A 56836-nucleotide genomic window follows, 5' to 3' on the forward strand; every position below is an offset into this window, starting at 1 on the left:
GTGGGGCATCTTGGCCAAATCGGCCACGAACACCTCGTTGGTGATGGTGCGCCCGAAGGCGATGGGCAGGTCCATTTCCGTGCGCGCGAACTTCTCCGAACCCAGCACCGAGCGGATGCTCACCATCTCCTTCTTGGCGTTGGGCACCTCGATGCCGATGGTGCCCTTGCCCGGGATGGGGGCGATGATGCGGATGCCCAGCGCGGCCAGGCTCAGAGCGATGTCGTCCTCGAGGGCCTTAATTTTGGAGATGCGCACCCCGGCCTCGGGCACGATTTCGTAGAGCGTGACCGTGGGCCCGATGGTGGCCTTGATGCTGGCGATGGCGATGCCGTAGTGGCCCAGCGTCTCCACGATGCGGTCCTTGTTGGCCTCGAGCTCCTCCTTGGTCACCTGGGCCTTGGCCTGGCCGTAGTCGTTGAGCAGCTCCAGGGTGGGGAACTGGAAGCGCGCCAAGTCCAGGGTGGGGTCGTAGTTGCCCGGCGGCATGGCGTCGGCGTCCTCGTCGACCACCGCCGCGATGGCCGCCCCCGCGTTCGGGTCCAAATCGTCGCGGCCCGGCACCGTGATTTCGAGGGCACGGGGCGCCGGCGCGGCAGCCAGCGGAGACGGCGCCGCCAGCGGAGCGGCAGCTGGCAGGTCGCCATCGGCCAAATCGGCCAGCGAGAGCGGCGTGGGAATAGCAGAAACCGGCAAGCTGGGCGCGGCTTCCGGCGTGGGCATTTCGATGGAGAAAGCCGGCCCCGAAGCCAGCAGCGGCGCGGCTGCCACCGCCGAAGCCACGGGGGCCAGCGACGCGGCAGACGCGGCCACACTCAGCGGCACGTTCGTGCTCAGGCGGGGCGCGGGCTCAAATTCCGGTTCTGAGGAATCGTACTCCTCCTCCCCTTCTTCCTCCTCAAGCTGCAGGCTGGGCGTTGTAGCCTGCGCTCCGCCTGCCGAAACCGTGCCGCTGGCACTTGCCGTGGAGGCCTGCCCTACGGGACTGCCTTTCGAGGGCGTGGTGGCAACGGCTATGGGCGCAAGGGCAGCAGCCTGCTCGGCGGCGAGCTCGGCTTCCAGCTCGGCGTCTTCTTCAGGGTCCGCTTCGGTGCCGAGGGGGCGGAAACTGGCCAGGTTGATGCTCGTGACATTAAAGAAGAACACCACGAACGATATCAAAGCAAAAGCCAGCAGCAGCACCGTGCCCCAGCCAATGAGGCTATCGAGCCAGGAGGCGGCTTCAAAGCCCACGCCGCCACACAGGAAATCGAGCCGGTGCGCCAGGGCCGGGTCGGCACCGGGCATGGCCAGCGACACCACCACGTAGCCCAGCAGAATGCTCAGCCACGCCATGGTGAACAGCCCCAGCGCCATCACGTAGCTAACGGAGCCCTTGGTGGTTCGGAATACAATTTTATATCCCAGAAAAAAAACAATGGGGATGAGGGCAAACGAGGCAATGCCGAACAACTCATGAATGAACAGCTGGGCCGCCCAGGCCCCCAACAGGCCCAGCCAGTTGCCTGACTCCTGCCCGGCTTCCTTAAGGGGCGTACTGCTCAGGCTCGCCACCACGCTCTGGTCGGCGTGGCCCGTGAACAGGTACGAGGTGAACGCAATGGTGAGGTACAGGCTGGCCAGGAGCAAGCCGAACCCCACGAAGAGGTGAAAGCGACGGTCGCGCAGCAGCGCCAGCGCATTGCTCACGCCCGGCAGGGGCCCACGCGGGGCTCGGGACTGCTTGGGAGCGGCGGGCGCCACACGAGCGGCTTTGGGCACGTTGGTAGCAGCAGCCCGAGGCTCGGGGCGTACCGGAGCGGGTTCGGGGGCCGGGCTATTGGGGCGCGGCTCGTTGCGCCGGGGTTGGCGGGGGTCGGCGGGCCGGTTGGCAGAAGTGCCGGAGGAGGGGTTTTTATAACGATTATCTGCCATTCGGAAGGAGCATAAAGGCCAAATCTAAGCATTTCACGGCGGTTTTTAGCACAATGCAACAACTCAGTGCATGGCTAAACATGGCTCACCAATACTTATTTCATGTTGCTTTACAGCAACTTACGCCAATACTTTCAGCCATTACTTCGCCTTCACGCCTCCGCCAAGCTTGCTGAATCATTTTGCCGCCCGTCGGTAGCACGTTTGCCTTCTTCGATGTGAGGCAACTAGCAATGGGAGGGGCGGATGGGAAAAAGCTGAACGCTGACCGGCACAACGGGCACGCCGTGTAGCCGCCCCTCTCCCCTGCCTAACTACGCGGATGATATTCAGTGATGACCTGCCGCAAATAATCCCGGTCGAGGTGCGTGTAGATTTCGGTGGTGGTGATGCTGGCGTGGCCCAGCATTTCCTGCACGGCGCGTAGGTCGGCCCCGCCCTCAATGAGGTGAGTAGCGAAGGAGTGCCGAAGGGTGTGCGGGCTGATGGTTTTGCGCAGGCCCGCCTGCTCGGCCAGCTTTTTGAGGGTGGTGAACACCGTGATGCGCGAGAGCGGGCGCCCCCGCTGGCTCAGAAACACCACGTCTTCGGCGCCGGGTTTGATGTCGAGGTGCCCGCGCACGCCGCTCAGGTAAAAGTTGAGGTGCTTGAGCGCTTCCCGGCCAATGGGCACCAGCCGTTCTTTATTGCCTTTTCCCACCACTTTCACAAAACCCTGCTCGGCGTAAATGTTGGAGAGGCGCAGGTCGCACAGCTCGCTCACGCGCAGGCCGGAAGAGTACAGCACTTCCAGCAGGGCCCGCGCCCGCAGGCCTTCGTCGGTGCTCAGGTCGATGGCGGACAGCAGCTGCTCCACTTCGGGGTAGCTGAGGGTATCGGGCAGGTGGCGGCCGGTTTTGGGCGCTTCCAGGGTGTCGGTGGGGTCCAGCTTCAGCAGGTCTTCCATGATGAGGAAGTTGTAGAACGCCTTGAGCCCCGACAGCGTGCGCGCCTGGGACGTGGCGCCCAGCCCCAATCCCTGCAGCGTGGCCAGAAAGTCGCGCAGCACAGCCGTGCTCACCTGCGTGGGCCCGGCGTGCACCTGCGCCAACACCAGGAACTGCTGCAGCTTGGTAGCGTCGCGCACGTACGCCTCCACGGAGTTTGGCGAAAGCGACTTTTCGAGCCGCAGATAGCCGTCGAATTGTTTGATTGCCTGGGGCCAAGTCATGGGCAGTTGCTGGGCGTGTAAGGATTAAATTAGTCTCAAAGAACGGCAACAAACCGAACGTCATGCTGAGCGGAGCCGAAGCATCTCGCGTGTGGTGGTAATCCAATTGTTGAAAAAGGATTAGTGGTGGCATGCGAGATGCTTCGGCTCCGCTCAGCATGACGTTCTTTTGTGGACTCACTCTTGCACCACAATGGACATTCTCATCCTCAACGGCCCCAACCTGAACCTGCTGGGACGCCGCGAGCCCGGCATCTACGGCACTCGCTCCTTCGACGATTTTTTTCCGGAGCTGGAAGCCGCCTTTCCCGCGCTCACGCTCACCACATTTCAGTCCAACCACGAGGGCGAAATCCTCGACAAGCTGCACGAAATCGGGTTCACGCACCACGGCATTGTGCTCAATGCCGGCGGCTACACCCACACCAGCGTGGCCCTGGCCGATGCCGTGGCCGCCATTGCCACGCCCGTGGTAGAAGTGCACCTGAGCAACCTGGCGGCCCGCGAGGAATTCCGCCAGAAAAGCCTGTTTGGGCGGCACTGCGCGGGCAGCATCAGCGGGTTTGGGCTCGAAAGCTACCGCCTGGCCTTGCAGTGGTTCGTAAATCAGCAGCCCAAACGCGTCGGATTCCGGGTCTGATTCCGACCTTTGCCCCCATGTATACCTTCAACCCAGGCCCCTCGGCCGTGTACCCCGCCGTTCGCCAGTACCTGACCGATGCCTTCGATGAAGGCTGGCTCTCGGCGCCGCACCGGAGCGAAAAAGTGACGAGCCTGGTGCGGCAGGCCGTTACCGACCTCAAAACCAAGCTCAATGTCCCGCAGGATTTCACGGTCCTGTTCACCAGCTCGGCCACCGAGTGCTGGGAAATACTGGCCCAAAGCCTCACGCCGCGCAAAAGCTTCCACCTCTACAACGGGGATTTTGGGGAGAAGTGGCTGAAGTACGCCCAGGCCCTGCGGCCCGCCAGCACCGGCGTCCGCTTCGGCCTCGACGAGCTACCCGACATCGCCGCCCTCCCCTTCTCGGGCGAGGACACCGACCTGGTGTGCATCACCCAGAACGAAACCAGCACCGCCACCCAGCTCCGCGAGGGCTTTATCCTAAATCTCTACAACCGCCTGGGCAGCGCCCTGCTGGCCGTGGACGCCACCAGCAGCCTGGGCGGGCTCAACCTGAAGTACATCAAAGCCGACATCTGGTTCGCCTCGGTGCAGAAATGCTTCGGCCTGCCGGCCGGCCTGGGCGTGCTCATACTATCGCCACGCGCGGTGGCCCAGGCGCGCACCGTCAACGACCGGGCGCACTACAACGCGCTGCCGGCCATGCTCTCGCAGATACTCAACTTCCAGACCAACTACACCCCCAACGTGCTCGGCATCTACCTGCTGAGCCGTGTGCTGGCCGAACGCGAACCCATCAAAACCGTGCACCAGCACTTGGCCGACCGCGCCCAGAAGCTCTACGACTTCTTTGAGCAGGCTACGCCCCTGCAGCCGCTCATCAGCAACACGGAGGCCCGTTCCACTACCGTCGTTGGCCTGAAAGGCGATGCCGGTACCGTGGAGGAAATCAAGCGCAAGGCCCTGGAAGCCGGTTTGCACCTGGGCAACGGCTATGGCTCCCTTAAAGCAACCACCATCCGCATTGCCAATTTTCCGGCCGTGCCCGATGCCGCTTTTGAGGCGCTGGTAAAGTTCTTTGCCAAGGAATTTCCAGGATAATTTATCAGCAACTGGCTGATATCCAGTTTCTGTGACAAACAGAAACTGGATACAAAAGCTATCCACTAATGGCTAACAGCTTCACCCCATGATTCATTTATTCACCGACGGTTCGGCCCGCGGCAACCCTGGTCCCGGCGGCTACGGAGCCATTCTACGCTTCGGCCCCCACGAAAAGGAATTGACGCAGGGTTTCCGGCGCACCACCAACAACCGCATGGAGCTGCTGGCCGTCATTGTGGGCCTCGAAGCCGTGAACCGGCCCGAGCTGCCCATCCGCGTGGTTTCCGATTCGAAGTACGTAGTGGATGCCGTGGAGAAGAAGTGGGTGTTTGGCTGGGAGAAAAAGCCGGATTTCGGCAAAAAGGCCAACGAGGACCTGTGGCGCCGCTTTCTTAAAATCTACCGGCAGCGCAAAGTCAGCTTCCACTGGATAAAAGGGCACGCCGGGCACGCCGAAAACGAGCGCTGCGATGTGTTGGCTGTGCAAAGCGCCTTAGGCAAAGGCCTGGTGGTAGACGAAGGCTACGAGGCCATTGCCGCCAAAGCCACGTTGCTGCTGTAGCCGCGCCCGTGCCCAACGACTACTTCCAGTTCCAGCAGTTCCGCGTCGAGCAGGGCAACTGCGCCATGAAGGTGAGCACCGACGCCTGCCTGCTGGGCGCGGCCGCCAACCTGGCCAGTGCTACGCGCCTGCTGGATATCGGCACCGGCACCGGCTTGCTAGCCCTCATGGCCGCCCAACGGCACCCCACTGTGGAGATTGTAGCTATTGAGATTGACAAAGCCGCCGCCGCGCAGGCAGCGGCGAATGCAGCAGCCAGCACATGGGCCAGCCGCCTTGCGGTTCATGCCTGCAGCCTGGCCGAATACACGGCCCGGCTATCTCTAGCTGACGCCGACCTTCGGTTCAGCCACATTATCTGCAACCCGCCCTTCTTCAAGGAATCCATGCCCTCCGCGGATGCGGCACGCAATACGGCCCGGCACGTAAGTCCGGAATCGCTCTCGTTTGAAGAGCTGACGGAGTTTTCCGTCCGGTTCCTGGCTCCAGGGGGCCGCCTGACGGTGTTGCTCCCGCCACCGGAAATGGTACGCTTTGCACAGGCAGCCCTGGCGGCTGGGTTGGCGCGCACCAGCTGCCTGCTGGTGCGGCACCGGCCCGGCGGGCGCGTCACGCGGCACATCAGCGAGTACGGGCGCGACAACGTGGCGTTGCAGGAACGGGAATTGCTTATCCACCCTGGCACCGGGCCGGAATACACCGAGGCCTTCCGGGCACTGCTGGCAGGATTCTACCTGGCTTTTTAAGGGCTAACGCCGTTCTGACAAGTGGGTTGAGCAAGCCGAAAGGCGGTTGTGCCAGCTTCCAGCTCATCGCTCCTCCTCCGTGAATGTGATGCCGTAGTCCCGAGCCAGTTCGTCCAGTATGGGCTCGTATAGAGACGCGTGTACTGGAATGAGTACGCCGCGCTGCGGCACCTCGCCCCGGGCCAGCCGGCGCACGGCCATGCCCAAGGGCAGGCCCACGGTTTTGGCCATGCCAGTATGGGTGGCGTCGTCGCCTTCCACGGCCAAAGACGACGTTAGCCAGCGTGTCTGGCCATCCAGCTCGAACTCGAACTGGTGCTGCATCACAATCAGGTCATGGTCGTGGGGCTGAAGCTGCCACTTCTCACTGAGCAGCCGCTCCAGCAGCTGGGCGGGCGTGGCCTGGGCTTGGCCCACGGGCCGGTTCGAGAACAAGCCCAACCAATTCAACCGGCCCATTTCCTCGCCGGTGGGGTCCAGCCCAAGGTAGGCAGCCAGGCGCGCCGATAGGTCGAGGTGCGGCAGTTGAGCGGCGGGCAGGTAGGCTTCGATGAGCTCAGCCCAGGTCATGGCACTGGGATTTTCCAGGCTCACGGTGTCGTCGGTGAGTCCCAGGCGCACCAGGGCCTGCCAGGCAGCGCAGTAGCCCGGCCGGCGCAGAGTGCCCCGCAGAATGGTTGGAATATCTTCCAGGCCGTAAGGGGCGCGGTAGCTCAGCGAGTCGCGGTTGGCGTAGCCCTCGAACTCGCCGTAGCCGGGCACGGCCAGCGTTTCGGTGCGGGAGAAAAGCTGCTGGTAGGGAATAAAGCGCGGCAGGTTGTTTTCAAGGAATTTGGCAGTGCTTTGACCCGCCAGCACCACGTTGCGCGGGTTCCAGGTGAATTTGTATTGCCAGGGATTGTCGCCTTCGGCCGCCGGAGCCAGCAGCCCCCCGCAGTACGATTTAAACGAAGTGAGGCGCCCGCCCCGGGCCCGAATGTGCTCAATGGCCCGCATGGCCGACATGTGGTCCAATCCGGGGTCGAGGCCGCACTCCATGAGCAGCGTGACCCCAGCGGCAACGGCTTCCGCGTGCAGCTCCCGCATTTCCGGGCTCACGTAGCTGGCCGTGGCCAGGTGCCGGCCGTGCCGCACGCACACGCGGGCCACCACGGGGTGCAGGGCGGCTGGCAGCATAGAAATCACCACGTCGGCCTGGCCCACCAGCTCTTCCAGCAGTGCTGCATTTTCCAGGTCGAAGGGCACCGCGCGGGCGTATTCTGTGTGAGCGGCCAGCACGGGTACCAAGTGGGCCGCGTTGGCATCGGCCACCGTCACAAACCAGTTTTCGGTGGGCGCGTGGCGCAGCAGGTATTGAATAAGGGACGAGGCCGAGCGGCCCGCGCCCAGCAACAGCAAGCGGGTAGTCATGCGGCAAAAGTAGGGCGGAAGTGGTTTGCCACTTGCGGAATGCGGGATTCAAGAAAGTAACTGAATCCATTCAGCCCCCATTTAACCTGTGGTCGTTACCTTCGCCGCCCATTATTTCCATTTCATGGCCCGTATTTCCCGCCAGCAGCTCATCACCTACGAAGAGCTGGACACTGCCACCGACTTACTCCCCACCGAGCAAGCCCTTTGGCAGGCCGCCCGCGACGCCACCAATCAAGCCTACGCCCCCTATTCCCGATTCCATGTGGGGGCCGCGCTCCTTCTGGCCGACGGCACCATCTTTCGGGGCACCAATCAGGAAAACGCGGCCTATCCCTCTGGCCTTTGCGCGGAGCGCACCGCGCTGTTTGGCCTCGCGGTCAGCCAACCCGACCACGCCCCCATTGTGGGGATGGCAGTGGCCGCCCGCCCCAGCAGCGGCAACTTTGGCCCGGCGCTGCCCTGCGGCGCCTGTCGGCAGGTAATGCTGGAGTACGAAACCCGCCAGGGCCAACCCATCCCCCTGCTCCTGCCCAGCCGGGCGGGCACCATCTATCGGTTCAACTCCTTGGCGGACATCATGCCGTTCAACTTTTCGGCCGTTGACTTGCCCATGATTTAAGGCCCCTGTGCCCTCAACGCCCGGCACCAGCCACCATTGCCATGACCGAACATCACCTCGCCGTTACGCGCACTGCTCGGTACTACCAACAGGGCGAGTTGTCGGCCCAAACCCGGCAGGTGTGGTTTGTGTGCCACGGCTATGGGCAGTTGGCTGCGTATTTCTCGCGCCACTTTGCTTTTTTGGCAGCCGCCAACCCCGATACCGTCATCATTGCTCCCGAGGGCCTCTCCCGCTTTTACCTCCAGGGCAATGGCGGCCGCATGGGCGCCAGCTGGATGACCCGCGACGACCGTCTGCACGAAATCGACGACCACATCGGCTTTCTCAATCAGCTGGCAGAAAATGTGCTGGCCGAGTGTCCCGTAGACATTCACATTACCGTTCTGGGTTTCTCACAAGGCACGGCTACCGTGACTCGCTGGCTCACCAGAACGCCTATACGGCCCCATCACCTCATTCTATGGGCGGGCAGCTTCCCCGAGGATGTTGATGCTACCCTCGCGCAACAGCTACTTTCCGGCCTGAAAACCACCCTCGTTGTGGGTACCGATGATGAATACATCTCCGTTGCCCAAGCCACCCGGCAGCAGCAGTACCTGGCCGGATTAGGCGCAATATCTCAACTCATCACCTTCGCCGGCAAGCACGAGCTTAACCGCGCCGTGCTAGAGCAGCTAGCCGGCTCCCAACGGTAAGCCCGTTTCCAAACGTATTATTTGCGCACAATGGTAGTCGCTGCTCCCTGAGCACCCGCCAGCACCAGCACTTCGGCAATGGTCACGTGCGAAGGCCGGGTCACCATAAACACAATGATGTCTGCAATGTCCTCGGGCCGCAGTGGCTCGAAGCCTTCGTACACCTTGGCCGCCCGCGCCTCATCGCCCTTGAAGCGCACCTGCGAAAACTCGGTTTCCACCGCGCCGGGGTTCACCTCGGCTACACGCACTCCTGTGGGCAGCAGGTCCAGACGCATTGTTTTAGTCAGCATGCCCACGGCGGCCTTACTGGCGCAGTACACGTTGCCATTGGCGTATGCTTCCTGGCCCGCTACCGAGCCCACATTGAGGATGAAGCCGCTTTGCCGGGCCGTCATGCCGGGGAGCAAAGCGTGGGTAATGTTCAGCAAGCCGCGCACGTTGGCGTCGAGCATCTGGTCCCAGTCGGCAGGGTCGCCCGCCTGAATAGGGGCCAGTCCGTGTGCCCCCCCGGCGTTGTTCACCAATACATCCGGGGCCTGCAGGGCGGCAGGTAGCGTAGCCACTGCCGCCTGCACCGCCGCCCGGTCGCGCACGTCAAACACCAAAATATGAACCGGCGTAGGCGCCAGTTGGGCGGCCAGCTCCTCCAGCCGCTCGCGCCGCCGCCCCGTTACCACCAGCTGGAATCCTGCTGCCGCAAGCGCCACCGCCGTGGCCCGCCCAATACCCGAGGAGGCACCGGTTATGAATGCTGTCCGCATAAAAAGTTGTCGGTTTGTGGTCGTCAGGTAGTACGCGGAGGGGGCTGGCAACTGCCAACCAGCAGCTGACAACTAATTTTGGATGTTGATATAAAGCGTAACCGAATTGGTGCTCATGCGTTGCAGGCTGCGGCTAAACACGTTGTCATCAGCCACCAGCAAGTTGCGCAGGCCATGCGAAAAACGCAATTCGGGCGCCAGCTTAAACAGCGGGTAAAACAAGTCGAGGCCAACGCCATATTCCAACGTCAGGTCACTGTCCAGGGCCCGGAGCTGGTTTTTCAGGGGGTCGCTGCGCCGGTTGCTGGCCGTCAGGTTGGGGCTAAGTCCGCCAATGAGGTACACCCGGCTGTTGCGGCGGCGGTCCGATTGGTATTTCACCAGCAGGGGAAATTGCAGCACCGTGGAGGTCACCTCCTGGGTCACAATGGAATCGGCGTTGGGATAACCCCGCGGCTTAAACTCAACGCTACGCGTCTGGAAGCTCACGCCGGGTGCCAATCGCAGCACAAACGGCGACTCTGGCGCACCCAGCCGCGCATCGCCGATAAAGCCTACGCCGAGGGTAGGGCTTATCACAGAGTTGGCCGTCACGTTCTGGTTATTGATGTAGTACTGCGACTGCTCAATAAGGAACCGCGAGCCGGTGAAAGCCACATACATGCCCGGATGAAACCACCGGTCATCGTACGCCGGCAGGTTTTTCACCGTAATGGACTTCACCGAGCCGCCTTTGCCCCGGGTAGCTTTGGAACTGGACTTGCGCTGAGCCGAAGCTGCAGCAGGCAGCAAAAAAACCAGTAAAGCCAGGAGACCAAGCCGATTTAGTTGTGGGCGGTATAAATTGAGCTGATACCGAAGGTAAGTGGTTGCCATGCAGGTTCTTTAAAGCCGACTTTAGCCAGTATGGCCAGGAAATCGGAGCCATCGGGGAATGCCTGCACCGAAGCGGGCAGGTAGGTATAGGCGGAGTTGTCCTTTGATATCAACTTGCCAAAGACAGGCAGCACCCGGCGGAAGTAAAAATTATAGGCTTGCTTGAGTGGAAACGCCGTGGGCTTGCTGAATTCTAGAATGACGAGCTTACCGCCCGGCCGCAGCACGCGGCGCATTTCAGCCAGGCCAGCCTCTAGGTGTGCAAAATTGCGCACGCCAAAGGAGGCAGTCACCGCGTCAAACTCGCCGTCCTTAAACGGCAGGTTCTCGGAGTCGCCTAGCTCCAACTGGATGCGGTGGCCCAAGCCTTTTGCGGCCAGCTTACGCCGGCCCACTTCCAGCATGCCTTCCGAAATATCCACCCCCGTAACGTGGGCATCGGCGGCGGCAGTGCGCAGCGTTTCAATGGCGAAATCGGCGGTGCCGGTGGCAATGTCGAGGATACGCGCCGGACGCAGCTCCTTGAGCTCATCTACCGCCTTACGCCGCCAATAGATATCGGTGCCCGCGCTGAGGAAATGGTTAAGAAAATCGTACTTGCCCGCGATGGAGTTAAACATCTGGGCAACCTGCGATTTCTTATCGGCGGAATTGTCTTGGTAGGGTACTACAGCCATGAGCGGGCGCAAAGAACGGTAATGGAAAGAGAAAATTGTCTTCCCCCAACGCCCAACAGGGCAAGATTGTTAGAATAGCCCGCCCCAACGGAAGGACTCGGGCGGTAAAGCCTTATAAAAAAAGCGGGCCGGACAAACTGCCCGGCCCGCTCCCCTACCTACAAATCATCAACGACTACTCGTTTTTGGTTTTGATTTTGGTTTTTTCGCCCGAAGCGTCTTTGGCTTTGCCATCCAATTCACCGTTTTTGGTTTTGGTTTTGGTATCGCCGGCAGCGCTCTTGGTCTTCACTTTCACTTTGTCCGAGTCCTCGTCAACCTTGGTTTTCACCTTGGTGCCGTCGGCCATTTTCACTTTGCTCTTGCCTGGAGTCAGGGGGACAGCGGTGTTGGTACCCGAGCCCATGCTGCCAGTGGTGTTGGTTCTAGTACCCGTACCGGTGCCCATGCCAGTGCCCATGTTAGGCATGGTAGCGCCTTCCTGTAGCAGGGCTTTGAACTCAGCACGACGGTTGAGCTGCATGTTCTCAGGCGAATCGTTCGGCGCAGCCGGACGACGCTCACCGTAGCTCACAGTAGTCATGCGAGCCGCGGACACACCTTTTTTCTTGAGGTAGTTGTAGGCTGCATCAGCACGATTCTGGCCCAGCACCATGTTGTACTCGTCGGTGTTGCGCGAGTCGCAGTGGCCTTCAATCGAAATATTGACGCCCGAGTTGGCCATCAGAATCCGGCTGATTTCGTTCAGACGAGTAATCGACTCTGGACGCAGCTTGTACTTGTCGGTGTCGAAGTAGATATTCTTCGATGCCAGCATGTTGTTCGACGTGGTGTCGATGTAGTTTACGTAGAAGTTCTTCGTGATGGTCGTTGAATCATTCGTCGACACGGGCACGGCAAACTCCTGCGTTTCAATGTTCTGACCATCCTTGCTCACGGCTACCTGGTAAGTACGGCCCGAAAGCACGGCCACCTGGTAAGCGCCGTCGGGCTTGGTGATGTCACGGAAGCTCAGAGCCGTCTTGTCGGCCTGGGCACCGGTGAACACCAGCTCCACGCCGGGAATCACCGTCGTGCTGTCGCGCGACGAGAACACCTTGCCCTGGATAATGGCGTTTTTGATGTAGTTGATGGTGTAGATGTCCTTCTCACCGTAGCCACCAATGCGGTAGCTACTCAGGTAAGCGTACGAGCCATCGGGGCTCAAACGGTAGTAGGAGTCATCATCGGGCGTGTTGATGGGGTAGCCCATGTTTTCAGCCTGGCCCCAACGACGGGTTTCCTCGTTGTATACCGACTTGAAGATGTCGTAGCCGCCCATGGTGTTGTGGCCGCGCGACGAGAAGTACAGCGTTTTGCCGTCTCGGCTCAGGTATGGGCTATCGTCGTCGTACTTCGTGTTGATAGCACCACCCATTGACTTGGCTGGGCCAAAGTCACCGTTCACATTTGAACGAGTCGATACGTACAGGTCGAGGGTGCCGTCTTCCGAGTAGCGACCGGTTGCGAAATAGATAGTCAGGCCGTCGGGTGTAATGAATGCATCAGCCTCGTACGACTTGGAGTTGATGTTGCTGCCCAAAGGCTTGGGAGCGGTCCATTCACCGGTGCTGCTTTTTTCCGACACGAAAATGTCACCATTGTTGTCGTTGCGATACATCAACAGCTTGGTGTCGTTGTCGAACAACTGAGTCGAAGCATCGTGGCCTCTGCCGTTAAGAGCAGCACTCAGCGAGCGGGGCTTCTCCCAGTTTTCGTCATCGATGCGCTTGGCTTCGAAGATGTCTTCGTAGTACTCGCCGTCGGCAGCAATGCTCTTGTTCTTCTTGTCGCTGGGCTTGCCGGCAGCACCGGTCACGTTCTCACCTCGCGAGGTAAAAAGCAGCGTCCGGTCATCTGCAGAAATCACGGGGCTGGCCTCCGAGAACTGCGTGTTGATGGTGGGGCCCAGGTTCTTCACGAAGATGTCCTTCGGGGAGTTGAACTGGACCTTAGCGTTTTTGCTGTGCTGGATGAGCTGCGCGAGTTCTTCTTTGCGCTGGTCGTTTTTCTTCAGCGTGGCGTTGTAAGCCTGGAAGTGAACTACGGCCTCGTCGAAGTTGTAGTTGAGGTGGTCAACGCGACCAAGCCAATACTCTACGTCTTTCGAAACCTTCGGCTTCAACTTTTGGGCCTTGTAAATGTAGTCGCTGGCCTTTTCCTTGTCGAAAGACATGTAGGAAATGCCGGCGTTGATCAACGCTTTGGCATTGTTCGGGTCCTTGGCCAATACTTTCTCGTAATAAGGAAGGGCAGCGCGGTAGTTTTCCTGCTCGAAGAACTTGTTGCCGGACTTTAGGTCCTTACGCGTGCTTTGCGCCTGTGCCGGAGCGGCGATAGAGGCAGTGAGGGCAACAGCGCACGACGCTTGCAGTAACCTTCTGGATAAGTTGTCCATTGGAGGAGTGATTTGAAAAAAAGTAATTCTGAAGGGATATTACGAAAGGAAGGGGCTACAGGCGGTCTGAACAGCAGGCTTTATTGGGGGCTTATACTGAAAAACTGCTGTAGGGTTAGGCGTTAATGCCCATATGCAAAGAAGGTAACCGTATGCCACCGTCTAAATCTAAAAGTGTAGGATGCTTAAGATGTAAATGGGAGTACGGGTCGGCAAAGATAGGTTTTTGCTCACCAAATGCTGTTTCCAGCAAAATCGCGGCTTTTCTATGGCGTGCAATTACGGCATTAATCTTCCGCCGGATTTGCAGATATGCCGCGCAAATATAGAAGCAGCAAGGAAATAGCCATTCATTCCGGCGTAATTTTACGCTTTCTCTCGCTTTTATTATTGCCCGTAATTCAATGGTTATTCACGATGCCAGTTTCCTGACCAGTAATTCCCGGGCCGACCTTTGCCCAGCACCCATTGTTCCCGAATACGCCTTTATTGGCCGTTCGAACGTGGGCAAGTCCTCTCTAATCAATATGTTGACGGGCCGCAAAGGGCTGGCCAAGACGTCCTCCTCCCCCGGCAAGACCCAGCTAATCAATCATTTTTCCATCAACGACAAGTGGTATCTGGTCGATTTGCCCGGTTATGGGTATGCGAGAGTGAGTAAAACCTCGCGTGCCGAATGGGCCAAGATGATAAATTACTACTTGCGCAACCGCACTAACCTAATGTGTGTGTGCGTGTTACTTGATTCGCGCCACCCCCCGCAGGCCGCCGACTTGGAATTTATGGAGAAACTGGGCGAAGAAGGCATTCCCTTCGTCATGATTTTCACGAAGACTGACAAGCAGTCCACCTCGCAAACGAAGGCGTTGGTAACAGATTACTTGAAGAAGATGAGCGAGATATGGGACGAGTTGCCCCGATATTTCCAAACTTCGGCCGAAACCGGACTGGGCCGCGACGAAGTACTGGCGTTCATCTCTGAAATAAACAAACAATGGGCCCCGGAGACGGATAACGCCTAAAAGTTGGTCCCTAAATTGCCTCGTACGGACCACTGGCACCGGCCATCTCATTTCCTTGCTTTCCTTCTTTCTTATAATTTATGACTACTACATCCTCTATTTCTCTCCTGGCCCTCGGCTTGATGCTGGCCGGTACTGCCCCGGCGTTGGCTCAAACGGCTCCGGCCCAAGCCGAGAAGGGCACTGGCCTGGGCGCGGCGGGCAAGGTGATTCCTATTGCCGAGTACTACGAAGGCGGCCAGGAAGCCATGTATGCTTTCATTGCCAATGAGCTAAAATATCCGCTCACGGCCAAACGCAACCGCATACAAGGCCAGTGCATTGTGAGCTTCACGCTCAACCCCGACGGCACCATGATGGGCATCAAGCTGGTGAAGCAGGTGGGTGGCGGCACCGGCGAAGAAGCCCTGCGGGTGGTACGCCTGCTCAAGTTTAAAAAGCCCGAATACCCTATCCTAACCAGCTTGCCCATCGTGTTTAAGCTGGGCGTAACCGGCTCCAACGCGACCGAAGGCGGGGAATAGCTTACTTTTGGATGCGCAATGAAGGCGGAGGAATGAAAAATTGGGGCGACCCAGGCTTTTCATTCCTCCTTCTTTATTTCTTCATTTTCCATTTCATTTTTTACAAGATGCCCTACGAATTGCAAGAGTTGGCCGCCATCAGCGGCATGCCCGGTCTGTACCGCTTAGTGCGCGCCGCGCGCCACGGCGTCCTGGTTGAGAGCCTGACGAAAAAGCTACCCGCACGCTGGCGCCAGCCCGCAATAAAGTGTCGCTGCTGTCGGAAATTTCCATTTATACGCAGGACCCCGACCAGACTGTGCCCCTCTCGGAAGTGTTTGAGCGCATTCACCAGCAGCACGGCGGTACCTCGCCGGTTACCTCTAAGTCGAGCGATGACGAGCTGACTGCCTTCATGGCCAGCGTAATTCCTGACTTTGACCGTGACCGGGTGTACCTGTCCGACATTAAGAAACTGACTACTTGGTTTGGTATCGTAAGCAAGCACGTACCCTACCAGGAAGCTGCCGCACCAGAGGCAGCCGCTGAAACCGAGGCACCCGCCAGCGAAGAAGCTGCCCCCAAAGCCAAGCGCAAAGCCCCGAAGGCCGACGATGCGGCTTCGGAAAGCACCGATGCCGCACCGGCTAAGAAAAGCCGCAAGAGCGCCGAGTAGCACTCACAATGCGCACAAAAAAGCCGCCTCTGGCTCAGAGGCGCTTTTTTGTGCGCGTTAGGGTTATTATTTAGTAGCGACGGCCTTCTTCTCTTTGGCCAGAAGGGCCTCGGCCTGCTCCACCAGTTCCATACTGCCGATGAATACCGGGCAGCGCTCGTGGGGAGTTTTGGGCTCAATTTCCATGGTGCGCTGGTAGCCATTGGAGCTTTTACCGCCGGCTTGCTCTACAATGAAGGCCAGGGGGTTGCACTCGTACATGAGGCGCAGCTTGCCCTTGGGGTTTTTGGCGGTGGCGGGGTAGATATAGACGCCGCCCTTGAGCAGGTTGCGGTGGAAGTCAGCTACCAGTGAGCCAATGTAGCGGGCCGAAAAGCTGTTGTCTTTGCACTCCTTAACGAATGCTGCGACACCGGGCGAGAACGACTCGGAGCTGCCTTCGTTGATGGAATAGATGTTGCCGGTTTTAGGCGTCTGAATGTCGGGATGGGAGAGAAAGAATTCACCCAGCGAGTGCTCGTAGGTGAAGCCATTGACGCCGTTTCCTGTGGTGTACACCAGCATGGTGCTGGAGCCGTAGATGACGTAACCCGCGGCTACCTGATGGGTGCCCGGCTGCTGGCAGTCGGCAGCCGTGCCATCGCGGCCGGTGGGCGATACGCGGCGGTAGATGCTGAAAATAGTGCCGATGCTCACGTTCACGTCAATGTTCGACGAGCCGTCGAGCGGGTCGATGGCCACCACGTACTTGCCCTGGTTGTTGCCGGTCTGAATCATCTCATCGTCCTCCTCGGAGATGATGGTGCATACTTCGCCGCCGTTGCGCAGGGCGCGAATGAAGCGGATGTTGGCAATGACGTCGAGCTTCTGCTGGTCTTCGCCCTGCACGTTCTGGCTGCCGTAAGCGCCAGCAATATCGATGAGGCCGGAGCGGTTAATTTCGCGGTTTACAATTTTTGCGGCCAGCGCAATGTCGCGCAGCAGCTGCGACAATTCTCCCGTGGCGTAGGGAAAATCCTCCTGCTTGCGCATGATGAAACGGTCGAGGGTAGTGCCAACGGGCAGGGCCAGTTTGTTGTGGTCCATGGGGATGGAAATATCGAATATGAAGGGGCGGGAATGCCTTGCAAAGCTACTCGCGGAAGGCTGAAATTCTTTGGGCAGGATGAGGCAGCGCCCAACACTTCATGGTTTTATACGCTCCGGCCAGGGCAGCCAAGGCAGTTGGAAACAAGTTTCTGAAGCGCATTCGGTGAAGCCTGAGGGCCCGCTTACCTTTGCCGATGATGGAAAATATACAGGTGTATAAGTTCGGCGGGGCGTCGGTAAAGGACGCGGCGGCCATTTTAAACCTGCGGAGCATCGTGCAGGCCCACTCCGGCCCGTTGCTCGTGGTGGTATCGGCAATGGGTAAAACAACCAATGCACTCGAAGAAATTTTTGACTTAGCCTTCACGGGCCAAGACTACAGCATTGCGCTGGAAAAGCTGGCGGATTTCCACCGCACCGTGGCCAGCGCCTTGTTAAATAAGCAGGAGGTTGACCTTGTGCTGAACGAGTCCCTGGACGGCCTGCAGCGGCAATTAACGAAGACGCGAGCCAATCCCGATAACTACGACCAGCAATACGACCAGGTGGTGAGCTACGGGGAGCTGCTCTCATCGCGAATTGTGGCAAGGGCTGTGAACGGCAGCTGGCAGGATTGCCGCAACCTTATAGGCACGGACAATAACTGGCGCGAAGCGCGCGTGGACTGGACCACCAGCGAAGCTAACTTGTGGGCTATGCTACGTGGAAAAGAAACCTCCCTCGCGGCAGGGAGCCCCGTGGTGACCCAAGGCTTTGTTGGCCGAAGTTCCGACGGCCATACCACTACCCTGGGCCGCGAGGGCTCCGACTACACGGCCGCTGTCCTGGCCTACTGCCTACGGGCCGAGAGCGTGACCATCTGGAAAGACGTGGCCGGCTTGCTCAACGCTGACCCCAAGATATTCGCGGATACCGTGCGGTACCCGGAAATTAGCTACCGCGAAACCATTGAAATGGCCTACTACGGCGCGTCGGTCATTCACCCGAAAACGCTGAAGCCGCTGGCCGACCGCAATATTCCCCTGCGGGTGAAGTCGTTTCTGGACCCGGAGGCGGAGGGCACGCTCATTCACGACTGCCAGCACCCAACGTTGGCCCCGGCCTTTATTCGAAAAACGGACCAGACGCTGCTGTCCTTCGCCAGCAAGGATTTCTCGTTTATCTCGGAGGAGAACATGGCGGTGATTTTTGCGGCGCTGGCGCAGGCCAAGCTCAAGATTAACGTGATGCAGAACTCGGCCATCAGTTTTTCGGTATGCGTCGACTACTCGGAGCGACGGGTGAGCCAGCTGCTGGACGTGCTGCGCGAGCAGTTCACGCTGCATTACAACACGGGCCTCACGCTGTTTACCATCAAAAATTACGATGCAGCGAGCATTGCGCGCCTCACCGAAGGCAAACGGCTGCTCCTGGAGCAGCGCACGCGCAGCACCTTTCAGTTTGTTTGCGCTGCGTAGTGGGGCCTGCAACCCTCGCGCCCATCCTTATTTATTTCACCCGCGAACCGAGAGTTCGCGACACACTTACCTCATGGAATTTATTCTCGTTACCCCCCAGGCCCGCCCGGCCGTGGCCCTCATCCAGCTCAACCGGCCCAAAGAGCTGAACGCCCTGAACCTGCAGTTGATGCAGGAAATTCGTGATGCTCTGAAGGCGCTGGACGAGGACGACGCCGTGCGCGTGGTGGTGATAACGGGCAACGAGCGCGCCTTTGCCGCCGGGGCCGACATTAAGCAGATGGCCGGTAAAACCGCCATTGATATGCTCATTACCGACCAGTTCAGCACCTGGGACCAGATTCGCAAGTTCCGCAAGCCGCTCATTGGGGCTGTGTCGGGGTTTGCGCTGGGTGGCGGCTGCGAGCTGGCCATGACCTGCGACATGCTCGTGGCCTCGGAGACGGCCCAGTTCGGGCAGCCCGAAATCCGCATAGGCACCATGCCCGGCGCCGGCGGTACCCAGCGCCTCACGCGCGCTGTGGGCAAGGCCAAAGCCATGGAAATGGTACTTACCGGCGAGTTTATCTCGGCGCAGGAGGCGCACCGCGTGGGGCTGGTAAACCGCGTGGTACCGGTGGGCCAGTACCTGGAGGAAGCCTACCGCCTGGCGGCCAGCATTGCGGCCATGAGCCCGGTGGCAGCCCGGCTGGCCAAGGAATCGGTGAACCGCTCGTTTGAAACCCATCTGGACGAGGGGCTGCATTTCGAGCGCAAGAACTTCTACCTTACGTTTGCTTCCGAAGACCAAAAAGAAGGCATGGCAGCGTTTGTGGAAAAGCGCAAGCCGGAATTTAAGGGCCGTTAGTCTGGACCGGCCGTTGTGCCTCATGAAGCTGGGCGTAGCATAACGGCCGGGCTCAAGTCCCGTACAAGGAATCAACTAACCTCATAATGCTTTCAAAATGGCAGTTCTCGTAGGCAAGCGCGCCCCTTCTTTTAAAGCCACCGCCGTTATTGACGGCACTTTCGAGGAGGATTTTTCGCTGGACCGGTACCTGGGCAGAAAACACGTGCTGTTCTACTTCTATCCTACCGACTTCAGCCTCATCTGCCCCACCGAGATTCTGGCCTTTCAAGACCGTCTGCCGGAGTTTGAGCGGCGGGGCGTGGCCGTGGTTGGCTGCTCTACCGATTCGCAGTACGCCCATCTGGCCTGGCAGCTCAAGTCGCGCGATACGGGCGGCATTGCCGGCGTTAAGTACCCGTTGGTGGCCGATGCCACCAAAACAATTGCGGCCAACTACGACGTGCTGGGCGGGCATTACGACTACAATGCCCAGGGCGAGATGACCTACACCGGCTCGCCGATGGCGTACCGCGGCCTGTTTCTCATTGATAAAGACGGCATTGTGCGGCACCAGCTCGTCAACGACCGGCCCTTGGGCCGTAGCATCAACGAAGCGCTGCGCATGGTGGATGCGTTGCAGCACTACGAGAAAAATGGCGAAGCCTGCCCCGTCGATTGGCGAGCCGAGGACCACAGCAGCAATTTCTAACGGCGCTGCTCGTGCGGGCCGGCGTTGCGTGGCGTAATTTTGGGGCTTGCTCTTCTTCTATAACATAGCCCTGGGCCTGTATGGCCTGCAGCTGCGCCTGGTAGCGCCTTTTGTGCCCAAAGCCGCCGCCTGGGTAGCAGGGCGCAAGGGCTTGCTGGCCCATATTCGGAACTCCATCGGGGCCGATGCGGCACCTCGCGTCTGGTTTCATTGCGCCTCGCTGGGCGAATTTGAGCAGGGCCGGCCTTTGCTCGAAGCGTATCGCCTTGCCCATCCCGGCACCAAGCTGGTGCTCACATTCTACTCGCCCTCGGGCTACGAAATCCGAAAGAGCTGGCCCGGCGCTGACTATGTCTTTTACCTGCCGCTCGATACCGAGTCCAACGCCAAGGCTTTTTTTGACGTCGTCCGGCCCCGGCTCGTGGTGTTTGTGAAATACGAGTTCTGGTACCATTTCCTGAACCAGGCGCATGAGCGGGGCATTCCATCCGTGGTCGTATCGGCCATCTTCCGCCCCGACCAGGTTTTCTTCAAGCCCTGGGGAGGGTTTTTCAAAGGAATCCTCAAGCGCTTTGCCCACATTTTCACCCAGAACGACGCGTCGGCTCAGCTCCTGCGGGCAGCAGGCATCCGCCAGGTGAGCGTAGCCGGCGATACCCGCTTTGACACGGTGGTGGGCACGGCGGCAGCGTCGCCCCGCTCCCTGCCCCTGGTAAATGCTTTTGTAGCCGATGGAGCGCCCGTGCTGGTAGTAGGCAGCAGCTGGCCCGAAGACCTGCCGGTTCTGGCGCCCCTCATCCTACGCTACGGCCCCGAATTGCGGGTGCTCGTGGCCCCACACGAGATAACCGAAACCAATTTGCGCCTGGTAGAGGCCGCCTTTCCGGGTCTGGTGCAGCGGTACTCGCACGCCGATGCGGCCACTGTGGGCCAGGCCCGCATCCTGCTTTTTGATAATATCGGGCTACTCAGCCAGCTTTACCGCTTCGGCAAATACGCCTACATCGGTGGGGCATTTGGCAAGGGCCTGCACAACACGCTGGAAGCCGCGGCATTTGGCTTGCCGCTGTTTTTTGGCCCTACCTACGCCAAATTCCAAGAAGCCGTGGAGTTGGTTGCCCTCAAATGCGCGTTTCCAGTAGCAAGCGCAGCGGACCTCGAAACTACTTTTACCTACCTCTGGCATCACGAGGAAGCCCGCCTGCGGCTCCAGGACGCCATGCTTGACTACGTGCACGGCCAGGCCGGCGCCACCCGCACCATAATGGCCGCTCTGCCCGGCCTCACCGCCTCATGACTCCCGACCTCCTCCCTGCTCCTGCTACCCCCAACCCCCTGCTGCACGGCACGGTGGTGAAGTCCACCGGCTCCTGGTACATCGTGCGCGGCCTCGAAACCGGCCAGCTCTACCGGTGCCGCCTGCGGGGCAAATTCAAGATAAAAGGGTTGAAGGTGAGCAACCCCCTGGCGGTAGGCGACCACGTGGAGTTCACGGTAGAAGCGCAGGCCGAAGGTGCGGCGGTTATTTCGCACATCGTGCCGCGGCGCAACTACATCATTCGCCGCTCGGTGCATAAAACCGGTCATTCGCACATTGTGGCCGCAAATCTGGACCAGGCCCTGCTCGTCGTCACGCTGGTATCGCCGGCCACGTCATTCGGCTTTATCGACCGGTTCCTGGTCACGGCTGAGGCCTACCACGTGCCCGTCACACTGCTTTTCAATAAAACCGACCTCTACGACGCCGAGGGTTTCGAGTACCAGGCCGAGATTGCGGGCATGTACGCCAGCCTGGGCTACCCCAGCCTCACCTGCGCGGCCACTACCGGCGAAGGCGTCCCGGAAATCGACCACCTGCTCGATGGGAAAGTAAGCCTGCTGGCCGGCCACTCCGGCGTGGGCAAGAGCACGCTCATCAATGCCCTGGTGCCCGACCTGGACCTGAAAACGGCCGAAATCAGCGAATTTTCTGACAAAGGCGTGCACACCACCACGTTTGCCGAAATGCTGGAGGTGCGCCCCGGCACCCACATCATCGACACGCCAGGCATCAAAGAACTGGGCCTTGTGGACATGCCCCCGGCGGAGCTGGCCGGGTACTTTCCCGAAATGCGCGCCCTGCTCAACCAGTGCCGCTACCACAACTGCCAACACACCCACGAGCCCGGCTGCGTGGTGCGCGAGGCCGTGGACCAGGGCCGCATCGCCCTCCCCCGCTACGACAGCTACTTGAGCATGCTGGCCGGCGAAGACAACCGGCATTAACCGACCTGAAATCCAAAAAAAAGCCCCGCCGGTTCTCACCAGCGGGGCTTTTTGCAGGAACTAAGTTGCTTTACTTAGCAGGTGGCAGAATCACGGAGTCAATAACGTGGGTCACGCCGTTGCTGGAGATAACGTCGGCGATTTGTACGGTAGCGGGGGCATCTTTGCCGTTGCCAACCATCACCATGCCGTCTTTCACGGTTACTTTCAGTTTCTCACCGTTCACGGTGGTCAGCTCCTGGCCGTCTTTCAGGTCGGCAGCCACGAGGCGACCGGCGATAACGTGGTAGGTGAGCACACCGGCCAGTTTGGCTTTGCTGGCGGGCTCCATCAGGCCAGCTACAGCACCCTTAGGCAGCTTGTCGAAAGCGGCGTTGGTGGGAGCAAATACGGTGAAAGGGCCGGCACCTTTGAGGGTTTCAACCAGGCCAGCAGCTTTCACAGCCGACACCAGCGTGCTCACGCTCGAAGCGCCAGCGGCGTTGTCCACGATGTCCTTGTCAGCCGTCATGGCCACACCGTCTACCATTACGCCCTCCGGCTTGGCCATGCGAGACGAGTCACCTTCCATGGTGGCTTCCATGTCGGTGGCCACTACTTCGGTTTCGGTCTTGGTTTCGGTGCTGCAGCTAGCCAGCATGAGCGACGTGGCCAAAGCGGCCAAAAGGGGGGCAAATTGCTTTTTCATGAAAAATGAAGTGAATTGGGTACTGTAAGAATTAATATCTGCGAATATGAGGATTCGCCGTCGAGCTTACGAAATGCGAAACCCCTTTGGATGTTTCGGACCCAACCGATTTCCTACCTTCGTTGTTATAGCAGCCCCGCAAAGGGCCTACCATTTATTTCTTCCTCCAAACCCGAGAATTCATGAAAACTGCCGAAATCCACACCAAGAAAGGTGTTATGAAGGTTGAATTTTACGAGCAGGACGCTCCGAAAACCGTTAAAAACTTTATTGACCTGGCCGAAAAAGGCTATTACGACGGCCTGAAATTTCACCGCGTCATCCCAAACTTTGTGATTCAGGGCGGCTGCCCCAACACCCGCGCAGGCGCCAATGGCCAGCCCGGCACCGGCGGCCCCGGCTACAAGATTGACTGCGAAACCAGCGGCAACAACCAGTACCACGAGCGCGGCGCCCTGAGCATGGCCCACGCCGGCAAAAACACTGGCGGCTCGCAGTTCTTCGTGGTGCACGACCGCCAGAACACCGCCCACCTCGACCGCGTGCACACCGTATTCGGCAAAGTAGTAGAAGGCGTGGAGGTTATCGACCAGATTCAGGCCAACGACGAAATCGAAAAGATTGTGGTGAAGGAGCAGGCGTAAGCTCTTGCCTAAAAACCAGAACGTCATGCTGAGCGCAGTCGAAGCATCTCTACCGCCATACTAAAATTGATTAGTAGCGCGGTAGAGATGCTTCGACTTCGCTCAGCATGACGTTCTTTTTTGGCGTTTTTGTTACTTTTTCTCCGGCGTCGGGTTCTCAATTTCCCGCACTAGCTCCCCGTACCAGTCCTCGCCGTACTTGCGAATAAGCGGGTCTTTCAGAAACTGGTATATCTTCACCCCGAGGGTACTGCCGAACGAGCAGGCCGGATTGCAAATACCCCACCGGTCGTAGTTAAGCGCCTCAAAGCCCTCGTATTTGGTAATGCGAATGGGGTACAGGTGGCAGCTGATGGGCTTTTTGAAGGTAGTAGCACCGGCCAGGTAGGCTTGCTCGATGCCGCATTTCAGAATGCCGCGCTCGTCGTAGAGGGCGTAGGCGCACTCCTTATCGTCGATGGTGGTGGTGCTGAAATCGCCTTCCCAGTCCTTAATGTACAGGCCCTGCGCCTCAATGGCCGCCCGGCCCGCATCGGTGAGAAAGGGCTTGATGTTGGCGTATTCCTGCTCCAGAATCTTGAGCTCGGGCTCTTCGAGTGGGGCGCCCAAGTCGCCCTCCACGCAGCAGGCGCCCTTGCAGGCTTCGAGGTTGCAGACAAAAAAGTTGTCGGCGATGTCGTCGGAGATGACCGTTTCTTGAATAATAATCATTAGAACAAAGATAACCCCGCCCACGGGGCTAGAAATTCGTTGCGCCCCCTACCCGGTGGCCGTATCTTTGTCAACCGCCCAAAAGGCGGCTTAATTCGCTGATGGCTCTAGATTATTTATCCCTACTGAATGGCTCGCAGGCGGCCGCGGTGATGCAAACCGAGGGCCCGTGCATGATTATAGCCGGTGCCGGCTCAGGCAAAACCCGGGTACTCACCTACCGCATTGCCAACCTGCTCGAAAAGGGCGTGGACCCGTTCAACATCCTCGCCCTCACCTTCACCAACAAGGCCGCCAAGGAAATGCGCGCCCGCGTAGAAAAGGTGGTGGGCCCAGCGGCCCGCAGCCTGTGGATGGGCACTTTTCACTCGGTGTTCGCCAAAATCCTGCGTTCCGAAGCTGACAAGATTGGCTACCCGCGCAGCTTCACCATATACGACTCTCAGGATTCTAAAACCCTGATGGGCCAGATTGTGAAAGAGCTGGAGCTGGACGACAAGCTCTACAAATCCAGCTTGGTGCTGGGCCGCATCTCGGCCGCCAAAAACAAGCTGATTTCGGTGAACCAGTACCTCAACGACGCATCCATCAAGGCCGACGACGAGGCGGCCCTCCGGCCCAAAATCGGGGTGTTGTATCAGCAGTACCAGCAACGCTGCTTCAAGGCCGGCGCCATGGACTTCGACGACTTGCTTTTCAACACCAATGTGCTGTTTAAAGACCACGTGGATGTGTTGAATAAGTACCAGAACATGTTCCGGTATGTGATGGTGGACGAGTACCAGGACACCAACTATTCGCAGTATTTAATTACCCGCAAACTGGCCGCGAAAGAGCGGAATATTTGCGTAGTGGGCGACGATGCGCAGAGCATTTACGCCTTCCGCGGCGCGGATATTACCAACATTCTCAATTTCGAGAAAGACTACCCCGAATTACAGGTGTTTAAATTGGAGCAGAATTACCGCTCCACCAAAAATATTGTCTGGGCGGCGAATTCGGTTATTAAAAACAACCAGGCGCAATTGCGCAAAGACGTATTTTCGGAGAACGAGGATGGCACCCTGATTGAGGTGCTAAAAGCGGCTTCCGACAACGAGGAAGGCAAATTGGTGGCTGCTTCCATCTTCGAAGACAAAATGAACGGGCATTTGTCGTACGACAATTTTGCTATTCTTTACCGCACCAACGCGCAAAGCCGCGCGATGGAAGAATCGTTGCGGAAATTAAATATCAAATACAAAATTGTTGGGGGCCTGAGCTTTTATCAGCGCAAGGAAATCAAGGATTTAGTGGCTTATCTGCGCCTCACCGTCAACCAGAACGACGAGCAAGCAATTCGACGGGTAATTAATTACCCGAAGCGCGGAATTGGTGATACGACCATCAGCAAACTCATTACCACCGCCGACGAGCAGAACCACACCCTGTGGGAAGTGGTGGCCAACGCCGACCAGTTTATGCCCTCACGGGTGAGCAACCCGGTGGTGGGATTTGCCGAAAAAATCAAGAGCTACATTGCCGTAGCGTCCAAAGAAGATGCCTTTGAAGCAGCCAAGTTCATTGCCAAGAACTCGGGCATGCTGGAGGAACTGTATGCTGACAAGAGCATCGAAGGCCTCTCGCGCTACGAAAACATGCAGGAGCTGCTCAACGGCATTAAAGAATACGTAGACGACCCCGAGCGCGAGGACAAAAGTCTCGGCGCGTTCCTGCAGGACATTGCCCTGGTCACGGATTCCGACTTGAAGGACGCGGCCCAGGAGGGCGAGGCCGTGACGCTGATGACCATTCACTCGGCCAAGGGCTTGGAATTCCGCAACGTGTACATCGTGGGCATGGAGGAAAATCTCTTCCCCAGCCAGATGATGATTACCTCGCGGGCCGACTTGGAAGAGGAGCGGCGCCTGTTTTACGTGGCCATTACGCGGGCCGAGAAAAAGCTCACGCTGAGCTACGCCACTTCGCGCTACCAGTGGGGCAACCTGCGCAGCTGTGAGAAATCGCGCTTTCTGGACGAAATCGACCCGCAGTACGTCAACTTCAAGTTTGCCGCCGGGCCGGGCGCGGGCGAGTCGCCATTTCAGCACGTGTTTGAGCGACGCTCGAACCTGGTTCCGGTAGCGCCGCGCAAGGTGCAGGCCACCAAATACGTAGCCCCGGCCGACTTCACTCCTTCCGATACGTCGAACCTGCAAAGCGGGCAGCGCGTGGAGCACGCCAAGTTCGGCTTTGGCGTGGTGAGTGCCCTCGAAACGCAGCAGGGCACTACCAAAGCCACCATCCAATTTGAGGAAGTGGGCGAGAAAGTGCTGCTGCTGAGTTTCGCCAAGCTGCGCCTGCACTAATCTTCTGCCGCCAGCAAGGCCGAGGCATGCATCCATCGACCTATCTTTGGCCTGGGCCCGTCGCCGACGCCCCTCTATTATACCTTATGACCGACCTGACCACCCTGCCCTTCCACCTGCAACTGCTGGTGCGCGAATACGGGCACAGCACCTACCAGCTCATTCTGGGCCTCAAAGACATTGAGGACGTGGCCGAGCGCACCAAGCGGGCCGGGCAAATAGTGCAACTGATGCTGCGCCTGCAGCCGGCCTTGCGCGAGCTGCCCGAAGTGCAAACCCGCCTCTGGAACCACCTGCACGCCATGGCCGGCGAAGACGTGGCCCTGGAGGCGCCGGTGCCGCTGCGCAGCCTCACCGTGCGCACCGAAAAGCCTGCCCGCGTCCCCTACCCGCGCCAAGGCCCGAAGCTGCGCGCCTACGGCGTGGCCGTGGAAGCTCTTATCGCCAAGGCCGTGACCCTTGAGGACGCCGCCGAGCGCGAACAGGCCACCGTACAGATTGGCCGGACCATGAAGTTCCTGTACCGCCAGCACAACAAGGAAAATGCCAAGGACGTGACCATTCTGCGGCATCTGGGGGAGCTTTCGGGCGGCCAGCTCAAGCTTGACCCGGCCGTGGTAGACAGCGATAACCTGTTTGAAATGCCGGCCGGTACGGGTATAGCCAAGGCTTTCATCGTGCCCCAGCCCCAGCAGCGCGAGGGCCGTGACCGGCGCGAGGGCCGCGACAACCGCGACGGCCGCGACCGCGACAACCGGGGCAATGGCTTCGGTAACAAAAGTGGCAAGAAGCGTAAGAAAGGCCGTAGCCAGGAGCCCCAGCAGCCCCCTCAGTAAAATCCTCTTTTAGAACGTCATGCTGAGCTTGCCGAAGCATCTCTACCGCTACACTAATTTAACTTAGTTGCGCGGTAGAGATGCTTCGGCAAGCTCAGCATGACGTTCTGCCAATTCAGAATACCGATTACAGATAAACATATGGCAGCATTTGAAGTACGCGGTGGCAAACCACTGCACGGTGAAATCACGCCTCAGGGCGCTAAAAACGAAGCTCTCCAAATTCTGTGCGCGGTATTACTGACGTCGGAGCCGATTACCATTAGCAACATCCCCGACATCCGTGACGTCAACAAGCTCATTGAGCTGTTGCGCGATTTGGGCGTGAAAGTGGGCAAACTGGCCACCGATACCTATATTTTCCAGGCCGAGCACATAAACCTCGACTACATGGATACGCCGGAGTTTGTGGCACAGGCGGGCTCTTTGCGGGGTTCGGTCATGATTTTGGGGCCCATGCTGGGCCGTTTCGGCCGCTGCCAGCTGCCTAAGCCAGGCGGCGATAAAATTGGCCGCCGGCCAATGGACACCCACTTTTTGGGGCTGGAGAAGCTCGGTGGCAAGCTCACCTTGGAAGGCCTGGATTTCTACCGCATCAAAGTAGAAGGTAAGCTAACGGGCACGCATATGCTGCTCGACGAAGCCTCTGTGACGGGCACGGCCAACATCCTGATGGCCGCCGTGCTGGCCGAAGGTACCACCACCATCTACAACGCTGCCTGCGAGCCATACCTGCAGCAGCTGTGCCGCATGCTGGTGCGCATGGGCGCCAATATCCAGGGCATCGGGTCGAACCTGCTCACTATTGAGGGCGTGCAAAGCCTGGGTGGCACCGAGCACCGCATGCTGCCCGACATGATAGAAATCGGGTCTTTCATTGGCCTCGCCGCCATGACCGGCTCCGAAATTACCATCAAAGACTGCCAGATTCCCGAGTTGGGGCTCATCCCGGACACCTTCCGCAAGCTGGGCATCCAAATTGAATTCCGGGGCGATGACATTCACATTCCGGCCCAGCCGCACTATGAAATTGCCACCTATCTGGACGGCTCCATTCTCACGGTAAGTGACCATACCTGGCCTGGCTTCACCCCCGACCTGCTTAGCATAGTGCTGGTGGTGGCCTGCCAGGCCAAGGGCACGGTGCTTATTCACCAGAAGATGTTCGAGAGCCGCCTGTTTTTCGTGGACAAGCTCATCGACATGGGCGCTCAGATTATCCTCTGCGACCCGCACCGCGCCACCGTCATCGGCCTCGACCACACCAAGCGCCTGAACGGCATCACCATGACCTCGCCCGACATCCGGGCTGGCGTGGCCTTGCTCATTGCCGCCCTATCGGCTGATGGCACCAGCACCATCCTTAACGTGGAGCAGATTGACCGCGGCTACCAGTTCATCGACCAGCGTTTGAACGCGCTGGGTGCGGATATTCGGCGTATTCAGTAGCATCAGCGCCAATAGCAGCAGCCAAAGGTTGACACTACAAAAAAAGCCCCCGCTGAATTATCAGCAGGGACTTTTTTTTTAATAAAGGAATTTCCGTTCGCTAATCCACAACTAAGTCAACCACAGCATTTACGATGGACAATGCAATGCTGAACAGCAGCGCATTGAGCAGGCCGTGCACATCGAAGCTGCTCATCATGAAATCGGCCAGCTTAACGATGATGACGTTGATGACCAGCAGGAACAGACCCAGGGTGAGTACCGTGATGGGAAAGCCCAGAATTTTGAGAATAGGTTTCACAACGGCGTTCAGCACACCGAGCACCAGCACCAAAATAGCCGCGCCCCCAAAACCAGTCAGCACCACGCCGGGCAGCACCATACTGAGGCCGTATACCAGCACGGCCGTGAGGATGAATTTTATTATAAAACCGAGCATGTGAAAAGAGCTTGAGGTGAAAACAAATTAATCAGCTACCTCCATGCCCTTAGCAGTGAGGCGGCCTTGTGATACGGCCATCCAATTACAAAGTTGGTAGAGCAGGCGGGCACCCACAATGCCGTTCCAGTCGCTGTCGCCAGGTGCTACTTCGTTGAGGTCACAGCCGATGATGGTGATGCCGGACCGCACTATGGAGCGAATCAGGTAGGTGGCTTCTTCAAACTCCAGGCCGCCGGGTACGGGCGTGCCGGTACCGGGGCACAGCTTGGGGTCCAGCCCGTCGATGTCGAAGCTGATGTACACTTTGGGAGGCAACTGGGCGATGATTTTACCGCACACCTTTTTCCAGGATTTCTTGGCAAATTTTTCGTCGCTCAAAAAGCGCTGGCTGAACAGCGCCACCCGGCCATTGGAAGTGGCAATGTATTCGGCCTCCTGTTGGCACATGTCGCGGATGCCTACCTGCACCAGCTTCTTCACCTGCGGCAGCTCCAGGGCATTGTGCATAATGCTGGCATGCGAGTACTTGAAGCCCTCGTAGGCCGGGCGCAGGTCACAATGCGCGTCGAACTGCAATATGGCAAACTCCTGGTGGCGCTCGGCCAGCGCGTGCAGGTAGCCCAGCGGCGTGCTGTGGTCACCGCCAAGTACCACCACGCCCTTGCCTTCGTCGAGCAGGGCACCGGTTTTTTCTTTCAGCCATTGCACCATTTTCACCCCTTCGGCCGTGACCCGGGCGGGCACGCTGCTGTGGGTGCTAGTCCCGTCTTCGGGCTGGCCTTCCTCCAGCCAGGTGATGTAGCCGGCGGCCTGCGGCCGGAGGTTGTTGCTGGCCTGCAGAATGGTTTCGTCTTCCTCTTCCATGGCCAGGCCCAGTTTCCAGGCCTCGGGGAGGTCTGGGTCGTACAAGTCTACCTGCAGGGAGGCCTCATGGATAGCGGCAGGACCTTGGGCGGTACCGGCGCGGTAGCTCACGGTTACTTCCCACGGCACGGGCACCACCACCACCTGGGCCTCCTCGGGCGTGAAGGGCAGGCCAAACAAGCCACCAGCGGCATCGCCGGGCGCATTGGGGTCGAAGGAAGCTATTTTTTTGGCTCGCGCGGCCTCGTGTTTAGACATCGGTGTATGTATTGGGAGTTAGAGTATAAAAACCAAGGCCGCCAAAAGGAATAAATCCACTGGCGGCGTTGGGCTGACACTAAGGGCACCGGGGAAGCACGCCGGCAAAAATGACGCTCAAACCCAGCTTCCCCATGGAAAATGGTACGAAGGCCTAGGCCGACATTTGACTTCCCAGAAAGTCGTAGCTGCGGATGATTTCGAGAATCTTCGTGAACGTTTCGCGGTCAAAAAAGAGCATCAGCGGCAGCTCCACCATGTTGTCTTTGTCGGAAAACTGGGTGATGACCGAGAAAATGAGGGGCTGAAGCTGGTGCTCGGGCATCAGGCTGTTCATTATTTCAGCAATATCACCGTGCGGGGCGGTAGGCGGCGCACCGTAGATGTTGGCCTTTAGTATGTTAGCCAGCTGGGTGACCAGCGCACCGGTTATGATGTTACTAATCTCCAGTAGCAGCGATTCCTGCAGCTCGTTCACATCGAGGGTTTCGGTGGTTTGCATGCGCAAACACACGCGGGACAGGCGCTGTATGTGCTGGCCGGAGAAGAACATCAGCGTCGTGCCATTGAAATCGCCCCGAATGTCGGATTGAATCGGAACGTGCTTGGCCTGGTACTCACGCACCCGAACCATTATGTCGTCGCTCACGAGCAAGTCAATGTTCGGCACTTCCAACAAAACCCGTTCCTGGGCAATTACGGCGAACGAATCGGCGGCGCGGGCCAGGCCAATGTTCAAAATCTCGCGAATTATATCACGCTCTAAGTCGGTCATCGATAAATCCATAACGTCGATAATAGGGGAAGTGCAGCTGCGAGGACTGGGATGAATGAAAGGAAAAGTTAAGGCCGTTTGGCTAGAAACAAACGGGTGAGCGCGGGCACGTCCAGCACCAAGCAGACTTGGCCGCTACCGAGCAGGGTGACGCCCCCGAACAGGTCGATAGTGTCCAGAGGCTTGCTAAGGGGCTTTATGACGATGTTCTGCTGACGCATGAACCGGTCAACCACCAAGCCCAGGCGGCGGTTATTGTAATTGACTACCAATACGTGTTGCGTGCCCTCAATGTCGCTTTTGTTGGCCGCTGGCAAGGGCTCGACGCCTTCGTCGTATAAAAGCTGGCGCAACGGTACCAGTGGCACGCTTTGCTCGTGTAAATGGGTGACCATCACGCCACCCACCACCGAAATCTGTCCGGGGTGCAGGGCCAGCACGGTGTCGGTATGCATGAGCGGAATGGCATAGGGCCGCTCATCTACCTCTACGAGCAAAGCGCCCTTAACGGCGATGGAAGTGGGCAGAACCAGTGTAAAAGTGGTGCCCACGCCCATTTCGGAATCTACCCGCAGCTGACCACCCAACGAATCCAGGGCAAGCTTAACTACATCGAGCCCCACGCCGCGCCCCGAAATATCGGTCACTTTCTGGGCCATCGAGAAGCCGGGCTCGAACAGGAAAGCCCACACGGCTTCTTTATCCAACCCAGCGGCAGTATGGGCCGTGGTCAGGCCGCGCTCCACCGCTTTGCGTCGCACGGCTTCGGTGTCGATGCCGCGGCCGTCGTCCCGCACCTGGAGCAGCACGTCGTCGCGCTCCGTCATGGCCGAGAGCGTGAGTTTTCCTACAACCGGCTTGCCGGCTTTCAGGCGGTTTTCGGTGGTTTCGAGGCCGTGGCTGACAGCGTTGCGCACAAGGTGCAGCAGGGCATCGGTGATGATTTGCAGAATGTTGCGGTCAATCTGCACGTCCTGGCCACTCAGGGTCAGTTCCACTTCCTTGTCTTCGGCACTGGCCACGTCGCGCACCACACGGGGAAATTTATTGAGCAACACGCCCACGCCCACCAGGCGGGCATCCATCACGCTGTACTGCAGGTCGTCGGAAATGCGGAACAGGTGCTGGGCAGTAGCCAGCAACGCCGGATTGTCGAGCTCCTGGGCCAGGGTCATAATCCGGTCGCGGTCAATCACCAGCTCGCCCACAAGGTTGAGCAGGTTATCAAGCTTTTTGACCTGGATGTATACCAGGTCCGAGAGCTCCATTTTGCGGTTGGACTCTTCTTCGGTTTCACCCGCTTCGGCTTCGTCAAGAACGGGGGCTTCGCCGCGCACCACGCGGTCCAGGTTCTCGAGCAGAGCGGTGGCATCCGGCAAGGGCTGGCTGGCCCCCACTGCCCGTATCATGCTTCCCAGCGCATCAACGCCAGCAAAGACCACCTTAATCAAGGCGCCACTGAATTCCCGCTCTTTGTCCCGAATGAGTCCGAAGATGGTTTCCAAGTGGTGGGCTATTTCACCCAAATCGGTGAAGCCCATGGCCCGGGCATTGGCCTTGAGGTTGTGCATGAGCCGGAACAGCTCATTAAGGGCGGGGCCCGCGTTTGGGTTGCGTTCCAGCTCGCTCAAATGCCGGCTCATGGAGTCGTAGTACTCCAAAGCTTCGGCCATGAAGAGCTCCCGGTATTCCTGGTCGCGCGTTTTCATTGGCCGGACATCATGACGGTGGCAAGTAAAAAATCTACCGCGCGCGGCCACGAACCACCGTTGCCGGTGGCTTGTAGTCGTGCATGGGTAGATGGCTGCTGCACCTTACGCGGTTTGCTCGCTCGCGCCGTTCTGCAACGCCGCGCCCACAATTTCCAGTACCTTCTCCTCGGAGAAAGGCTTAACGATGTAAGCGAGAGCACCGTTTTCAATGGCCTCATTCACAATAATTTCCTGTCCTACCGCGCTGCACATTACCACCTTAGCCGAAGGCTGAATCTGGCGCAGGTTCTTGAGTACGTCCAGACCGGTGTTGTCGGGCAGAATGACGTCGAGGGTAATCAGGTCGGGCTCCGTCGAAGTGGCCATTTCCAGCGCCTGCGCGCCGTTGGCAGCCTCGCCCACTACTTCGTAGCCGGCATCGGTGAGCATGTTTTTGAGCATCGTGCGCATGTAAAATGAATCGTCGACGATGAGAATGCGCTTGTTCATGGGTATGGAAGACTTGATTGTAATTCGAATAGAGGCGGGCTCTTTGGCTCAGCCCCGGGTTGTACGGGGAAGCGGCTACGAAGATGCCACTTTGCCCGGCAGCCGCATCACTTCGCTTGGTGTGAGCAGCTTGCGCATGTCGAGTACGATGATAATGCCGCCTTCGGGCAGCTTGGCAATGCCTTCAAGGTACTTGTCGCGGGTGCTGGAATCCTGCACAAACTCAGGAGCGGCCTCAATCTGGCTCAACGGCATTGTTAAGGGCCGGGGCACTTCGCGCACCATCAGGCCCAGCGTGTAGTCGGCAGCTTCCACGGCTACCGTGTAGCTGCGCTCGGGCAAGGGCCGGCCCGCCGGACGCAGGTTGAACCGCTCCTCCAAGTCGATGATGGCGATTATATCGCCGCGCAGGTTGGCAATGCCTTTAATAAAGGGTGGGGTTTTCGGCATCCGGGCCACATCGGGCGTCACCGTCACTTCCTTCACCTGCTCAATGCGAATGCCATAGTCCTCGTCGCCCAGCCGAAACACGATGAGCTGAACCAGTTCGGCCGGTTTGGCGCGCTCGGGTTTTGCGGAAGAAAAGGCGGTGTCAATCTCGGCCATGTGGTGGTTGGTTGGTCAGCAATCAGAAACATGTAGCGAACAGCCAGCCGCTGGCAAGAACCAGGCGGTTGGCTGCTCACTACTTCATTTCCTTAATTACTTGGCTTTGGCTTTTGATTTGGAAGCGGTAGGTTTCTCAGCCTTGCCGTCGGCGGGCGCTTTGCTGTTTTTGGTGGCTGCGGGTTTGGGCGCAGGCTTGGCCGCCGGGCGGGCGGCGGGCGCCGGGCTCGGGGCTTCGGCACGCTGTGGACGGGCGCGGCGTTCGGGCTTGGCTTGGGCGGGTGCTGCTTCGGGAGCAGCGGCTTCGCCCCGACTGGTGCGCCGCGCCATGCCACTGCGCCGGCTGTTGTCGGCGTAGTCGGGCATTTGCTGCTGGTTATGGTTTTGTCCCCGCTGGGCAGCCATCCCCGACTGTGGTGCCGGAGCATATGAGTCGCGGTTTCGGTAAGCCTCGCGGGCACTGGCCCCGCGGCGCACGGGCATGGGCTCCGGCTCGGGTTCCGGCTCGTAGGAGCTGAGCTGGAAGGTTTCGAGGCCCGCCTGCAGGTCGTCGGCAATGTCGGTGAGGCGCTGCGAGCTGGTGGTGAGCTCCTGCATGGCCGTGGAGAGCTGCTTGGCGGTGCCGGCCACCTGCTGGGTGCCGGTAGCCGTTTGCTCGGCAATGGCTACCACTTCTTCCACGTACTTCACCACGTCGCCAATCGAGGCTTTTTGCACCTCAGTAGCTGTGAGAATGTCGCGTGAGGTGCGGAGCGTTTCGCCGCTGCTGGTGGCAATGTTCTTAAAGGCTGAGCTGGCTTCGAACGTGGCGTTCTTGCCTTTCAATACCCGGTTTTCCATGGTCGAAATAGCGGTGGCGGCCGAGGTAGTGTCCTTCCGAACGTCCTCAACCAGCGTGGCAATTTCGTTGGCCGACTTGCGGGAGCCTTCGGCCAGCTTGCGGATTTCCTCGGCTACCACGGCAAAGCCACGGCCGGCTTCGCCGGCGCGGGCTGCTTCGATGGCCGCGTTTAGGGCCAGCAGGTTGGTTTGCGAGGCAATGTCGGTAATCACACCCAGCGACTTGCTGATTTCACCGGACCGGGTGCTCAGTACTTCAATGGTGCGCGAGGTCTGGGAAGCGGCACTGGATATTTCTTCCATGTTTTTCACCACTTCGGCCACCGTTTTCAGACCCAGTTGCGAGGTCTGCTCACCCAGGATAGCCGACTTGTTTACCACGTCGGCCTTGTTAGCCGTTTCCTTGGTGGCCTGCATGATTTCTTCAATCAGCTTAAAGGCCTGGTCGGTTTTCAAAGCTTGGTTCTGAGCGCCTTCGGCCATTTGCTGCATGGCCAAAGCCACGTCTACGGTCACGCGGCTCATCTCCTGGCCCTTGCCGGCCATTTCTTCCGAGGAAGTACCCACAATCTGCGAGGAATCGTTGATTTCGCCGAGCAGCTCGTTGAGGTTTTCCACGGCCAGGTTCAGGGCGTTGGACATGGCGAGGATGTCGCCCGTGGTGGGCACTTCCACGCGCTGGGTCAGGTCGCCTTCCGAGATGGCGCGCACCACGCGGCTCACTTCCAGTACCGGGGAGGCGATGGATTCGATGAGGCCGTTGAGCGTGTCTACCAATTCTTTCCAGGAGCCCGACACGCCGCCCACGGTGGCGCGTTCGGTCAGCTTGCCCTCTACCCCGGCCACTTTGGCCACGCGGCTTACTTCGGAAGCCAAGCGGTTCAGGTCGTCCACCATGCTGTTGATGGTATCAGCCAGCTCGGCTACTTCGCCTTTGGCTTCGAGGGTCAGCTTCTGGGTAAGGTCACCTTTCGATACGGCGGTTACCACCTTCACCAGGCCCCGCACCTGGGTGGTGAGGTTGCTGGCCATGTAGTTCACGTTGTCGGTCAGTTCCTTCCACACGCCGGCCACGTTGGGCACGCTGGCCTGGCCGCCGAGTTTGCCCTCGGTGCCCACTTCCTGGGCCACGCGGGTTACCTCGCCGGCGAAGATGTTGAGTGAGTCCACCATCTGGTTCAGGTTGTCCTTCAGGTCCAACAGCTCGCCGTTGACGTTTACCGACACCTTCTGGCTGAGGTCGCCGCGCGATACGGCGGTAGCCACGTTGGCAATGTCCCGCACTTGAGAGGTCAGGTTGCTGGCCATCGTGTTCACGTTGTCGGTCAGGTCTTTCCAGGTGCCCCGCACGTTGGGTACCGTGGCTTGGCCGCCGAGTTTGCCCTCGGTGCCCACTTCGCGGGCCACGCGGGTTACCTCGTCGCCGAAGATGTTCAGCGAGTCCACCATTTCGTTGAGGTTTTCCTTCAACTGCAGCAGCTCGCCGCGCACGTTCACCGTGATTTTCTGGCTCAGGTCACCTTTTGCCACCGCGGTTGCCACGTTGGCAATGTCGCGCATCTGCGAGGTCAGGTTGCTGGCCATCGTGTTCACGTTGTCGGTCAGGTCTTTCCAGGTGCCACTTACGCGGGGCACGTTGGCCTGGCCGCCCAGAATACCCTCGGTGCCCACTTCGCGGGCCACGCGGGTTACTTCGCCGGCGAAGATGTTGAGCGAGTCCACCATCTGGTTGAGGTTGTCCTTCAGGTCCAGCAGCTCGCCTTTCACGTCCACCGTAATCTTCTGGCTCAAGTCACCTTTCGATACGGCCGTGGCCACGTTGGCAATGTCCCGCACCTGAGAGGTCAGGTTGCTGGCCATGGTGTTTACGTTATCGGTCAGCTCTTTCCAGGTGCCGCCTACGCGGGGCACCACGGCCTGGCCGCCGAGTTTGCCCTCGGTGCCTACTTCGCGGGCCACACGGGTTACCTCGTCGCCGAAGATGTTGAGCGAGTCCACCATCTGGTTGAGGATGTTCTTCAGCTCCAGGATTTCGCCCTTCACGTTCACCGTCATCTTCTGGCTCAAGTCGCCGCGGGCTACGGCCGTGGCCACGTTGGCAATGTCTCGCACCTGCGAGGTAAGAGCCGCGGCCATGTCGTTTACGTTGTCCGTCAGTGCTTTCCACACGCCGGCCACGTTGGGCACGCTGGCCTGGCCTCCCAGTTTGCCTTCGGTGCCCACTTCCTGGGCCACGCGGGTTACCTCGCCGGCAAACAGGTTGAGCGAGGCTACCATCTGGTTGATGTTCTGCTTCAGTTGCAGGAATTCGCCTTTCACGTCCACGGTAACCGTCTGGGTCAGGTCGCCTTTGGCTACGGCCGTGGCCACGTTGGCAATGTCCCGAATCTGAGAAGTCAGGTTCGAGGCCATGTAGTTCACGTTGTCGGTCAGGTCTTTCCACACGCCGGCTACGCTGGGCACCGAAGCCTGGCCGCCGAGGCGGCCTTCGGTGCCCACTTCCTGGGCCACGCGGGTTACCTCGCCGGCAAACAGGTTGAGCGAGTCCACCATCTGGTTCAGGTTCTGCTTCAGCTGGAGCAGCTCGCCTTTCACGTCCACTGTCACTTTCTGGCTTAGGTCGCCCTTGGCTACGGCCGTGGCCACGTTGGCAATGTCCCGCACCTGAGAAGTCAGGTTGCTGGCCATGTTGTTCACGTTGTCGGTCAGTTCCTTCCACACGCCGGCCACGTTGGGCACGCTGGCCTGGCCGCCGAGCTTGCCTTCGGTGCCCACTTCCTGGGCCACGCGGGTTACTTCGCCAGCAAACAGGTTGAGCGAGTCCACCATCTGGTTCAGGTTCTGCTTGAGCTGAAGGAACTCCCCTTTCACGTCCACGGTGATTTTCTGGCTCAGGTCGCCTTTAGCCACGGCCGTGGCCACGTTGGCAATGTCCCGCACCTGCACGGTGAGGTTGCTGGCCATGTTGTTCACGTTGTCGGTCAGGTCTTTCCAGATGCCGCCCACGTTGGGCACGCTGGCCTGGCCGCCGAGTTTGCCCTCGGTGCCCACTTCCTGGGCCACGCGGGTTACCTCGCTGGCGAAGATGTTGAGGTTGTCAATTGTTTTGTTGATGGTTTCGGCCATCAGCTTGAAGTCGCCCGATACCGGAATCTGGAAGCTCTCGTCCAGATTGCCGCGGCTGATGTTCTTCAATACCTTGCCTACTTCCAGTACCGGCACGGCGATGCTGTCCACGAGGCCGTTGATGTTGTTAATCATGTCGCGCCAGAAGCCTGCGGCGCCTTCGGCCGAGGCCCGCGCCTTTAGGTTGCCTTCCACGCCAGCCACTTTGGAGATGCGCGATACTTCGCCGCCCACCCCGCCTATCATTTCCACCATGGAGTTGTAGGCTTCGGCGATTTCGGCAAAGATGTCGTCGTTCTGCTTGGTGAGGCGCACCGACACGTCCCCTTTTTTGAAAGCGTCGAGGGCATACAGCACCCGGTTTAGCTGGTCGTTGACGTAACCAGGGTCCTGCGTATCGATGGAACCACGCGAGCCGCCTTTTTTGCGGGTCAGGTCGTTGTTGGTACGTATAACATCCAGGGACGAGATGGCGCCGAAATCCGGCATTCCACCGGTGACGTTTTCCGTAGCGACCGGCTCAGCCGAACGGCGGGCCTTAGGTTGCGGAGTCTTGGGGGAAGCCATATAGTATAGGAATCAAACGGATGAGTGGAGAGGGCAACGCGAAGGCGAAGTACGGGGACGAACCCCTAATAAACAAAGGTACACCCATTGGCTGCGGTAGTGAACTTGGCAGGACCACTGGCCTGTTTATAAGGGGCGCGGTGCAGCGGCCGTAAAGCTGGTTGCGCCGGCTCATGGAAATAATTGGCACATCTTTGCGGCCAATTTTAACATTTCCGCACGGCTGGCCGTTTCACTTTCTACTGCCGTCTTTCGTTTGCCGTACCCTTACCCGCTCACATGGTCAAGAATTTAGTTATCGTCGAGTCGCCGGCCAAGGCCAAAACCATTGAAGGCTACCTCGGCCAGGATTTTGTGGTGCGCTCCAGCTATGGGCACGTTCGCGACTTGCCGAAGGACAACAACGCCATTGACATTGCCAATGGATTCAAGCCCACATACGTGGTATCGGCCGACAAACGCGAGCTAATTGCGCAGTTGAAAAAACTTTCGAAGGAGGCCGAAATGGTCTGGTTGGCGAGTGACGATGACCGCGAAGGTGAGGCCATCAGCTGGCACCTGGCCGAAACGCTCAACCTGCCCGATGCCAAGACCAAGCGCATCGTATTTCGCGAAATCACCAAGAGTGCCATTCTCAGCGCCATTGCCAATCCCCGGGTAGTAGACCAGAACCTGGTGAATGCCCAGCAGGCCCGCCGGGTGCTCGACCGCCTCGTGGGCTTTGAGCTAAGCCCGGTGCTGTGGAAAAAAGTAAAGCCAGGCCTGTCGGCTGGCCGGGTGCAGTCGGTGGCGGTGCGCCTGGTGGTGGAGCGGGAGCGCGAAGTAGCCTCCCACCTCTCGGCCAGCGCCTACCGCATTGTGGCGCGCTTTGATGCCGGCCGCGGCGCCGTGCTGGAAGCCGAGCTGCCCACCCGCTACAAGGTGCGGGACGAAGCAGAGGCTTTTTTGCAGCGCTGCATCGGGGCCACGTATCAGATTGAAAGCCTCGACAAAAAGCCTGGCAAACGCAGCCCTGCCGCACCGTTTACCACGTCTACGTTGCAGCAGGAAGCTTCTCGCAAGCTGGGCTTCTCGGTAGCGCAGACCATGAGCGTGGCCCAGAAGCTGTACGAAGCTGGTAAAATCAGCTACATGCGGACGGACTCGGTGAATCTGTCGGGTGAGGCTATGACGGGTGCCCAAAATGCCATTACGGCCGCCTACGGCGCCGAGTACCACCACACACGCACCTTCAAAACCAAGTCGGCATCGGCGCAGGAGGCCCACGAAGCCATTCGCCCCACCGATTTTGCGCTGGTAAAAGCGGGCTCCGATGCGTCGGAGCAGCGCTTGTACGACCTGATTCGCAAGCGGGCCATGGCCTCGCAAATGGCGGAAGCAGTGATTGAGCGCACCACGGCTGTGATTGGCATCAGCTCCCAGCCCGGTGTCACGTTCACCGCCACTGGCGAGGTTATCACCTTTGAAGGCTTCCTGAAAGTGTACGCCGAGAGCAGAGATGACGAGGACGAAGACGAGCCCAAGGACGGCGAGTCGAGCTTCTCGCGCGGCCTGCCGCCGCTGAGCGTGGGCCAGGCCCTGCCCCTGCTGCGCCTGAGCGCCACGGAGCGGTTTTCATCGCCGCCGGCCCGCTACACCGAGGCTTCGCTGGTGAAGAAACTGGAGGAGATGGGCATCGGTCGGCCTTCCACTTATGCTCCTACCATCAGCACGGTGCAGAAGCGGGGCTACGTGGAAAAAGACACTCGCGAAGGCAAGGAACGCAAGTTTCACGTGCTGACGCTGGACAACTCCGCGGTGAACACCGAGGTAAAAACCGAGAACTACGGCGCCGAAAAAGCCAAGCTGTTTCCGACGGATACGGCCATGGTGGTAAACGACTTTCTGGTGGAGCACTTTCCCGTGATTGTGGACTACCACTTCACGGCCAAGGTGGAAGATGAGTTCGACCAGATTGCTAACGGCCTGGAGGACTGGACGCAGATGCTGACCGATTTCTATGGCAAGTTCCACGCGACCATCGAGGCCGGGCAGGACATTGAGCGCAGCACGCTGGGCAGCACCCGCGAGATTGGCCTGCACCCCGAGACGGGGGAGAAAATAACTGCCCGCCTGGGCCGCTACGGCCCCTACGTGGCCCTGGGCGACACCGAAGGCGAAACCAAGCCCGCCTACGCCAACCTGCGCAAAGGCCAGTTCATCGAAAGCATTACCCTAGAAGAGGCCTTGGACTTGTTTAAGCTGCCGCGCGCAGTGGGCGAGTTTGAGGGCAAGGACATGACGGCCAATCTCGGCCGCTTCGGGCCTTATGTGCGGCACGACAGCAAGTTTTTCTCCCTCACCAAGGAGCAGGACCCGCACACCATCACTTCTGAGGAAGCGGTGGCGCTGATTGAGCTCAAGCGCAAAACCGATGCCGAGCGCCTCATCAAATCATTCCCCGAAAACCCCGACATTCAGGTACTGAACGGCCGCTTCGGCCCCTACATTGTGGCGGGCAAGAAAAACGTAAAAATCCCCAAAGGTGAGGAGCCCACCGAGCTGACTTTGGAACGCTGTCAGGAGTTGGCCGATGCCACCCCCGACAAACCCGCCAAAGGCGGCCGCTTCGGCAAGAAAGTCGCGCCCGCTGCCAAGGAGGATAAAACCGATACTCCCGCCAAGAAGAAGCCCGCCGCTAAAAAGCCGGCTGCTAAGAAACCGGCCGCTAAGAAACCCGCTGCCAAAACTGCTACCAAGCCAGCGGCCAAAAAAACACCTGCCAAAGCGAAATAAACCCCGCGAGGCGCCGTTAATCGACTCAGAGATTGTCTTACAAAAGCCCGCGATAATGCGGGCTTTTGTTTTGCCCCACCACCACTTCTGATGCGTACTTCCTTCCTGCTGGCTGTGCTTTTCGTGGGCACGACCGCCACCTTTCAGCCGGCGCCGGGCTTGCCCGCCGGCATTACTTATCCGTGGCTCAGGCTTAAACCAAGTGCTTCGGCCACCGTAGCGGCTCGGTTTCCGGTGCCAGCGGGGTGCCAGCGCGTGAAGGTGGCGGCGGGCTCGTGGGGCGAATGGCTGCGGTAGTTGCCGCTGCGGCCCGCCGGCACGCCCGCCCTCACCTACACCGGCCAAAAGAAGAGCCGGCAGGACGTGGTGGCCGCCGTGGTCAACATCGACGTGGGCACCCAGGACCTGCAGCAGTGCGCCGACGCGGTTATCCGGCTGCGGGCCGAATATGTGTTCAGCCACGACCCCAACCAGATTCATTTTCGACTAACTACGGGCTACGACTTCTGGTTTTCCGACTACGTGGCAGGCCGCACGTTTCGGGTGGAGGGCGAAACCATACGGCCGGCTTCCCGCCCGGCCCAGCTGCTCACGCACGCGGCCCTGGCCAGCTACCTCGTTCCTACTTTTGGCTACGCCGGCACGCTGTCGCTCAGCCGGGATTTGCGGCCAGTGGCGCTGGCCAGCGTGCAGCCCGGCGATGTGCTCATTCACGGCGGCCGGCCGGGCCACGCGGTGCTGGTGGTGGACGTAGCCGCGCACCCCGTAACCGGTCAGCACTACCTGCTGCTGGCCCAGAGCTACATGCCAGCACAGAGCATTCATGTGCTTAAAAACATTGATGAGCCCAGACTGGGCGCCTGGTTTGCCCTGGACCCGCAGGCTGAAGTGGTGAGCACGCCGGAATGGGATTTTGGAAGCCAGGAGTTGGCCCGTTTTTGAGCAATTTCCCGCATTACCAGGCCACTGTACCACTACATTTATAAGCTATGAAACACCTTGTCGTTTTAACTGGTGCCGGCGTCTCGGCCGAGTCCGGCATCCGCACCTTCCGCGATAGCAACGGGCTTTGGGAAAACCACCGCGTGGAAGACGTGGCCTCTCCCGAAGGCTTTGCCCGTAACCCCGCGCTGGTCCTGGACTTTTACAACCAGCGCCGCCGCCAGGCCCGCGAGGTAGCCCCCAATGCGGCCCATCTGGCCCTGGCGGGGTTTGAGGAAGCGCCCGGCTGGCGCGTCACCATCATCACCCAAAACGTGGACGACCTGCACGAACGGGCCGGTTCCAGCGAGGTAATACACCTGCACGGCATGCTCAACCGGATGCGCTCGGTGAACAGCGAGACCGAAGTGTACGACTGCCCGGGCGACATTGAGATAGGCAGCCTTGCGCCCGATGGCGGGCAGCTGCGCCCCCACATCGTGTGGTTCGGGGAAATGGTGCCGCTCATTGAAGATGCGGCCGAGGTAGCCGCCACGGCCGATGTGCTGTTGGTAGTGGGCACTTCGCTGCAGGTGTACCCTGCCGCCGGCCTGCTACACTACGCCCCATCGGACTGCCGGGTCTACGTCATCGACCCGCATCAGCCCGCCGCTGGACGGCAAGGCGTGCGCTACGTAGTCGAACCCGCCAGTACGGGCGTGCCCAAGGTGCTTCAGGAGCTGGCAGCGGCTGAATAGATAAGCCGGAACTTGTGGGTGGAGCGATGAGCAGATGAGCGGGTTTGCCGTTACTTTTTGCGGTATTGGTCGTAAGAGGGAGTATAACCTGTCTTTATGCATCGTACCATTACCCTCTTGCTGGCATCGGCCCTGATGCTGGCGAGCGGCGCCCACGCGCAAACACCCTCCCCGGCCCACACCGTTTTCCTCCTCGGAAACACCGCGCGGGGCCCCGTTCCTACCGAACGGCTGCGGCTGTTGCGGCAAACACTGGAGCAGCAAACCGGGCCGTTTACGGTAGTGCATCTGGGTGATATTGTGGGCAATGAAGGTTTGTCTGCCAAGACCGACACGGCCCTGGCGGCCATTGAGCGCAGTCGGGCCGATGCTTTCATAGCGTTGGTGAAAGGCCTGCCCCGGGGAAAGATTTATTTTCTACCCGGCGATAAAGATTGGGCCAACTCCGGGCCGGCCGGCTTGAAGGCCGTGCGCCGCCTTGAGAAGTACATCGAAAAGCAGTTGTCCGGCCAAAACGCTTTTATGCCCACCAACGGCTGCCCCGGGCCGGAGGTGGTAGACGTGGCCCCACTGGTGCGCCTGGTGGCCATCAACACGCCGTGGTTCACGCACCCGTTTGACCGCCCCGAAGCGCCCGATACCGACTGCAAAACCCTCACCAAAGAGGAGTTCCGCGAGCAGCTGCAGGACATCATCGACGATACCAAGGGCAAAAACGTATTACTGGTGGGCCACCACCCCGTGGTGAGCAACGGCGTGTACGGCGGCAGCCAGCCCCTGTCGCGCCACCTGAGTCCGCCGGTGCTGGGCTCCATCTATGCCGCCTACCGCCAAAACGTGGGCTCCCCCCGCGACCTGGCCAACCCGCGCTACCAGGAGCTGCGCCGGGAGATGCTCAACACTCTACAGAGCAACCCCGGCGTGGTGTACGCCGCGGCCCACGACTTCAGCCTGCAGCTCACACCATTTCAGGGGAACTACCACTTGGTGAGCGGCAGCTTTGCCGAAAGCCAGCACGTGGGGCCTAAGGGCAGCGCCCTATACAGCCAGAAGGAAGAAGGGTATTCTACCATTGAATACTTCGCCGATGGCAAGGTCACCACGCATTTCTACACTTTCGGCGGCGAGGGGCAACCGGCCCGGGAAGCCTACGCTGCCGCGCTGTTTCGCTCGGCCTGCGCCGGGCCCGCTTCGGGCAAACCAGGCACTGCTGGCAACGAACCGCTCAATCCTTTCCTAACTGACTGCCCCGGCAGCGCCCAGGCCGCGGGCGAAGCCCGGCCCGATGCCCCATTTCAGGCAGTGACCACGGTGGTGCCGGGCCCTGAATACAAGGGTACGGCCAGTAAACGGTTTTTCCTTGGTGATATCTACCGCTCTTCCTGGCTACAGCCGGTGGCGGTGCCCACCTTGAACCTCGCCACTGAGAAAGGCGGCCTGCGCCCCTACGGCAAGGGCGGTGGGCGCCAAACGACTTCGCTCAAACTCATTGCCGCCGATAGCTCCGCTTATGTGTTCCGCTCGGTGGACAAGGACGTGACCAAAATTCTGCCGCCCGAGCTGCGCAGCTCTTTCGCGGCCGACGTGCTGCGGGACATCACGGCCACGGCGCACCCGTACTCGGCGTTGGTCACGGGCTCCCTGCTCGACCAGACAGATATATTGCATGCCCGGCCGCGGCTGTTCCGCCTACCCGACAACCAGCACCTGGGCCCCTACCGCGAACAATACGCGGGCCTGCTCGGCACCCTTGAAGACAGTCCGAAAGACCCCAAGCCCAACCTGGCCGGCTTTGGCGGGGCCGATGAAATCAGCCGCAGCTTCAGCTTTTTCCGGAAGCTGTACAAGGACAACGACAACCGCATTGATGCCCCGGCTCTGGCCCGCGCCCGCGCCTTCGACATGCTGGTGGCCGACTTTGGCAAGCACGAGGACAACTGGAAATGGGCGGGCTTCAAGCAGGCCAACGGCACCACCCTCTACCGTCCCATACCACGCGACCGCGACCAGAGCTTTACCCTCTGGAACGGTCTGCTCACGTACGTGGCCAACCGTGAATGGGCCGTGCCCAGCATCGAGGATTTCGGCGAGGACTTTAACGACTTGAAAAGCTTGAACTGGCCTGCTCGCCACCTCGACCGCTTCCTGCTGCAGGGCCTCAGCCGCGAGCAGTGGCAGGAAGCGGGCAAGTATCTGCAGTCGCGCCTGACCCCCGTAGCCATCGATGAGGCAGTTGGTAAGCTACCCATTGAAATTCAGTCCATATCCGGCACTGACCTCAATCGGAAGTTAAAGTCCCGAATTCAAACGCTGCCTAAAGCGCTGGATGACTACTACCTGCTGCTGGCCAAGCGCGTGGACGTGGTGGGCAGCAACAAAGGCGAGGTGTTTTTGGTGAACCGGCTGCCTGATGGTCAGGTCCGTGTGCAGATGTTTGACCGGGCAAAAGAGGGGGAATCGCCCAACGGTCCGGCCCTGTTTGACCGCACTTTTAAACCTCGTGAAACCGATGAAGTGTGCCTCTACGGCCTTGATGGCCGGGACATTTTTACGGTGACGGGAGACGGCGGCAGCCACAGCATTCTGGTGCGCGTGATAGGCGGCGATGGCAAAGACCGCATCCTCGACAGCTCAACGGCCAGCGGCCTGCGCACCCTCACCAAAGTGTACGACGTGCCGGATACCGACCTGCAGCTGGGCTCCGAATCCGACAACCGCACCAGCCCCCGGGCCAGCGTCAACGAATACGACCGGGAGCAGTTTGAGTACAACTCCTACCGGCCCAGCATCGGCCTCGGCTACAACGGCAACGACGGGTTTCGGGCCAGCGCGGGCGTCACGTTTCTGCGCCAGGGCTTCCGCAAGCCGGGCTTTAAAAACACGTACTCGTTTCTGGCCGAGGGCAGCACCGGGGGCCAGCGCCAGCTCACAGCCAGTACGCGCCACCGCTACGCCATCGGCAAGGCAGATGCTGGTGGGGAAGTGAGCTACGGCAATTATTTCCCCTACTACAACTTCTTCGGCTTGGGCAACAATACCACCTTCAGCCAGGACCAGTTCGATGACCGGTTTTACCGTGCGCGCTACCGCGGCGTCACCCTCAATGCGTTTCTGGAGCGGGTGTTTCTGCAGCGCAGCGTGGTGCGGGTGGGCCCCACCTACGAATACCTCGTCACCGATTTTGCGCCCACCAGCTACCTCGGCCTGCTCAACACCACCCCCGGCGGCACCGACATTCGCCCCAACTCCAGCACCCAGCGCCTACTGGGCCTATCCGCCGTATTCGACCTCGACCTGCGCGACCGCCAGGCCTTTGCTCGGCGGGGCGTGCGCCTGCGGGCTCAGCACGATACCTACCGCCAGTTGTCGGGTTCAGAAAGCACGTTCGGGCTCACGCAGGGCTTTGCCGAATACTACGGCACGGCCCGGCTGGGCATTCCCATTACGTTGGTAGTGAAAGGCGGCGGTGCTAAAAACTACGGCCGCGACGCCGACATCCCGTTCTACAAATTCACGTCGCTGGGCTTGCGCGAGGGGCTGCGCGGCTACTACCGCAACCGCTTCTCCGGCGATGCCAGCTTGTATTACAACACGGAGTTGCGGCTGGCGCTGGGGCAAGTCAAAAACGGTTTTCTGCCATTCTACTACGGTGTGTTTGGCTTTTACGACCAGGGGCGCGTGTATTACCAAGGCAGTTCACCCGGTGGCTGGCACACCGGATACGGCGGCGGCTTCTACATCGCGCCAGTGGCCGAAACGCTAGCCTTCACCATTTCCTATCAGATGTCCGAAGAGAACAACCTGATTCAGTTTGGCTTGGGCTTTCGCATCGACAAATAGTCAGGCAGCAGCGCCGCATTCCGCTCACCCACTCACAGCAACCGGAAGCCTTTTAGACTCTCTCCTGGCTATTCTACTGTAATTTCGTGCCCATGAATTATCCCCTTCGCAAAATTGCCGCCATTGATATTGGGTCCAATGCCGTTCGGTGCCAGATATCAGCGGTGCTTTATTACGAGGGGCGCTACCGATTGAAACGCGTGGAATACGTGCGTTATCCCATGCGCTTGGGCGAAGACGTGTTTGCCTCCGGTCAGATTTTGCCGGCCAAGGAAGAGAAGTTTATCAAGTTCCTGCATTCGCTGAAACTGCTCATGGAGGTGCACGAGGTGTGCCACTACCTAATATGCGCCACCTCGGCCATGCGCTCGGCCAGCAACGGCGCGGCCATCGCGGCCCGCGTGCAGCAGGAGCTGGGCATGGAAATCAAGGTCATTGACGGCCAGGATGAGGCCTTCTACATCAACCGCGTCATCGAGCACCTGCTGGAAGACAACAAGCACTACCTGCACATCGACGTGGGCGGCGGCAGCACCGAGTTCAACATCTACCACGACCGCCGCAAGGTGGCCGCGCAGTCCTTCGAAATCGGCTCTATCCGCCGCATGCAGCAGGAAGAAAGCGGCGACGCCAACACCGAAGCCCAGGCCGAGCTCTGGGCCCGCATGGAAGCCTGGGTGCGCGAGCACGCCCGCAAGCACCACGTCACGCGCGCCATTGGCACGGGCGGCAACATCAACAAAATCTACAGCCTCTCGCCTGCCGCGCCCAACAAGCCCATCACCAAGCGCAGCATCGACAGCATCCTCACGCGCCTCTCGGGTTTTACCATGGAGGAGCGCGTGAACGTGGCCATGCTCAACCCCGACCGGGCCGACGTCATCGTACCCGCCGGCCACATCTACCTCTCGGCCATGGAATGGGCTGGCATCAGCAGCATGATTGTGCCCGACATTGGCCTGAAAGACGGTATGCTGCAGTCCCTCTTCGAAGACTTTTTCGACGACCTGAACTCTACCCCGGAAACGGGGCACCCGGCACACCTGCCTGTGCCCGACGTCCAAAACCAGCCCGCCGAGATGGATTAACACCCACACCAGACCATAAAAGAAGAGCCCGCTGCAGTAGCAGCGGGCTCTTCTTTTATAAATGGAAAATCAGCTTGAGATGAAATATGCCCCAGGGCTTCGAAAATGGGTTAAGCCCGTTCGACATCAGCACTCACGTTTTCCTCGTCGATGTGGCCCACTGGTGTGGCATCGTCTTCGCAAGTCTCCTCGGGTTCGCCCTCCCCGAAGGCATCATCGGCGCTAGCCTCGGCTGCCTCGCTGGCAGCCAGCACCGCGGCTTCTTCAGCCGCCACCAGGGCCGTGGCTACATCAAGACGGCGCTGGGCCTGCACGTCCAGCAGTGCCAGCAGGCCGTCGGGCGTTGCGGTGGCAAGCTGCGCTTCGTCGCGCTTGAAGAAGTCCCGGTGCACGTTTACCACCGGTTCGCCAGGCGCGGGATGCTGCCGGATGTAGGCGCCGTCTTCGCGCATCACGTAGCTATTCTGGTTGTCCATCATATTCATCATCAGAATATTGATAGCCTCCCGCTTAAGCTGTGGATTAACAATCAGAAACAGGGCTTCGATGCGCCGGTCGAAGGACCTCACCATGATGTCGGCCGAGCCGGCGTACACCCGGGCCTCGCCGCCGTGGTGGAAATAAAACAGGCGCGTGTGCTCCAGATGCTCGCCCACAATGCTGCGCACTTCGATGTTTTCGCTCAGACCCGGGCGGCCCGGGCGCAGGCAGCAGATGCCGCGCACGATGAACCGGATGGGCACGCCCGACTTCGCCGCCTTGTAAAACTCGTCGATAATCTCCTTGTCTTCGAGCGAATTCATCTTCATCACAATGCCGCTCGGCTGCCCTTTCTTGGCGTGCTTCACTTCCTCCCGAATGAGGTGAATGAGTTGCTGGCGCATGTCTTTGGGCGCCGTGATGAGGTACTCGTAATCGTCGGGCTGCGAGTGGCCGGTGATAACATTAAAGAATTCCGACACGTCGTGCCCGTACACGTCGTTGGTCGTGAGCAGGCTCACGTCGGTGTAGAGGCGCGAGGTCTGCTCGTTGTAGTTGCCCGAGCCGATGTGCACGTAGCGCGTCACCTTCTCCCCTTCCTTGCGGATAATCATGAGCAGCTTGGTGTGCGTCTTGTACTTGCTCACGCCGTAAATCACAAAGCAGCCGGCCTTCTCCAGCCGGGCCCCTTCGCGAATGTTCTTCTCCTCATCAAACCGTGCCTTCACCTCAAACAGCACCGAGACGTGCTTGCCGTTTTCGGCCGCTTTCAGCAGCGCGGCGCTCACGCGGGAGTCGTCGGCCAGCCGGTAAATGGTTTGTTTGATGCCCAGCACGTGCGGGTCTACGGCGGCCTGCTCCAGCAGGCGCACCATGGGCTCGATGCTGTTGTAGGGGTGATGCAGCAGCACGTCGTGGTGCTTGAGGTACTCAAACAGGTTCTCGTCGGCCCCTTCGGGCAGGCTAAGCGGGGCCACCGTGGCGGGCAGTTTGGCCGACCGACTCCGGAAATTGGGGTGGCGCACAATCTGCCACAGGCCTTTCAGGTCAATGAGCGAGTTGATGACGAATACGTTGCCGTTGTCGATGTTCCACCGCTCGCGAAGCACGTTCATGAGCACCGGCGAGGCGTTGGGCTCTACCTCCACGCGCACCACGCGGCCGCGCTTGCGGGTTTTCAGGCCCACTTGAATTTCCTTGATAAAGTCGTTGTCGATGTCGTCCGACTCTTCCAGCGTAAAGTCGCCGTTGCGCGTGATGCGGAAAAGGTTGGCCGCCACAATCTCCACGTTGCGAAACAGCCGCGGTAGAAACTCGCGCACCACTTCTTCGATGGGCACGAAAATGACCTTGTCTTTGCGCGTGAGTTCAAAAAACCGGGTCAGGTTCTGGGGAATCTGCACGAAGGTGAGCCGCTCCTGCCCCTTGTCGGAATCGGCATCCAGGCCCAGGCTGTTGCCAATGCGCGTCACCACGCCGAAGATGAGCATCTGGTTCATCATCAGGGGGAAGCCGTGGTAGGCGTCGTACACCATCGGCGTGAGCAACGGAAACACCGTGTTTTTGAAGTAGCCGTCGGCCTTTTTTACTTCCAACTCCGTCAGGTCCGACATCTTCAGGATGTTGAAGCCGTTCTTTTCAAAGTTGGGCTTCAGCTCGTTGAGGTAGGTCAGGCTTTGGTCGTTCACGAAACGGTGCGCGAAGTCCAGCAGCTTGCGCCGAAACGGCAGTTCCCGCAGGCCCGAGTAGTCAATCCGCTCCTTGCCGTAGTCCAGGTAATTATACAGCGACCCAACCCGAATCATGAAAAATTCGTCGAGGTTAGAACTGGTGATAGCCAGGAATTTAAGCTTATCAAAAATACCCCGGCTGGTGTCCTGCACTTGGTCAAGAACGCGGTAGTTGAAGCGCAGCCAGCTAAGGTCACGGCTGATATACTTGCTTTTGCGAATAAGGTCGGCAGATTTGAAGAGCTTCATAGTGGTATAGAAAGACAAAGCAAAATACGGGGAAACGGCCCTTGTCAGGCTATTTCAGGTAGAAATAACGGCTGCGCTTGTTATTTCCTTCAATAACCGCGGGTTAATCAGGTCTTGTTCAACGCCACCTTACAACTGAACACGCCAAGGCACGTTCAATCGTTGGGTTGATACAATACGAGTAAAAAAGAAAAGGCCCGCTTTGCAGCGGGCCTTTGCAGTAGCGGGATGCTTACACGTCCAGCTTGGCGTACTTGGCGTTGCGTTCGATAAAGTCGCGCCGCGGGGCTACTTCATCGCCCATCAGCATCGAGAACAGGTGGTCGGCGTCGGCGGCCGACTCTACCGTTACCTGCTTCAGGGTGCGGGTCATGGGCTGCATGGTAGTAGTCCAGAGCTGCTCGGCGTTCATCTCGCCCAGTCCTTTGTAGCGCTGCACGTTCACCGTTTCAGGCTTGCCGCGGCCGAGGTCAGTTTGGGCCTGTACCCGCTCCTCTTCGGTCCAGCAGTAGCGCTCCTCTTTGCCGCGCTTCACGAGGTAAAGCGGCGGCAGGGCAATGTAGATAAAGCCCCGGTCCACCAGCTCGCGCATGTAGCGGAAGAAGAAGGTCAGAATCAGGGTGCGGATGTGCGAGCCGTCGATGTCGGCGTCGGTCATGATGATGACCTTGTGGTAGCGCAGCTTGCTGAAGTTCAGCGGGCCCGATTCCGTGCCGTCGTCGTCGGTGGTAAAAGCCAAGGACTTCCGCTCATTGAAGCTCACGCCCAACGCCGTAATCATGTTCTTGATTTCCTCGTTCTCCAGAATGCGGTGCTCCTGTGCTTTCTCCACGTTCAGGATTTTACCGCGCAGCGGCAGAATGGCCTGAAATGCCCGGTTGCGGCCCTGCTTGGCGGTGCCACCAGCCGAGTCTCCTTCGACGAGGTAGAGCTCGCAGATTTCGGGGTCCGATTCCGAGCAGTCGGCCAGCTTGCCCGGCAAGCTGTTGCTGCTCAGCACGCCCTTGCGCTGCACCATGTCCTTGGCCTTGCGGGCGGCAATGCGGGCCTTGGCAGCCAGAATCACCTTCTCCATGATGCGGTTGGCCTGGTTGGGGTTCTCGTCCAGGTACTGGGTCAGAATCTCACCCACCACCGAGTTCACCGCGCCGCTCACTTCGGAGTTGCCCAGCTTGGTCTTGGTCTGGCCTTCGAACTGCGGCTCCATCACCTTCACCGAAATCACAGCCGTGAGGCCTTCGCGGAAGTCATCGCCGGTGATTTCAACCTTGGCTTTTTCGAACAGCTTGTTCTTATCGCCGTAAGTCTTGAGCACCCGCGTCACCGCCGAGCGGAAGCCCGCTACGTGCGTGCCACCCTCAATGGTGTTGATGTTGTTGACGTAGGAATAGACGTTTTCCTGGTACGAGGTGTTGTACTGCAAGGCCACTTCCACGGGTGTGCCGCCCTTCTCGCTTTCCACGTAAATGGGCTCCGAGAGCAACGAAGGGCGCTGCTCGCCGTCGAGGTACTGCACGAAGTCGCGCAGGCCGCCGGTCGAGAAAAACTCCTCGCCGCGAAACTCGCCGTTTTCCAGCTTCTCGCGGCGGTCGGTGAGGGTAATGCGGATGCCTTTGTTCAGGTACGACAAGTCGCGCAGGCGGCCGGCCACGGTGTCGTAGCGGTATTCGGTTTCGGTGAAGATGCTGGCATCGGGCAGGAACTGCACTTCGGTGCCGTGCTCGTCGGTGTCGCCCACCTGCTTCACGTCGTACTGCGGGAAGCCGATTTTGTACTCCTGCTCGTATTTGTGGCCGTTACGGCGCACCGTCACTTTCAGGTCGGTGCTCAGCGCGTTCACGCAGCTCACGCCCACCCCGTGCAGACCACCGGATACTTTATAGGAGCCTTTGTCGAACTTGCCCCCGGCGTGTAGCACCGTCAGCACCACCTCCAGGGCCGAGCGGCCTTCCTTGGCGTGAAAATCGACGGGAATGCCGCGGCCGTTGTCGCGCACGGTCACGGAGTTGTTCTCGTTGATGGTAACGTTAATCAGGTCGCAGTGCCCGGCGAGGGCTTCGTCAATCGAGTTGTCGACCACCTCCCACACCAAGTGGTGCAGGCCTTTCATGCCGGTGTCGCCGATGTACATGCTGGGCCGCTTGCGCACGGCTTCCAATCCTTCCAATACTTGAATGCTGTCGGCGGAATAGTCCGACTGCGCCATTTTCTCTTTCGTTTCGCTCATGTGGGCGGGATTAAATCAGGTCGTAAAACAGCCCTTCGGGTTGCTAGGTACTGAACAATCAAAAGTACTTATTTAATCCCATTTTTAGGAATTTTTGCGGTTTTAGTCCTCGAATTTTTTTATTTTATACTACCAGCCAAAGCTCCAAATCCCTCGCGTTGTGCCACAAATAATGTGCGCACAAAAAAGGCCTTTCCCAGCTGGGAAAGGCCTTTTTTCCATACTGCGCAACGCTGCCTATTGCATCACCAGCTTCTGGGTGGCAATGCCGGTGGCCGTACTGATTTGTATGGTGTAAATGCCTGGAGGCTCACTGCTCAAATCCAGGTTAAAGCCCTTCGATGCCACAGCCGCCGGGGTCAGCGCCTGTGCGCGCACCTGCCGCCCCAGCGCGTCTACTACGGTAAGGGTGGCGGCGCCATTGAGGAAAGCCCCCGTTTCTACCCGAAACACGCCCGTCTGGCTCGGATTAGGGTACGCACGCAGCACGCCCTGCAAGGCAGCATCGCGGGTAGCGGCTACCACACTGGACGCTTTAAAAACGCCCCCTGCCCCAGTGGCTTCGGTCACGAAGCCCGAGTAACCAATCAAAGAGTTTGTGCCGGAACCGCTGATGACATCGAGGGCGGTGAAGCCAAAGTCAGAGCTGATTTGGGTCCAGTTGACGCCATCGATGCTGAAAGAAGTGCCGAGGTCGCCGGCCTGCAGCGGTGCCGCTGCGGGAAAGCGCGTGCCCGCGCTGTAGTAGCGGCCATCTACGGCGTCAATGTCCTGATAGAAAAAACTACCCTTGTTTGAATTCACTTGCGTGATGGGGCTCCAGGTGGCACCACCATCCGCGGTGCGGATGAGGTTGACCGCCCCAATGGCCGTTTGGGCCGCGTTCACCTCTACGTTGTAGGCAATGCCGTTGAGGTCGTCTTTAAACGCCAGTCGGTTGATGTAACCAAGCAACGTTGTAGGGGCGCTGGCCGTCCAGGTCAGGCCCTTATCGGTTGACTTCAGGACCCTCACGGCTTTGCTGGAGGAATTTGCCCCGGTACCCGCCCAAATGGTATTGCCGCGGGCAAAGAAAGAGCGCGCCCACCCAAATTCGCCCGCCAAGGGGGCCGGAATATTGGCGGTGAGGCGCGCCCAAGTAACGCCGCCGTCGGTGGTGCGCAGTATTTCAAACGAGTTGTTGATGGGGTCGCCCAGGGCCACGCCCTCAGTGGCGTTGAACATGTGCACCCAGTTGCAGAACCCGCCCGCGGCAGGGGCAAATTGCGCCGCCGTGGTCACCTTGGTCCAGGTGGCGCCCCCGTTGGTGGTGCGCAACAGCTCGCCGCCCGCCTCGCCCGGTTCGGTTGGGTACATGGCGGCTACTGCCACCAAGCCGGCGGCATCGACGCTGGAAATGTTGCTGGCCTCAAAACCTGCCGAAGCCCCAGGGGCCGTGAGGTTGCCGAAGCTAAATTCGGTACCGGCCGCGTTTTTGGTTTTGACAAAGGAATTGGCAATCCCCGTCTGCGAGGCTTCTTCGGTAACCGCCCAGGCTACGTTGGGGGCTACTGTTTTTATGTCGCGCACCACGTAGCCGGGAGGCTTGGTAGAAAAATTGACGGTATTGACCTCCACCCACGGGCCAAGCCCCGTGACCTGTGCATAGGACGGCCCGGCAAACCCGAGCAGGCCCAAGAAGAGTAGCGTTTTTTTCATGGAACAATCAGAGGAACAGAGTGGGGAGATAAATGAAAGTCAAAAAGTCTGTGCGCAGAGTTCTATACCCGACTCAACCGCCACAGCAACTTAAAGATAGATACCCAGCCTAAACTTCTGCATGCAAGCGGCAGCAAATGCACGTAAGCACAACTTTATCCCCAGCACTTTATATACCCCATTCACCCTTGCGCACCTAAAATCGGTCCGGAGAAGCTGAATATTCTACTGCGGCACTGCTTCCTGCTGATGCCGCCCGGAATAGGGCGGGGATGAGCAGTCCATGCTGTTGAAATACCCATGAGTATTGCCATACCCATAAACACAAAAAAGCCTCTCACAATAATGTGAAAGGCTTTTTTGTGGCCCCGTTTGGATTCGAACCAAAGACCGACTACTTAGAAGGTAGTTGCTCTATCCAACTGAGCTACGGGGTCGAAACCGGGGCAATCAAATGTCGGGGTGGCAGGATTCGAACCTACGACCTCCTGGTCCCAAACCAGGCGCGATACCGGGCTACGCTACACCCCGAGAAAAAAATAATGCTGAGTCTTGGCGACGACCTATTGGGTGGAGCCCCAACGGGAAGCTTTCGCAACCCAACATTATAGTGGAGAGGGGGGATTCGAACCCCCGGTAACCTTTAGAGCTACGGCAGTTTAGCAAACTACTGGTTTCAGCCACTCACCCACCTCTCCAGGTTGGTTTCGCTTCCGTCCGAAGCGGGTACAAATGTACGGGCAGGAATCAGAAAACCACACTTTGAGCGAAAAATTTATTTTTAAGCACCAATAATTCTGAGCAACCGGCGCGGCGGTGGCTTCTTTGCACTTTGCTTTCTGCTTGTTCTGCAATTTGATAACCTGGGCTTATCCTACTTTTTTGGCTGCCGCCCTTGCGCTGGCTATTTTCCTGGTGCTGTTGCTGGTGCTCTGGCGCCGGGCCGGCCGGCTGGCCCGGGCGCTGGGCACCCGGCCCCGGCACCGCGGCTGGAAAGCGGCCCTGCGCCTCTTGATGGGGGCCTCGCTGCTGGCGGCGGCGCTGGGCCCGGCCATGGGCGTGAGCCAGCAGCCGGTGCGCACCGCGGGCAAAGACGTGTGGCTGCTGGTGGACGTGTCGCGCTCCATGGACGCCCCGGATGTGGCCCCTACCCGACTGCTGCGCGCGCAGGCCGAGTTGCAGGAGCTGGTGGCGCAGTTCCCGGCCGACCGGCTGGGGCTGGTGATATTTGGGGCTGAGGCGGTGGTGCAGTGCCCGCTCACCTACGACCAGGAAGCAGTGCAGGTGTTTATCAGCACGCTGCGCACCAACCTGCTGCCCCGCGGGCCCACCACCCTGCGGGCCCCGTTGGAGTTGGTATTGAGCCGCCTGGCTCCCGCTTCTACTGCCAGCACTGGCGCATTGCCACGTGCGACGGCGGTGATACTGGTGAGCGACGGGGAAGATTTTGGCGAGAACCTCGAACAGCCGCTTCGGGAAATAGCCCGCAGCGGGGCGCGGGTGTACACGGTGGGCGTGGGCACGAGCGGAGGCGCTACAATCCCGGCTGCGGCGGGCGGCTTTGTGAAAGACGCCAAGGGACAAGTGGTGCGAAGCCGCCTGCAGGAAGCGCCGCTGTTGCAGCTCGCCGCTCAAACCGGCGGGCTGTACGCGGAGCTAAACAACGAGCAGAACGGTTTTAGCACCGTACTCCGGTCGTTGAGCACCATGCAGGGCACCACGGAGCAGGTGCGCACGGTGGCCGTGGCCGACAACCGCTACCGCTACCCACTGGCGGCGGCCGTGCTGCTGCTGGTGCTCGACATTGTGCTCACCGTCACCATCATTCGCCCATGAAATACCTGGTGCTCCTGGTTCTAGCTTTTTGGACTCCCACGTGGCAGTTGCTGACCTGGGCCCGCGACCGGAACGTGGCCGTGGCAGAAGGCAACGCGGCCTATACCCGTGGAGAGGCGGCGCTGGCGGCCACGTCGTTTAAAACAGCCTTGGCAGTGCGGGCCATTCGTAAGCCCGACCCGCGTTTGGTGCTGAATCTGGCCCATGCCCAAACCCGGGCCGGGCAGGTGGCCGCGGCGCAGGCCAGCTATGCCCAGCTGCTGGTGGCAGGCCCAAAAGGCCTGGGCAGCGTGGCGCGGCAGCAACTGGCAGTGCAGGCCGCTCAAAAAGGCGAAATTGCCCAGTCTCTGGCTTTGCTGCGGCAGGCATTGCTGCTTGACCCTGGCAACAGCGGAGCCCGCTACAACTACGAGGTACTGAGTGAGTACCTGGCCAGGCGGCCCAATGCGCCCAAGATTGCGGAGCCGCAGCATGCCCCACCGGCCGGGGCACCAACGCCTTCGCCGGAAAAAGAAGAAAACGGCGCCGAGAAAAACCAGCCCGCTGAAAAAGAGGGCACCACCCGCAAGGGGGAGATAAACGAGCAAAACCCTGCTCCTACGGCACCCAACACGCCCCCCGAACGCCGGCCCGACCCTGCTGGCCCCGCCAGATGGCCCGCCGCCCGCGGCCCGGCGGGCCAGGG

General features: G+C 59.4%; 45 protein-coding genes, 3 tRNA genes and 1 pseudogene. 26 read left to right on the forward strand and 23 right to left on the reverse strand.

From position 1 onward, the window contains the following. Together BEN48_RS06735 and xerD are read right to left on the reverse strand one after the other, a co-directional pair. Positions 1–1914, reverse strand: a 1914-nt coding sequence (locus BEN48_RS06735; protein WP_193408659.1) for a DNA translocase FtsK 4TM domain-containing protein, incomplete at its 3' end; no start/stop codon positions are given. A gap of 310 nt (positions 1915–2224) precedes the next feature. Beyond that, positions 2225–3124, reverse strand: coding sequence for a site-specific tyrosine recombinase XerD (xerD, locus tag BEN48_RS06740; protein ID WP_070733844.1), 900 nt, complete (start codon positions 3122–3124; stop codon positions 2225–2227). Between the two features lie 193 nt (positions 3125–3317). On the opposite strand from xerD, the gene aroQ reads away from it, so the two are divergent. The 4 genes from aroQ (at position 3318) to BEN48_RS06760 (ending at position 6160) form a co-directional block, all read left to right on the forward strand. After that, positions 3318–3764, forward strand: coding sequence for a type II 3-dehydroquinate dehydratase (gene aroQ / locus BEN48_RS06745; RefSeq protein ID WP_070733845.1), 447 nt, complete (start codon positions 3318–3320; stop codon positions 3762–3764). A 17-nt stretch (positions 3765–3781) separates the two neighbouring features. Then, positions 3782–4849, forward strand: coding sequence for an aminotransferase class V-fold PLP-dependent enzyme (locus BEN48_RS06750; RefSeq protein WP_070733846.1), 1068 nt, complete (start codon positions 3782–3784; stop codon positions 4847–4849). Positions 4850–4937: 88 nt separating this feature from the next. Beyond that, positions 4938–5414, forward strand: a complete 477-nt coding sequence (gene rnhA / locus BEN48_RS06755; protein ID WP_070733847.1) for a ribonuclease HI — start codon at positions 4938–4940, stop codon at positions 5412–5414. 8 nt (positions 5415–5422) lie between these two features. Next, entirely contained in the window at positions 5423–6160 is a 738-nt protein-coding gene (locus BEN48_RS06760) for a tRNA1(Val) (adenine(37)-N6)-methyltransferase (RefSeq protein WP_083320833.1), read from the forward strand. 63 nt (positions 6161–6223) lie between these two features. Here BEN48_RS06760 and BEN48_RS06765 read toward each other — a convergent pair whose 3' ends face one another. Then, positions 6224–7570, reverse strand: a complete 1347-nt coding sequence (locus BEN48_RS06765) for a saccharopine dehydrogenase family protein (RefSeq protein ID WP_070733848.1) — start codon at positions 7568–7570, stop codon at positions 6224–6226. A 124-nt stretch (positions 7571–7694) separates the two neighbouring features. Between BEN48_RS06765 and BEN48_RS06770 the strand changes: the two genes are divergently transcribed. Together BEN48_RS06770 and BEN48_RS06775 are read left to right on the forward strand one after the other, a co-directional pair. Continuing rightward, on the forward strand, positions 7695–8192 hold the full coding sequence (locus tag BEN48_RS06770) for a cytidine deaminase (protein WP_070733849.1): 498 nt from the start codon (positions 7695–7697) through the stop codon (positions 8190–8192). Positions 8193–8233: 41 nt separating this feature from the next. Then, positions 8234–8890 (forward strand): alpha/beta hydrolase, encoded by a 657-nt coding sequence (locus BEN48_RS06775; RefSeq protein ID WP_070733850.1) that lies wholly within the window; start codon positions 8234–8236, stop codon positions 8888–8890. A gap of 17 nt (positions 8891–8907) precedes the next feature. Here the strand turns inward: BEN48_RS06775 and BEN48_RS06780 are convergent, their stop codons facing one another. The 4 genes from BEN48_RS06780 to BEN48_RS06795 all read right to left on the reverse strand — a co-directional run bounded on the left by BEN48_RS06780 (position 8908) and on the right by BEN48_RS06795 (position 13644). Then, entirely contained in the window at positions 8908–9654 is a 747-nt protein-coding gene (locus BEN48_RS06780) for an SDR family NAD(P)-dependent oxidoreductase (RefSeq protein WP_070733851.1), read from the reverse strand. 72 nt (positions 9655–9726) lie between these two features. Next, the gene (porT, locus tag BEN48_RS06785; RefSeq protein ID WP_070733852.1) at positions 9727–10446 is read right to left on the reverse strand and encodes a type IX secretion/gliding motility protein PorT/SprT; all 720 of its coding nucleotides are present in this window, start codon (positions 10444–10446) and stop codon (positions 9727–9729) included. Positions 10447–10478: 32 nt separating this feature from the next. After that, positions 10479–11207 carry a bifunctional demethylmenaquinone methyltransferase/2-methoxy-6-polyprenyl-1,4-benzoquinol methylase UbiE gene (gene ubiE, locus BEN48_RS06790; RefSeq protein ID WP_070733853.1) on the reverse strand — a complete coding sequence of 243 codons (729 nt, stop codon included), beginning with the start codon at positions 11205–11207 and terminating at the stop codon, positions 10479–10481. Positions 11208–11382: 175 nt separating this feature from the next. After that, on the reverse strand, positions 11383–13644 hold the full coding sequence (locus BEN48_RS06795) for an OmpA family protein (RefSeq protein WP_193408660.1): 2262 nt from the start codon (positions 13642–13644) through the stop codon (positions 11383–11385). A 404-nt stretch (positions 13645–14048) separates the two neighbouring features. Here BEN48_RS06795 and yihA point away from each other — a divergent pair, with 404 nt between their 5' ends. The 3 genes from yihA (at position 14049) to BEN48_RS06810 (ending at position 15845) form a co-directional block, all read left to right on the forward strand. Then, positions 14049–14666 (forward strand): ribosome biogenesis GTP-binding protein YihA/YsxC, encoded by a 618-nt coding sequence (yihA, locus tag BEN48_RS06800; protein WP_070733854.1) that lies wholly within the window; start codon positions 14049–14051, stop codon positions 14664–14666. 80 nt (positions 14667–14746) lie between these two features. Beyond that, the gene (locus BEN48_RS06805) at positions 14747–15190 is read left to right on the forward strand and encodes an energy transducer TonB (RefSeq protein ID WP_070733855.1); all 444 of its coding nucleotides are present in this window, start codon (positions 14747–14749) and stop codon (positions 15188–15190) included. Positions 15191–15437: 247 nt separating this feature from the next. Then, positions 15438–15845, forward strand: coding sequence for a DUF6852 domain-containing protein (locus BEN48_RS06810; RefSeq protein WP_241502203.1), 408 nt, complete (start codon positions 15438–15440; stop codon positions 15843–15845). A 66-nt stretch (positions 15846–15911) separates the two neighbouring features. Here the strand turns inward: BEN48_RS06810 and fbp are convergent, their stop codons facing one another. Continuing rightward, a complete protein-coding gene (gene fbp, locus BEN48_RS06815) occupies positions 15912–16931 on the reverse strand; it encodes a class 1 fructose-bisphosphatase (protein WP_070733856.1) in 1020 nt (339 codons plus the stop codon). A gap of 197 nt (positions 16932–17128) precedes the next feature. Here fbp and BEN48_RS06820 point away from each other — a divergent pair, with 197 nt between their 5' ends. From BEN48_RS06820 to rsgA, 5 genes are all read left to right on the forward strand, one after another. Further along, positions 17129–18391 carry an aspartate kinase gene (locus BEN48_RS06820; protein ID WP_317043683.1) on the forward strand — a complete coding sequence of 421 codons (1263 nt, stop codon included), beginning with the start codon at positions 17129–17131 and terminating at the stop codon, positions 18389–18391. Positions 18392–18464: 73 nt separating this feature from the next. After that, complete coding sequence (locus tag BEN48_RS06825; protein ID WP_070733857.1) at positions 18465–19238, forward strand: enoyl-CoA hydratase-related protein; 774 nt, start codon at positions 18465–18467, stop codon at positions 19236–19238. A gap of 97 nt (positions 19239–19335) precedes the next feature. Further along, positions 19336–19929, forward strand: a complete 594-nt coding sequence (locus BEN48_RS06830) for a peroxiredoxin (RefSeq protein ID WP_070733858.1) — start codon at positions 19336–19338, stop codon at positions 19927–19929. A gap of 46 nt (positions 19930–19975) precedes the next feature. After that, complete coding sequence (locus BEN48_RS06835) at positions 19976–21226, forward strand: 3-deoxy-D-manno-octulosonic acid transferase (RefSeq protein WP_070733859.1); 1251 nt, start codon at positions 19976–19978, stop codon at positions 21224–21226. After that, entirely contained in the window at positions 21223–22194 is a 972-nt protein-coding gene (rsgA, locus tag BEN48_RS06840; RefSeq protein WP_193408661.1) for a ribosome small subunit-dependent GTPase A, read from the forward strand. The genes BEN48_RS06835 and rsgA overlap by 4 nt, the downstream gene beginning before the upstream one ends. A 70-nt stretch (positions 22195–22264) precedes the next feature. Here the strand turns inward: rsgA and BEN48_RS06845 are convergent, their stop codons facing one another. Beyond that, a complete protein-coding gene (locus BEN48_RS06845; protein ID WP_070733860.1) occupies positions 22265–22882 on the reverse strand; it encodes a fasciclin domain-containing protein in 618 nt (205 codons plus the stop codon). A 182-nt stretch (positions 22883–23064) separates the two neighbouring features. Here BEN48_RS06845 and BEN48_RS06850 point away from each other — a divergent pair, with 182 nt between their 5' ends. Then, complete coding sequence (locus tag BEN48_RS06850; protein WP_070733861.1) at positions 23065–23526, forward strand: peptidylprolyl isomerase; 462 nt, start codon at positions 23065–23067, stop codon at positions 23524–23526. A gap of 132 nt (positions 23527–23658) precedes the next feature. On the opposite strand, the gene BEN48_RS06855 is transcribed toward BEN48_RS06850, so the two are convergent. Beyond that, positions 23659–24237, reverse strand: a complete 579-nt coding sequence (locus BEN48_RS06855; protein ID WP_070733862.1) for a DUF3109 family protein — start codon at positions 24235–24237, stop codon at positions 23659–23661. A 101-nt stretch (positions 24238–24338) separates the two neighbouring features. Between BEN48_RS06855 and BEN48_RS06860 the strand changes: the two genes are divergently transcribed. From BEN48_RS06860 to murA, 3 genes are all read left to right on the forward strand, one after another. Continuing rightward, entirely contained in the window at positions 24339–26585 is a 2247-nt protein-coding gene (locus BEN48_RS06860) for an ATP-dependent helicase (RefSeq protein WP_070733863.1), read from the forward strand. Between the two features lie 86 nt (positions 26586–26671). Continuing rightward, positions 26672–27421, forward strand: coding sequence for a DUF4290 domain-containing protein (locus BEN48_RS06865; protein WP_070733864.1), 750 nt, complete (start codon positions 26672–26674; stop codon positions 27419–27421). Between the two features lie 141 nt (positions 27422–27562). Continuing rightward, a complete protein-coding gene (gene murA / locus BEN48_RS06870) occupies positions 27563–28870 on the forward strand; it encodes a UDP-N-acetylglucosamine 1-carboxyvinyltransferase (RefSeq protein ID WP_070733865.1) in 1308 nt (435 codons plus the stop codon). 100 nt (positions 28871–28970) lie between these two features. On the opposite strand, the gene BEN48_RS06875 is transcribed toward murA, so the two are convergent. From BEN48_RS06875 to BEN48_RS06905, 7 genes are all read right to left on the reverse strand, one after another. Next, positions 28971–29309 (reverse strand): phage holin family protein, encoded by a 339-nt coding sequence (locus tag BEN48_RS06875; protein WP_070733866.1) that lies wholly within the window; start codon positions 29307–29309, stop codon positions 28971–28973. Between the two features lie 27 nt (positions 29310–29336). Then, the gene (locus tag BEN48_RS06880; RefSeq protein WP_070733867.1) at positions 29337–30434 is read right to left on the reverse strand and encodes an agmatinase family protein; all 1098 of its coding nucleotides are present in this window, start codon (positions 30432–30434) and stop codon (positions 29337–29339) included. A 154-nt stretch (positions 30435–30588) separates the two neighbouring features. Next, positions 30589–31221, reverse strand: coding sequence for a chemotaxis protein CheC (locus BEN48_RS06885; protein WP_241502201.1), 633 nt, complete (start codon positions 31219–31221; stop codon positions 30589–30591). A gap of 56 nt (positions 31222–31277) precedes the next feature. Continuing rightward, positions 31278–32918, reverse strand: coding sequence for a chemotaxis protein CheA (locus tag BEN48_RS06890; protein WP_070733869.1), 1641 nt, complete (start codon positions 32916–32918; stop codon positions 31278–31280). Between the two features lie 105 nt (positions 32919–33023). Next, complete coding sequence (locus tag BEN48_RS06895) at positions 33024–33410, reverse strand: response regulator (RefSeq protein ID WP_070733870.1); 387 nt, start codon at positions 33408–33410, stop codon at positions 33024–33026. Between the two features lie 75 nt (positions 33411–33485). After that, entirely contained in the window at positions 33486–34016 is a 531-nt protein-coding gene (locus BEN48_RS06900; RefSeq protein WP_070733871.1) for a chemotaxis protein CheW, read from the reverse strand. 96 nt (positions 34017–34112) lie between these two features. Beyond that, positions 34113–38549 (reverse strand): methyl-accepting chemotaxis protein, encoded by a 4437-nt coding sequence (locus BEN48_RS06905; protein WP_241502202.1) that lies wholly within the window; start codon positions 38547–38549, stop codon positions 34113–34115. Between the two features lie 279 nt (positions 38550–38828). Here BEN48_RS06905 and topA point away from each other — a divergent pair, with 279 nt between their 5' ends. The 6 genes from topA to BEN48_RS06935 all read left to right on the forward strand — a co-directional run bounded on the left by topA (position 38829) and on the right by BEN48_RS06935 (position 47931). After that, positions 38829–41324, forward strand: coding sequence for a type I DNA topoisomerase (gene topA, locus BEN48_RS06910; RefSeq protein ID WP_070733872.1), 2496 nt, complete (start codon positions 38829–38831; stop codon positions 41322–41324). A gap of 90 nt (positions 41325–41414) precedes the next feature. Next, positions 41415–41621, forward strand: a complete 207-nt coding sequence (locus BEN48_RS06915; RefSeq protein WP_070733873.1) for a hypothetical protein — start codon at positions 41415–41417, stop codon at positions 41619–41621. After that, positions 41622–42266 (forward strand): DUF4846 domain-containing protein, encoded by a 645-nt coding sequence (locus tag BEN48_RS06920; protein ID WP_070733874.1) that lies wholly within the window; start codon positions 41622–41624, stop codon positions 42264–42266. A gap of 47 nt (positions 42267–42313) precedes the next feature. Then, on the forward strand, positions 42314–43003 hold the full coding sequence (locus tag BEN48_RS06925) for an SIR2 family NAD-dependent protein deacylase (protein ID WP_070733875.1): 690 nt from the start codon (positions 42314–42316) through the stop codon (positions 43001–43003). Between the two features lie 96 nt (positions 43004–43099). Then, entirely contained in the window at positions 43100–46843 is a 3744-nt protein-coding gene (locus BEN48_RS06930) for a ShlB/FhaC/HecB family protein (protein ID WP_125932514.1), read from the forward strand. Between the two features lie 92 nt (positions 46844–46935). Continuing rightward, positions 46936–47931 carry a Ppx/GppA phosphatase family protein gene (locus BEN48_RS06935; protein WP_070733877.1) on the forward strand — a complete coding sequence of 332 codons (996 nt, stop codon included), beginning with the start codon at positions 46936–46938 and terminating at the stop codon, positions 47929–47931. Between the two features lie 110 nt (positions 47932–48041). Here BEN48_RS06935 and ppk1 read toward each other — a convergent pair whose 3' ends face one another. The 6 genes from ppk1 to BEN48_RS06965 all read right to left on the reverse strand — a co-directional run bounded on the left by ppk1 (position 48042) and on the right by BEN48_RS06965 (position 55013). Then, positions 48042–50390 (reverse strand): polyphosphate kinase 1, encoded by a 2349-nt coding sequence (ppk1, locus tag BEN48_RS06940; RefSeq protein WP_083320836.1) that lies wholly within the window; start codon positions 50388–50390, stop codon positions 48042–48044. Between the two features lie 232 nt (positions 50391–50622). After that, positions 50623–52617, reverse strand: coding sequence for a DNA topoisomerase (ATP-hydrolyzing) subunit B (gene gyrB, locus BEN48_RS06945; protein ID WP_070733878.1), 1995 nt, complete (start codon positions 52615–52617; stop codon positions 50623–50625). Between the two features lie 237 nt (positions 52618–52854). After that, entirely contained in the window at positions 52855–54315 is a 1461-nt protein-coding gene (locus BEN48_RS06950; RefSeq protein ID WP_070733879.1) for a T9SS type A sorting domain-containing protein, read from the reverse strand. 363 nt (positions 54316–54678) lie between these two features. Then, a tRNA-Arg gene (locus BEN48_RS06955) sits at positions 54679–54752 on the reverse strand. A 20-nt stretch (positions 54753–54772) separates the two neighbouring features. Continuing rightward, a tRNA-Pro gene (locus BEN48_RS06960) sits at positions 54773–54846 on the reverse strand. Between the two features lie 80 nt (positions 54847–54926). Beyond that, positions 54927–55013: transfer RNA gene (locus tag BEN48_RS06965), tRNA-Ser, on the reverse strand. Between the two features lie 184 nt (positions 55014–55197). Here BEN48_RS06965 and BEN48_RS06970 point away from each other — a divergent pair. Further along, the gene (locus tag BEN48_RS06970) at positions 55198–56151 is read left to right on the forward strand and encodes a VWA domain-containing protein (RefSeq protein ID WP_083320837.1); all 954 of its coding nucleotides are present in this window, start codon (positions 55198–55200) and stop codon (positions 56149–56151) included. Beyond that, positions 56148–56836 (forward strand): annotated as a pseudogene (locus BEN48_RS06975) (hypothetical protein); the annotation flags it as partial. The gene BEN48_RS06970 and the pseudogene BEN48_RS06975, both read left to right, overlap by 4 nt.

Origin of the sequence: Hymenobacter glacialis, assembly GCF_001816165.1 — a bacterium.
GTDB classification, from domain to species: Bacteria; Bacteroidota; Bacteroidia; order Cytophagales; family Hymenobacteraceae; genus Hymenobacter; species Hymenobacter glacialis.

Bases quoted from the DNA above. Each gene is read 5' to 3' on its own strand.
- BEN48_RS06900 (WP_070733871.1), bottom strand. From the start codon at position 34,016: ATGGCCGAGATTGACACCGCCTTTTCTTCCGCAAAACCCGAGCGCGCC.
- BEN48_RS06875 (WP_070733866.1), bottom strand. From the start codon at position 29,309: ATGCTCGGTTTTATAATAAAATTCATCCTCACGGCCGTGCTGGTATAC.
- BEN48_RS06935 (WP_070733877.1), top strand. From the start codon at position 46,936: ATGAATTATCCCCTTCGCAAAATTGCCGCCATTGATATTGGGTCCAAT.
- BEN48_RS06850 (WP_070733861.1), top strand. From the start codon at position 23,065: ATGAAAACTGCCGAAATCCACACCAAGAAAGGTGTTATGAAGGTTGAA.
- xerD (WP_070733844.1), bottom strand. From the start codon at position 3,124: ATGACTTGGCCCCAGGCAATCAAACAATTCGACGGCTATCTGCGGCTC.
- BEN48_RS06775 (WP_070733850.1), top strand. From the start codon at position 8,234: ATGACCGAACATCACCTCGCCGTTACGCGCACTGCTCGGTACTACCAA.
- ppk1 (WP_083320836.1), bottom strand. From the start codon at position 50,390: ATGAAGCTCTTCAAATCTGCCGACCTTATTCGCAAAAGCAAGTATATC.
- BEN48_RS06915 (WP_070733873.1), top strand. From the start codon at position 41,415: ATGCGTACTTCCTTCCTGCTGGCTGTGCTTTTCGTGGGCACGACCGCC.
- BEN48_RS06860 (WP_070733863.1), top strand. From the start codon at position 24,339: ATGGCTCTAGATTATTTATCCCTACTGAATGGCTCGCAGGCGGCCGCG.
- BEN48_RS06905 (WP_241502202.1), bottom strand. From the start codon at position 38,549: ATGGCTTCCCCCAAGACTCCGCAACCTAAGGCCCGCCGTTCGGCTGAG.
- topA (WP_070733872.1), top strand. From the start codon at position 38,829: ATGGTCAAGAATTTAGTTATCGTCGAGTCGCCGGCCAAGGCCAAAACC.
- BEN48_RS06895 (WP_070733870.1), bottom strand. From the start codon at position 33,410: ATGAACAAGCGCATTCTCATCGTCGACGATTCATTTTACATGCGCACG.
- BEN48_RS06750 (WP_070733846.1), top strand. From the start codon at position 3,782: ATGTATACCTTCAACCCAGGCCCCTCGGCCGTGTACCCCGCCGTTCGC.
- BEN48_RS06780 (WP_070733851.1), bottom strand. From the start codon at position 9,654: ATGCGGACAGCATTCATAACCGGTGCCTCCTCGGGTATTGGGCGGGCC.
- BEN48_RS06855 (WP_070733862.1), bottom strand. From the start codon at position 24,237: ATGATTATTATTCAAGAAACGGTCATCTCCGACGACATCGCCGACAAC.
- BEN48_RS06830 (WP_070733858.1), top strand. From the start codon at position 19,336: ATGGCAGTTCTCGTAGGCAAGCGCGCCCCTTCTTTTAAAGCCACCGCC.
- gyrB (WP_070733878.1), bottom strand. From the start codon at position 52,617: ATGAGCGAAACGAAAGAGAAAATGGCGCAGTCGGACTATTCCGCCGAC.
- BEN48_RS06770 (WP_070733849.1), top strand. From the start codon at position 7,695: ATGGCCCGTATTTCCCGCCAGCAGCTCATCACCTACGAAGAGCTGGAC.
- BEN48_RS06765 (WP_070733848.1), bottom strand. From the start codon at position 7,570: ATGACTACCCGCTTGCTGTTGCTGGGCGCGGGCCGCTCGGCCTCGTCC.
- BEN48_RS06925 (WP_070733875.1), top strand. From the start codon at position 42,314: ATGAAACACCTTGTCGTTTTAACTGGTGCCGGCGTCTCGGCCGAGTCC.
- BEN48_RS06795 (WP_193408660.1), bottom strand. From the start codon at position 13,644: ATGGACAACTTATCCAGAAGGTTACTGCAAGCGTCGTGCGCTGTTGCC.
- yihA (WP_070733854.1), top strand. From the start codon at position 14,049: ATGGTTATTCACGATGCCAGTTTCCTGACCAGTAATTCCCGGGCCGAC.
- aroQ (WP_070733845.1), top strand. From the start codon at position 3,318: ATGGACATTCTCATCCTCAACGGCCCCAACCTGAACCTGCTGGGACGC.
- ubiE (WP_070733853.1), bottom strand. From the start codon at position 11,207: ATGGCTGTAGTACCCTACCAAGACAATTCCGCCGATAAGAAATCGCAG.
- BEN48_RS06820 (WP_317043683.1), top strand. From the start codon at position 17,129: ATGATGGAAAATATACAGGTGTATAAGTTCGGCGGGGCGTCGGTAAAG.
- BEN48_RS06890 (WP_070733869.1), bottom strand. From the start codon at position 32,918: ATGAAAACGCGCGACCAGGAATACCGGGAGCTCTTCATGGCCGAAGCT.
- BEN48_RS06885 (WP_241502201.1), bottom strand. From the start codon at position 31,221: ATGGATTTATCGATGACCGACTTAGAGCGTGATATAATTCGCGAGATT.
- BEN48_RS06845 (WP_070733860.1), bottom strand. From the start codon at position 22,882: ATGAAAAAGCAATTTGCCCCCCTTTTGGCCGCTTTGGCCACGTCGCTC.
- BEN48_RS06825 (WP_070733857.1), top strand. From the start codon at position 18,465: ATGGAATTTATTCTCGTTACCCCCCAGGCCCGCCCGGCCGTGGCCCTC.
- BEN48_RS06805 (WP_070733855.1), top strand. From the start codon at position 14,747: ATGACTACTACATCCTCTATTTCTCTCCTGGCCCTCGGCTTGATGCTG.
- BEN48_RS06950 (WP_070733879.1), bottom strand. From the start codon at position 54,315: ATGAAAAAAACGCTACTCTTCTTGGGCCTGCTCGGGTTTGCCGGGCCG.
- rsgA (WP_193408661.1), top strand. From the start codon at position 21,223: ATGACTCCCGACCTCCTCCCTGCTCCTGCTACCCCCAACCCCCTGCTG.
- BEN48_RS06865 (WP_070733864.1), top strand. From the start codon at position 26,672: ATGACCGACCTGACCACCCTGCCCTTCCACCTGCAACTGCTGGTGCGC.
- murA (WP_070733865.1), top strand. From the start codon at position 27,563: ATGGCAGCATTTGAAGTACGCGGTGGCAAACCACTGCACGGTGAAATC.
- BEN48_RS06880 (WP_070733867.1), bottom strand. From the start codon at position 30,434: ATGTCTAAACACGAGGCCGCGCGAGCCAAAAAAATAGCTTCCTTCGAC.
- rnhA (WP_070733847.1), top strand. From the start codon at position 4,938: ATGATTCATTTATTCACCGACGGTTCGGCCCGCGGCAACCCTGGTCCC.
- BEN48_RS06930 (WP_125932514.1), top strand. From the start codon at position 43,100: ATGCATCGTACCATTACCCTCTTGCTGGCATCGGCCCTGATGCTGGCG.
- fbp (WP_070733856.1), bottom strand. From the start codon at position 16,931: ATGGACCACAACAAACTGGCCCTGCCCGTTGGCACTACCCTCGACCGT.